Annotated in this window: 46 protein-coding genes and 1 other RNA gene (2 of these 47 running past the window's edge); 32 read left to right on the top strand and 15 right to left on the bottom strand. The window is 67.2% G+C overall.

Annotated elements, in window-relative coordinates:
• The 10 genes from prfB to ASF78_RS17380 form a co-directional block, all read left to right on the top strand.
• Nucleotides 1-476, top strand: partial view of a peptide chain release factor 2 gene (gene prfB, locus ASF78_RS17425; protein ID WP_056592432.1) — the end only. 640 nt of this gene lie to the left of the window's left edge; only the last 476 of its 1,116 coding nucleotides appear in the window; its start codon lies off the left edge, out of view; it ends in the stop codon at nt 474-476.
• A 565-nt stretch (nt 477-1,041) separates the two neighbouring features.
• The gene (locus ASF78_RS17420; protein WP_056592429.1) at nt 1,042-2,199 is read left to right on the top strand and encodes a sugar ABC transporter substrate-binding protein; all 1,158 of its coding nucleotides are present in this window, start codon (nt 1,042-1,044) and stop codon (nt 2,197-2,199) included.
• 155 nt (nt 2,200-2,354) lie between these two features.
• Entirely contained in the window at nt 2,355-3,239 is an 885-nt protein-coding gene (locus ASF78_RS17415; protein WP_156374216.1) for an ATP-binding cassette domain-containing protein, read from the top strand.
• A complete protein-coding gene (locus tag ASF78_RS17410) occupies nt 3,236-4,513 on the top strand; it encodes a sugar ABC transporter permease (RefSeq protein ID WP_056592426.1) in 1,278 nt (425 codons plus the stop codon). Before ASF78_RS17415 ends, ASF78_RS17410 begins: the two co-directional genes overlap by 4 nt.
• A 21-nt stretch (nt 4,514-4,534) precedes the next feature.
• Nucleotides 4,535-5,779: an ROK family transcriptional regulator gene (locus tag ASF78_RS17405; protein ID WP_056592423.1), complete on the top strand. Its 1,245-nt coding sequence runs from the start codon at nt 4,535-4,537 to the stop codon at nt 5,777-5,779.
• A 149-nt stretch (nt 5,780-5,928) separates the two neighbouring features.
• The gene (gene ftsE / locus ASF78_RS17400) at nt 5,929-6,618 is read left to right on the top strand and encodes a cell division ATP-binding protein FtsE (RefSeq protein WP_055920845.1); all 690 of its coding nucleotides are present in this window, start codon (nt 5,929-5,931) and stop codon (nt 6,616-6,618) included.
• Nucleotides 6,618-7,532: a permease-like cell division protein FtsX gene (gene ftsX / locus ASF78_RS17395; RefSeq protein WP_056592420.1), complete on the top strand. Its 915-nt coding sequence runs from the start codon at nt 6,618-6,620 to the stop codon at nt 7,530-7,532. The genes ftsE and ftsX overlap by 1 nt, the downstream gene beginning before the upstream one ends.
• Nucleotides 7,533-7,534: 2 nt before the next feature.
• The gene (locus ASF78_RS17390; RefSeq protein WP_056592417.1) at nt 7,535-8,830 is read left to right on the top strand and encodes a peptidoglycan DD-metalloendopeptidase family protein; all 1,296 of its coding nucleotides are present in this window, start codon (nt 7,535-7,537) and stop codon (nt 8,828-8,830) included.
• A gap of 75 nt (nt 8,831-8,905) precedes the next feature.
• Nucleotides 8,906-9,376, top strand: coding sequence for an SsrA-binding protein SmpB (gene smpB / locus ASF78_RS17385; protein WP_056592414.1), 471 nt, complete (start codon nt 8,906-8,908; stop codon nt 9,374-9,376).
• Nucleotides 9,373-11,223, top strand: a complete 1,851-nt coding sequence (locus ASF78_RS17380; protein WP_056592411.1) for a DUF2207 domain-containing protein — start codon at nt 9,373-9,375, stop codon at nt 11,221-11,223. Before smpB ends, ASF78_RS17380 begins: the two co-directional genes overlap by 4 nt.
• Before the next feature lie 9 nt (nt 11,224-11,232).
• On the opposite strand, the gene ASF78_RS17375 is transcribed toward ASF78_RS17380, so the two are convergent.
• The 4 genes from ASF78_RS17375 to ASF78_RS17360 all read right to left on the bottom strand — a co-directional run bounded on the left by ASF78_RS17375 (nt 11,233) and on the right by ASF78_RS17360 (nt 13,245).
• Nucleotides 11,233-11,556 carry a contact-dependent growth inhibition system immunity protein gene (locus ASF78_RS17375; protein ID WP_056592408.1) on the bottom strand — a complete coding sequence of 108 codons (324 nt, stop codon included), beginning with the start codon at nt 11,554-11,556 and terminating at the stop codon, nt 11,233-11,235.
• A 2-nt stretch (nt 11,557-11,558) separates the two neighbouring features.
• Nucleotides 11,559-12,020 (bottom strand): hypothetical protein, encoded by a 462-nt coding sequence (locus ASF78_RS17370; RefSeq protein ID WP_056592405.1) that lies wholly within the window; start codon nt 12,018-12,020, stop codon nt 11,559-11,561.
• Between the two features lie 194 nt (nt 12,021-12,214).
• Complete coding sequence (locus ASF78_RS17365) at nt 12,215-12,949, bottom strand: hypothetical protein (protein WP_156374215.1); 735 nt, start codon at nt 12,947-12,949, stop codon at nt 12,215-12,217.
• Entirely contained in the window at nt 12,946-13,245 is a 300-nt protein-coding gene (locus ASF78_RS17360; protein ID WP_056592399.1) for a hypothetical protein, read from the bottom strand. The genes ASF78_RS17365 and ASF78_RS17360 overlap by 4 nt, the downstream gene beginning before the upstream one ends.
• 275 nt (nt 13,246-13,520) lie before the next feature.
• Here ASF78_RS17360 and ASF78_RS17355 point away from each other — a divergent pair, with 275 nt between their 5' ends.
• The 6 genes from ASF78_RS17355 (at nt 13,521) to ASF78_RS17335 (ending at nt 19,467) form a co-directional block, all read left to right on the top strand.
• Nucleotides 13,521-14,576 carry an ATP-dependent DNA ligase gene (locus ASF78_RS17355; RefSeq protein ID WP_056592396.1) on the top strand — a complete coding sequence of 352 codons (1,056 nt, stop codon included), beginning with the start codon at nt 13,521-13,523 and terminating at the stop codon, nt 14,574-14,576.
• A 234-nt stretch (nt 14,577-14,810) separates the two neighbouring features.
• Nucleotides 14,811-15,959, top strand: a complete 1,149-nt coding sequence (locus tag ASF78_RS17350) for a S1C family serine protease (protein WP_056592393.1) — start codon at nt 14,811-14,813, stop codon at nt 15,957-15,959.
• A 78-nt stretch (nt 15,960-16,037) separates the two neighbouring features.
• Nucleotides 16,038-16,404, top strand: a transfer-messenger RNA (tmRNA) gene (ssrA, locus tag ASF78_RS22080).
• A gap of 76 nt (nt 16,405-16,480) precedes the next feature.
• Nucleotides 16,481-16,870, top strand: coding sequence for a hypothetical protein (locus ASF78_RS17345; RefSeq protein WP_056592390.1), 390 nt, complete (start codon nt 16,481-16,483; stop codon nt 16,868-16,870).
• Nucleotides 16,871-16,963: 93 nt separating this feature from the next.
• On the top strand, nt 16,964-17,674 hold the full coding sequence (locus ASF78_RS17340) for a site-specific integrase (RefSeq protein ID WP_162243374.1): 711 nt from the start codon (nt 16,964-16,966) through the stop codon (nt 17,672-17,674).
• A gap of 1,211 nt (nt 17,675-18,885) precedes the next feature.
• Nucleotides 18,886-19,467, top strand: a complete 582-nt coding sequence (locus ASF78_RS17335) for a hypothetical protein (RefSeq protein WP_056592384.1) — start codon at nt 18,886-18,888, stop codon at nt 19,465-19,467.
• A 108-nt stretch (nt 19,468-19,575) separates the two neighbouring features.
• On the opposite strand, the gene ASF78_RS17330 is transcribed toward ASF78_RS17335, so the two are convergent.
• Nucleotides 19,576-19,926, bottom strand: coding sequence for a hypothetical protein (locus ASF78_RS17330; protein WP_156374214.1), 351 nt, complete (start codon nt 19,924-19,926; stop codon nt 19,576-19,578).
• Nucleotides 19,927-20,217: 291 nt separating this feature from the next.
• On the opposite strand from ASF78_RS17330, the gene ASF78_RS17325 reads away from it, so the two are divergent.
• Nucleotides 20,218-20,898 (top strand): hypothetical protein, encoded by a 681-nt coding sequence (locus tag ASF78_RS17325; RefSeq protein ID WP_056592376.1) that lies wholly within the window; start codon nt 20,218-20,220, stop codon nt 20,896-20,898.
• 64 nt (nt 20,899-20,962) lie between these two features.
• Here the strand turns inward: ASF78_RS17325 and ASF78_RS17320 are convergent, their stop codons facing one another.
• Nucleotides 20,963-21,955 (bottom strand): DUF4238 domain-containing protein, encoded by a 993-nt coding sequence (locus ASF78_RS17320; protein ID WP_056592373.1) that lies wholly within the window; start codon nt 21,953-21,955, stop codon nt 20,963-20,965.
• 457 nt (nt 21,956-22,412) lie between these two features.
• Nucleotides 22,413-22,820 carry a very short patch repair endonuclease gene (locus ASF78_RS17315; protein WP_056592370.1) on the bottom strand — a complete coding sequence of 136 codons (408 nt, stop codon included), beginning with the start codon at nt 22,818-22,820 and terminating at the stop codon, nt 22,413-22,415.
• Between the two features lie 49 nt (nt 22,821-22,869).
• Here ASF78_RS17315 and ASF78_RS17310 point away from each other — a divergent pair, with 49 nt between their 5' ends.
• Nucleotides 22,870-23,793, top strand: a complete 924-nt coding sequence (locus ASF78_RS17310) for a NaeI family type II restriction endonuclease (RefSeq protein WP_162243373.1) — start codon at nt 22,870-22,872, stop codon at nt 23,791-23,793.
• On the opposite strand, the gene ASF78_RS17305 is transcribed toward ASF78_RS17310, so the two are convergent.
• Nucleotides 23,756-24,922: a DNA cytosine methyltransferase gene (locus tag ASF78_RS17305; RefSeq protein ID WP_200940641.1), complete on the bottom strand. Its 1,167-nt coding sequence runs from the start codon at nt 24,920-24,922 to the stop codon at nt 23,756-23,758. The genes ASF78_RS17310 and ASF78_RS17305 overlap by 38 nt on opposite strands.
• A 360-nt stretch (nt 24,923-25,282) precedes the next feature.
• On the opposite strand from ASF78_RS17305, the gene ASF78_RS17300 reads away from it, so the two are divergent.
• The 6 genes from ASF78_RS17300 (at nt 25,283) to ASF78_RS17275 (ending at nt 39,152) form a co-directional block, all read left to right on the top strand.
• Nucleotides 25,283-29,947 carry a DEAD/DEAH box helicase gene (locus ASF78_RS17300; RefSeq protein WP_056592361.1) on the top strand — a complete coding sequence of 1,555 codons (4,665 nt, stop codon included), beginning with the start codon at nt 25,283-25,285 and terminating at the stop codon, nt 29,945-29,947.
• On the top strand, nt 29,917-31,527 hold the full coding sequence (locus tag ASF78_RS17295) for a nuclease-related domain-containing DEAD/DEAH box helicase (RefSeq protein WP_056592359.1): 1,611 nt from the start codon (nt 29,917-29,919) through the stop codon (nt 31,525-31,527). The genes ASF78_RS17300 and ASF78_RS17295 overlap by 31 nt, the downstream gene beginning before the upstream one ends.
• A 161-nt stretch (nt 31,528-31,688) precedes the next feature.
• Nucleotides 31,689-34,631 (top strand): helicase-related protein, encoded by a 2,943-nt coding sequence (locus ASF78_RS17290; protein ID WP_156374213.1) that lies wholly within the window; start codon nt 31,689-31,691, stop codon nt 34,629-34,631.
• Between the two features lie 38 nt (nt 34,632-34,669).
• Nucleotides 34,670-36,436, top strand: coding sequence for a DUF1998 domain-containing protein (drmB, locus tag ASF78_RS17285; protein ID WP_156374212.1), 1,767 nt, complete (start codon nt 34,670-34,672; stop codon nt 36,434-36,436).
• Entirely contained in the window at nt 36,433-38,511 is a 2,079-nt protein-coding gene (locus tag ASF78_RS17280; protein WP_056592353.1) for a DEAD/DEAH box helicase, read from the top strand. Before drmB ends, ASF78_RS17280 begins: the two co-directional genes overlap by 4 nt.
• A complete protein-coding gene (locus tag ASF78_RS17275) occupies nt 38,508-39,152 on the top strand; it encodes a hypothetical protein (protein WP_156374211.1) in 645 nt (214 codons plus the stop codon). The genes ASF78_RS17280 and ASF78_RS17275 overlap by 4 nt, the downstream gene beginning before the upstream one ends.
• A gap of 41 nt (nt 39,153-39,193) precedes the next feature.
• Here ASF78_RS17275 and ASF78_RS17270 read toward each other — a convergent pair whose 3' ends face one another.
• Entirely contained in the window at nt 39,194-40,069 is an 876-nt protein-coding gene (locus tag ASF78_RS17270; RefSeq protein WP_056592344.1) for a hypothetical protein, read from the bottom strand.
• Nucleotides 40,070-40,296: 227 nt separating this feature from the next.
• On the opposite strand from ASF78_RS17270, the gene ASF78_RS17265 reads away from it, so the two are divergent.
• The 4 genes from ASF78_RS17265 (at nt 40,297) to ASF78_RS17250 (ending at nt 44,904) form a co-directional block, all read left to right on the top strand.
• Nucleotides 40,297-40,599: a hypothetical protein gene (locus ASF78_RS17265; RefSeq protein WP_056592342.1), complete on the top strand. Its 303-nt coding sequence runs from the start codon at nt 40,297-40,299 to the stop codon at nt 40,597-40,599.
• A gap of 809 nt (nt 40,600-41,408) precedes the next feature.
• On the top strand, nt 41,409-41,639 hold the full coding sequence (locus ASF78_RS23425; protein WP_056592336.1) for a DNA/RNA helicase domain-containing protein: 231 nt from the start codon (nt 41,409-41,411) through the stop codon (nt 41,637-41,639).
• A gap of 267 nt (nt 41,640-41,906) precedes the next feature.
• Nucleotides 41,907-44,318, top strand: coding sequence for an AAA family ATPase (locus ASF78_RS17255; protein ID WP_056592334.1), 2,412 nt, complete (start codon nt 41,907-41,909; stop codon nt 44,316-44,318).
• A gap of 61 nt (nt 44,319-44,379) precedes the next feature.
• Nucleotides 44,380-44,904 carry a hypothetical protein gene (locus tag ASF78_RS17250; protein ID WP_056592330.1) on the top strand — a complete coding sequence of 175 codons (525 nt, stop codon included), beginning with the start codon at nt 44,380-44,382 and terminating at the stop codon, nt 44,902-44,904.
• A gap of 91 nt (nt 44,905-44,995) precedes the next feature.
• Here the strand turns inward: ASF78_RS17250 and ASF78_RS17245 are convergent, their stop codons facing one another.
• From ASF78_RS17245 to ASF78_RS17235, 3 genes are read right to left on the bottom strand one after another with little or no spacing between them, the layout of a single operon-like run.
• Complete coding sequence (locus ASF78_RS17245; RefSeq protein WP_056592327.1) at nt 44,996-45,889, bottom strand: DUF6339 family protein; 894 nt, start codon at nt 45,887-45,889, stop codon at nt 44,996-44,998.
• Nucleotides 45,882-46,820, bottom strand: coding sequence for a hypothetical protein (locus ASF78_RS17240; protein WP_056592325.1), 939 nt, complete (start codon nt 46,818-46,820; stop codon nt 45,882-45,884). Before ASF78_RS17240 ends, ASF78_RS17245 begins: the two co-directional genes overlap by 8 nt.
• Nucleotides 46,817-48,682, bottom strand: a complete 1,866-nt coding sequence (locus tag ASF78_RS17235; protein ID WP_156374210.1) for a hypothetical protein — start codon at nt 48,680-48,682, stop codon at nt 46,817-46,819. The genes ASF78_RS17240 and ASF78_RS17235 overlap by 4 nt, the downstream gene beginning before the upstream one ends.
• 115 nt (nt 48,683-48,797) lie before the next feature.
• On the opposite strand from ASF78_RS17235, the gene ASF78_RS17230 reads away from it, so the two are divergent.
• Nucleotides 48,798-49,409 (top strand): hypothetical protein, encoded by a 612-nt coding sequence (locus ASF78_RS17230; protein ID WP_156374209.1) that lies wholly within the window; start codon nt 48,798-48,800, stop codon nt 49,407-49,409.
• 309 nt (nt 49,410-49,718) lie between these two features.
• Here ASF78_RS17230 and ASF78_RS22465 read toward each other — a convergent pair whose 3' ends face one another.
• Together ASF78_RS22465 and ASF78_RS22460 are read right to left on the bottom strand one after the other, a co-directional pair.
• Nucleotides 49,719-51,467, bottom strand: coding sequence for a hypothetical protein (locus ASF78_RS22465; protein WP_156374208.1), 1,749 nt, complete (start codon nt 51,465-51,467; stop codon nt 49,719-49,721).
• Nucleotides 51,468-51,480: 13 nt separating this feature from the next.
• On the bottom strand, nt 51,481-52,233 hold the full coding sequence (locus ASF78_RS22460) for a hypothetical protein (protein ID WP_156374207.1): 753 nt from the start codon (nt 52,231-52,233) through the stop codon (nt 51,481-51,483).
• Nucleotides 52,234-53,308: 1,075 nt separating this feature from the next.
• Between ASF78_RS22460 and ASF78_RS17220 the strand changes: the two genes are divergently transcribed.
• The gene (locus ASF78_RS17220) at nt 53,309-54,463 is read left to right on the top strand and encodes a class I SAM-dependent methyltransferase (protein WP_056592303.1); all 1,155 of its coding nucleotides are present in this window, start codon (nt 53,309-53,311) and stop codon (nt 54,461-54,463) included.
• A gap of 6 nt (nt 54,464-54,469) precedes the next feature.
• On the opposite strand, the gene ASF78_RS17215 is transcribed toward ASF78_RS17220, so the two are convergent.
• The gene (locus ASF78_RS17215; protein ID WP_056592300.1) at nt 54,470-54,895 is read right to left on the bottom strand and encodes a hypothetical protein; all 426 of its coding nucleotides are present in this window, start codon (nt 54,893-54,895) and stop codon (nt 54,470-54,472) included.
• Between the two features lie 112 nt (nt 54,896-55,007).
• On the opposite strand from ASF78_RS17215, the gene ASF78_RS17210 reads away from it, so the two are divergent.
• Entirely contained in the window at nt 55,008-56,393 is a 1,386-nt protein-coding gene (locus ASF78_RS17210) for an ATP-binding protein (RefSeq protein ID WP_056592298.1), read from the top strand.
• Nucleotides 56,386-57,671 carry the 5' portion of a VWA domain-containing protein gene (locus ASF78_RS17205; RefSeq protein ID WP_056592294.1) on the top strand. The gene runs 697 nt beyond the window's last position, so the window shows 1,286 of its 1,983 coding nt (coding positions 1-1,286); its start codon is at nt 56,386-56,388; its stop codon lies beyond the right edge, outside the window. The genes ASF78_RS17210 and ASF78_RS17205 overlap by 8 nt, the downstream gene beginning before the upstream one ends.

Below are 57,671 nucleotides of genomic sequence, written 5' to 3'. Positions count from 1 at the left end.
CGAGCTTCGCGGCCGTCGAGGTAATCCCGCTGATCGAGTCGAACGACTCCATCGACATCCCCGAGTCCGAGATCAAGGTCGACGTCTTCCGCTCGTCGGGCCCCGGTGGCCAGTCGGTCAACACCACGGACTCCGCGGTGCGCATGACGCACATCCCGACCGGGATCGTCGTGTCGATGCAGAACGAGAAGTCGCAGATCCAGAACCGGGCCGCCGCGCTCCGCGTCCTGCAGTCGCGCCTGCTCCTGGTGAAGAAGGCCGAGCAGGACGCCAAGAAGAAGGAGCTGGCCGGCGACGTCAAGGCCAGCTGGGGTGACCAGATGCGGTCCTACGTGCTGCAGCCGTACCAGATGGTCAAGGACCTGCGCACCGAGCACGAGGTGGGCAACCCCGCCGCCGTGTTCGACGGTGACATCGACGACTTCATCGAGGCGGGCATCCGCTGGCGCCGCTCGGCGGAGGTCGTCGCCGACTGACCCGCGCCTACGCGTCTCGACGGTTCTGGCGTGCGCGAGGCCCGGCATCCACAGCGATGCCGGGCCTCGGTCGCGTCAGCGAGCCCGTCATCACGCGCGCCCGCCCCCCGACGTCCGGTCGCCCGAACGCCCGATCGTGCGGACGTCCCGGCAGACCCGCTGACGTCCGCACATGCGGCGTCCAGACGCTCGATCGTTCGGGCGTCGTGAAGGTGGTCCGCTGACGCACCCGGTGCCGAGTGCCCAGCCCACAGAGCCTCGGTGCGTCCGCGCCCCGGCGGGTTCCAGCCCTCTCGAGTGCGGACGTCCGGGGGAAGGGGGTAGGGCCCCCGGGGGTGGAGGGGGTTTGTTGCCGGGGGGAACATGGTTCGCCCAAGTGGGCGAATCGGGCATCCGAGAAAGCGCTTGCTGAGCCTCCTAGGTCACGGTTTGACCACGGAAAGCGCTTCTGACCTTGTGAGTCACCCTGCACCGCCATATGTTGTCGCCCGCAACATAGTCCGAGCGTCCGAAAAGCGCCGGGTGGAGACGAGCGCAACGGGGCGTCGTCGAGAGAGGGAGCACGATGCGACGAAGCATGATCCTGGCGACGGCGGCTGTCATGGCCTCCGGCTTGCTGCTGGCCGGATGCGGCAGCGACACGCCCAGCGGTGAGAGCACGGAGAGCGGCGACGGCGGCGCGACCACGCCGAAGGTCGGAGTGATCCTTCCGGACACGAAGTCCTCGGCACGGTGGGAGACCGCCGACGCCAAGTACCTGCAGGAGGCCTTCGAGGCCGCAGGCGTCGAGTACGACATCCAGAACGCCCAGGGCGACGTCAGCCAGTTCCAGACGATCGCCGACCAGATGATCACGAGCGGCGTCAACGTCCTCATGATCGTCAACCTGGACTCCGGTTCGGGCAAGGCGGTGCTGCAGAAGGCTCAGGCGCAGGGCATCGCCACCATCGACTACGACCGGCTCACGCTGGGCGGCGGCGCGGACTTCTACGTGTCGTTCGACAACGTCAAGGTCGGCCAGCTCCAGGGCGAGGGTCTGGCGAAGTGCCTCGCGGACGCCGGCAAGACGACGGGGAACCTCGCGTTCCTCAACGGCTCCCCGACCGACAACAACGCCACCCTGTTCAAGGAGGGTGCCGCCACGGCGCTCGGCCTGGCCGACGCTCCGGACCCGGTCAACCTCAAGGGTCAGACGGCGATGGTGGACGGCGCCGAGTACGCGGTCGTCGCCGACCAGGCCGTCGAGAAGTGGGACAACCAGATCGGCGGCACGATCTTCGAGCAGATGTGGACGGAGAACGCCGGCAAGATCGACGGCGTCCTGGCGGCCAACGACGGTCTCGGCAACGCCGCGATCGCCATCCTGAAGAAGAACGGCGCCAACGGCACGGTCCCCGTGACCGGTCAGGACGCGACGGACCAGGGCCTGCAGAACATCCTCGCGGGCGACCAGTGCATGACCGTCTACAAGGCCGTCAAGAAGGAGGCCGACGCCGCGTCGGCCCTGGCCGTGGCACTCGCCAAGGGTGAGGACACGTCCGACCTGGCCACCGGCACCGTGACGGACACCGAGACGAACGAGGAGGTCGCGTCGGTTCTCCTGGACCCCGAGGCCATCTTCTTCGACTCGGTCAAGAACGTCATCGCCGACGGCTACACCACCAAGGAGAACGTCTGCACCGCCGAGCTCGAGGCCAAGTGCACCGAGGCCGGGATCTCCTGACGCACGACTCCCGGGAGCACCACCCCGGGTGACCAGGCGGGGCCGGTCCGCGAGAGCGGCCGGCCCCGGCCTGGCGTCCGGAGGAGCCGGGACGAGAACGACTGCACAGACCCGCGACGATGCGGGGTGAACCGACGGACCCGACGAGGTGGACGATGACACAAGCACCCGACCTGGCACCTCCGCCGACCCTCGAAGTACGGGGCGGCCGCAAGAACTTCGGGGCGGTGCACGCGCTGCGCGGCGTCGACCTGGTCGCGCGGGCCGGTGAGGTCACGGCGCTGGTCGGTGACAACGGCGCCGGCAAGTCGACGATGATCAAGTGCGTCGCGGGGATCTACGCGTTCGACGCCGGTGAGGTGCTGTTCGAGGGCGAGCAGACGCACATCAGCGCCCCGGCGGACGCGAACGCCCTGGGCATCGAGGTCGTCTACCAGGACCTCGCGCTGTGCGACAACCTCGACATCGTGCACAACATGTTCCTCGGCCGGGAGCTGAAGAACGGCTTCCGGCTCGACGAGTCCGCGATGGAGACGCGCGCGGCGGAGGTGCTCGCCAGCCTGTCGGTGCGGACGGTCCGGTCGATCCGGCAGCACGTCGCGAGCCTGTCCGGTGGTCAGCGCCAGACGGTCGCGATCGCGCGGGCCGTGCTGTGGAACTCGAAGCTCGTCATCCTCGACGAGCCGACCGCCGCGCTGGGCGTGGCGCAGACGGAGCAGGTGCTGCAGCTCGTCCGGAGGCTCGCGGACGCGGGCCTGGCCGTGGTGCTGGTCTCGCACAACATGAACGACGTGTTCGAGGTCGCGGACTCCATCAACGTGCTCTACCTGGGCCAGACGGCCGCGCAGGTGCGGACCAAGGACACGTCGCGCATGGAGGTCATCGAGCTCATCACCAGCGGCTCGGCGGGCATGCCCCCGGGCACCGTGGCGCCGAAGATGTCGCCGGACGCGCCGGAACGGTCGGCGACGTCCGTGGCGAGCGCCACCGCGACGACGAGCGACGCGCCGACCACCACGAACGGGAGCACCTCCGCATGAGCACGTCCACGGTTCCCTCGGCGCCCACCGCGCCGTCGCTGCTGGCCGGCTCGGTCGAGCAGCCCACGTTCGGCGAGGCGGTCAGCAGCTACGTCAGCCGGGTGCGCGGCGGCGACATGGGTTCGCTGCCGGCCATCCTCGCGCTGGCGGTGCTGACGCTCGCGTTCGTCATCATGAAGCCGGAGACGTTCGCGTCGGCGTTGAACATCGCGAACCTGTTCCAGCAGGGCGCGGTCGTCGTGACCATCGCGATGGGCCTCGTGTTCGTCCTGCTGCTGGGCGAGATCGACCTGTCGGCGGGCTTCACGTCAGGGGCGTGCGGTGCCGTGCTGGCCACGTGCCTCGTCGTCTACGACTGGCCCTGGTACCTGGCGCTGGCCGCGGCGCTCGTGACCGGTCTCGTCGTCGGCACCATCCTCGGCACCCTGGTCGCGCGCGTCGGTATCCCGTCGTTCATCATCACGCTCGCCATGTTCCTGGCGCTCCAGGGCGTCGTCCTGCTGATCATCGGGGCGGGCGGCAACATCTCGATCACCGACCCGGTGATCATCGCGCTGCAGAACCGGAACGTCCCGCCGCTGCTCGGGTGGGCCCTGGCGATCATCGCGGTCCTGGCGTACGCGGGGACGAGCCTGCGGACGTGGCAGCTGCGGCGCAAGCGCGGGCTGCTCGCCGCACCGCTCGGCATGGTCGTCCTGAAGATCGTCGCCCTGGGCGCCGTCGTCCTGGCGATGGTTGCGGTCCTCAACCAGGAGCGCAGCCTGAACCCGCTGCGAACGTCGATCATCGGTGTCCCGATCGTGGTGCCGCTGATCGTCACCCTCGCGCTGATCCTCGGCTTCGTCCTGACGCGCACGGCGTTCGGCCGGCACATCTACGCGGTCGGCGGCAACACGGAGGCCACTCGCCGAGCGGGCATCAACGTCAAGGGCGTGCAGACGGCATGCTTCATGATCTGCTCCTCGATGGCGGCCATCGCCGGTGTCCTGGCGGCGTCGCGTGCCACCTCGGTGGACCCGAACGCGGGGGGCTCGAACGTGCTCCTGTACGCCGTCGGCGCCGCGGTGATCGGTGGGACGTCGCTGTTCGGTGGCAAGGGCCGGATCATCGACGCGCTCATCGGTGGTGCGGTGATCGCGGTCATCGACAACGGCATGGCACTGCTCGGGTACTCGTCGGGGATCAAGTACGTTGTCACCGGCGCCGTGCTCGCAGCTGCTGCGGCCGTCGACGCGGTCTCCCGCCGACGTGCCAGGGCCACGGGACGCGGCTAGACGATCTGAAGGAGGCTGCTGGTGCGGCTCGGCGCTGGTCCGCCGGTCCGGCGGGCCGACGCGGCCGCGCAGGACGACGTACGACGGGCCAACCTGTCGGCGGTCCTCCGCCTGCTGCACTTCCACGGGCCTGCCACGCGGTCGGACCTCGTGGCGTCCACGGGCTTCAACCGGTCGACCGTCGGGTCGCTCACGTCCGAGCTGGTCAAGCTCGGGCTCGTGCGTGAGCGACCCGGCGTCGTGTCCGGCAAGGGCCGGCCGTCGAACGTCGTGGAGCCGGTCAGCACGAGCGTGCACGTGCTCGCGTTCGACGTGACGCCGTCGAGCGTCGGCGCCGCACGCGTCGGTCTGGGCGGCTACATGCTGCAGGTCCGTCGCCGTCTGCACAGCACCTCTCCGCACGACGTGCCCGCGGTCGTCGACCTCATCGCGACCCTCGCCCGGGAGATGCAGGCGAAGGCCGTCCCCGGGTCGGTGTGCCTGGGCCTCGTCGTCTCGGTCCCGGGCAGCGTCCGGCAGCCGGACGGGATGGTGCGCCGATCGCCCCCGCTGGGCTGGCACGAGGTGCCGTTCGCGGAGATGCTCGGCGAGGCCACCGGTCACGAGTACCCCGTGGCCGTCGGCAACGACGGGGACCTCGGGGTGGTCGCGGAGTACCTGCGCGGCGCGGCGCGCGGCAAGCAGGACGTCCTGTACGTCCGCGGCGAGGTCGGGGTCGGCGGTGGGGTCGTCGTCGACGGCGAGCTGCTCAAGGGCGCCGGCGGGTACGCGGGCGAGGTCGGGCACATCGTCGTGAAGCCCGGGGGCCGCGTGTGCTCGTGCGGGGCGCGCGGCTGCTGGGAGGCGGAGGTCGGCGACGCCGCGATCATCCGCGCCGTCGGGCGGGACCCGCGCGAGTCCGACATCGAGGACGTCCTGAACGACGTCGCCGTCGGCAACCGCCGGAGCATCGCCGGGGTGCGCAAGACGGGGGAGTGGGTCGGGCTCGGGCTGGCCAGCCTGGTCAACCTGTTCAACCCGCACGTGGTCGTCCTCGGCGGGTCGCTCGGGGCGCTCTACCCGACGATGGAGCCGACGCTCGCCGCGTCCTACTCCCGGGCGCTGGGGCCGATCCGGGAGCAGGCGCTGCTCGTGCGCTCGGACCTGGGCTCGGACGCGCAGCTGGTCGGAGCAGCCGAGGTGGCGTTCGCCGACGTGCTGGAGGACCCGGCAGGCACGCTCGGGGGGCGGTCCGACCAGGAGCCCGAGCTGCTCTCGGGCACCTGACGACCCGACATTCTGCACCAAAGCAGACGTCCGCCCGTTCTCACAGGCAACCGTCGGCGTGTCACCACCGTGCCGGGGCGGGCCCGCTGCCTACGCTCGTTCAGGCCAGCAGCAGTGCCCCGTCCCCGAACCTGGCCCCCGCGAGCATCGTGATCAGATTCGAGAACGTCACCAAGGTCTACGCGCGCGGCGCCCGACCGGCGCTGGACCGCGTGTCCCTGGATGTCGAGCGGGGCGAGTTCGTCTTCCTCGTCGGCGCCTCCGGCTCCGGCAAGTCCACGTTCCTGCGCCTCGTGCTGCGCGAGGAGCGGGCGTCGGCGGGCCGCGTGTTCGTCGCCGGCAAGGAGCTGGGCACGCTGTCGTCGTGGAAGGTGCCGACGCTGCGCCGCCACATCGGTGCGGTGTTCCAGGACTTCCGTCTGCTGCCCAACAAGACGGTGTTCGAGAACGTGGCGTTCGCGCTGCAGGTCATCGGCAAGCCGCGGCACCACATCCTCACGACCGTGCCGGACACGCTCGAGATGGTTGGCCTGGCCGGCAAGGAGAAGCGTCGCCCGCACGAGCTGTCCGGTGGCGAGCAGCAGCGTGTGGCCATCGCGCGCGCGTTCGTGAACCGCCCGAACATCCTGCTGTGCGACGAGCCCACGGGAAACCTGGACCCGACGACGTCCCTGGGGATCATGCGCCTGCTCGACCGGATCAACCGCACGGGCACCACGGTCGTCATGGCGACGCACGACGACGAGATCGTCGACCAGATGCGCAAGCGCGTCATCGAGCTGTCCACCGGCGCCCTGGTGCGTGACCAGTCGCGCGGTGTGTACGGATCGGACCGCTGATGCGCCTCCAGTTCATCCTGTCCGAGATCGGTCTGGGACTTCGTCGCAACCTGTCGATGACCATCTCCGTCATCCTCGTGACCTTCGTGTCGCTCACCTTCGTCGGCGCCGCCGCCCTGCTGCAGACGCAGATCGGGAAGATGAAGGACGACTGGTACGACAAGGTCGAGGTCTCCGTCTTCCTGTGCCCGCAGAACTCCACGGCGCCGACGTGCGCGAGCGGTGAGGTCACCGACGACCAGAAGGCCGACATCCAGGCGGCGCTCGCGTCGCCCGAGGTGGAGCCGTACGTCGAGAAGGTCTACACGGAGACCAAGGAACAGGCGTACGACGCGTTCCAGAAGCAGTTCAAGGACCAGTTCTGGGCGTCGGCCGCGACGGTCGACGACATGAACTCGTCGTACCGCATCAAGCTCACGGACCCGGAGAAGTACTCGGTCGTCTCCGAGGTGATCTCGGGCCGCGCCGGCGTCGAGGAGGTCAAGGACCAGCAGCGGCTGTTCGACCGGCTGTTCTCGGTCCTGAACAACGCGACCCTGCTGGCCGGTGGTCTCGCGGCGGTGATGCTGCTCGCCGCGGTGCTGCTGATCACGACGACCATCCGGCTGTCGGCCCTGAGCCGCAAGCGCGAGACCGGGATCATGCGCCTGGTCGGGGCGTCGACGGTGTTCATCCAGCTGCCGTTCATGCTGGAGGGGGCGATCGCCGCGACGATCGGTGCGCTCCTGGCGGTCGGCGGGCTGTGGGTGGGTGTCACGTACCTCGTCGACGACTGGCTGGGGGAGTCCGCGGGCTGGATCCCGTACGTGAGCACCTCCGACGTGCTCACCATCGCCCCCGTCCTCATCGGCGTCGCCATCCTGCTCGCGGCGATCTCGTCCCTGGTCACGCTCAGCCGGTACACGAAGGTCTGACGATGAACCGCCTGCGCCTCTCCGCCTTCCTGGCCGTGCTGGCCCTGCTGCTCACGGCCGTGCTCGTCGGCCCTGCCGCTGCGGACCCCATCGACGACCGCCGCCGGGCCGCCGAGGCGCAGCGGGAGGCCATCGCGAAGGCCCGCGAGCAGACCGAGGCCGCCATGGAGGGCGTCAGCGCCGAGATCCAGGCGCTCGCCGTGCAGCTCGCGGACACGCAGGCGAAGATCCCCGGCGCGCAGGCGGCGCTCGACGCCGCGAAGGCAGCCCTGGAGAAGGCGCAGCGCGAGGCGGCGATCATCGCGGCCCGGCTGGTCGACGCCGAGGAGCAGCAGGCGACGATCACCACGACCATCGCGCAGGACACCGAGCACGCCGCAGCGATGCGCGCCGCGATCGGGCAGATGGCGCGTGAGGCGTACAAGGGCGGCGGCGGGGTGTCGAGCGTGGACGTCATCCTCGACGCGCAGAGCACCGACGACTTCGTGCAGCGCTACGGCCTCATGGCGACGGCGCTGCGCACGCAGGCCCAGATCCTCGACGAGCTCAAGGCTGCCGAGTCGGCCAACCGCAACGCGGAAGCCCGGCTCGTCGCGGTCAAGGAGAAGATCGCGCAGCTGAAGGCCGCCGCCGACCAGAAGGTGGTCGAGGCCGACGCGGCGAAGGCGGCCGCGACGTCCGCGAAGAAGGCCCTCGACGACCTGCTGGCTCAGCAGGTGCAGCAGCAGGCGGCCCTCGACGCCACGAAGGCAGCCCTCGAGGCCGAGCTGGCGCGCGCCGACGCCGAGGCCGCTGCCGTCCAGGCCGAGCTCCAGGCTGCGATCGCCGCCCAGCGTGCGCGCGACGCCGCGGCCGGCACGCCGCAGGGCCCGCCCGGGGCGATCGGCGGCGGGCTGTTCGGCAACCCGACCAGCATCAGCCCGATCTACGTGACCTCCGACTACGGCATGCGGCTGCACCCGACGCTGCACTACGTGCGGCTGCACGCCGGCATCGACCTGCGCACCTACTGCAACACCCCGATCTACGCGGGGCGCGGCGGCACGGTCACGTGGGCGAAGTCGCGGTTCGGGTTCGGCAACCAGGTGATGATCGACAGCGGGTTCGTCAACGGCAACGCCCTGTCCGCCAGCTACAACCACCTGACCAGCTTCGCGGTGAGCAGCGGGCAGCACGTCGAGCGGGGCCAGCTGATCGGGCGTTCCGGCAACACGGGGACGTCGGCGGCCTGCCACCTGCACTTCGAGGTGTACGTCAACGGCGGCACGACGGACCCGCGGCCACTCCTCGGCCTCTGATTTCGGGTGGCGCGCGGACGGTAGTCTCGACCCCGCACACATCCCTTTGATTGCAAGGAACGAGGTTCGACCACCGTGGCCAAGGACGTCGGGCGCAAGGTCGTCGCCTCGAACCGCAAGGCCCGGCACGACTACGTCATCGAGGACGTGTTCGAGGCCGGCCTGGTGCTGCGCGGCACCGAGGTCAAGGCGCTGCGCATGGGCCGGGCGTCGCTGGTCGACGGCTGGTGCGAGGTGACCAACCACGAGCTGTGGCTCGAGGGCGTGCACATCCCCGAGTACTCGCAGGGCACCTGGACCAACCACGCGCCCCGTCGCAAGCGCAAGCTGCTCCTGCACCGCCAGGAGATCGACCGCCTGGAGTCGAAGACGCGGGAGAAGGGGCAGACGATCATCCCGCTGTCCCTGTACTTCCTCGACGGGCGCGCCAAGGTGGAGATCGCCCTGGCCCGAGGCAAGCGCGAGTGGGACAAGCGGCAGGCGCTGCGCGAGAGGCAGGACAACATGGAGGCCACCCGCGCCATCCGCGAGAAGCGCGACCTGTGAGGGCACTGCGGGCGGTCCTTCTCGCCCTGGGTCTCGTCGTCGCCCTGACCGCTGCCGCCCCTGACCAGTCGAGTGGTCAGGAGATCACGCGGTACGACGTCACCGCGTCGCTCGCCGCCGACGGCACCATGGCCGTCACGCTCGACTTCGACTTCGACTTCGGGGACGACCCCGGGCACGGCCCGTACCTGACCTTGCCGACGAGGGTGTCCTACGACGACGAGCTGGACCGCGCGTTCCGCTACACGGACATCACGGCGTCGTCGTCGACGGGCGCGCCCGCGGACGTCAACCAGGAGTCCACCGACAGCGCGCTGATCCTGCGCATCGGCGACGAGGACATCGACGACGTCTCCGGCGTGCAGACGTACCGGATCGAGTACACGGCCGACGGGCTGCTGAACCCCGCGAATGCCGAGCACTCCGGCGACGAGCTGTACTGGAACGTCATCGGCGCCGGGTGGGAGATCCAGCTGGGCGACCTGTCGGTCGCCGTCGACGGCCCCGCCGCCGTCGAGGGCGCGGTCTGCTTCGCCGGTCCGTACGGGTCTTCTGCAGGCTGCACGTCGGTCTCCTTCGCGGGTTCGACGTCGACGTTCACGCAGGATCTCGTCCCCGTCGGTGACCAGTTCTCCACGGTCACCGGCTGGCCCGCCGGCACGTTCCCCGGCGTCGAGCCGATCCTCGTCGACAAGCCCGACCCGCTGGCCCCCGTCCGGCCGAACTCGGTGTTCGGGATCGTCGGGCTGCTCGTCCTCGTCGGCGGCGGGATCTTCGCCTTCGTCCGGCTCCGCCGCGTCGGCCGCGACAAGGCCTACCTCGGCCTGACCCCCGGCCTGCGCCCCGCCGACAACCAGCCCGGCGGCGCGACCGTCGGGTTCCGCGACAAGCGCGGCGCCGTCTCCGTGCAGTTCCAGCCGCCCGAGGGCGTGCGACCGGGGGAGGTGGGCACGCTCGTCGACGAGAAGGCCGACCCCGTCGACGTCACCGCCACCCTGGTGGACCTCGCCGTGCGCGGCTGGCTGCGCATCGAGGAGGTGCCGCGGTCCAACCCGAAGAAGAAGGCCAAGGACTGGACCTTGGTGCAGCTGAAGAACAAGGACGGCTCGCTGCTGCCGTACGAGGACGAGCTGCTGGCCTCCATCTTCGCGTCGTCGACCACGGTGAAGCTGTCCGACCTCAAGACCACGTTCGCCGCCTCGATGGCCAAGGTCCAGGACGGCCTCTACGACCACGTCACCGCGTCCGGCTGGTTCCGGTCCAACCCGAAGTCCGTCCGCACCGCCTGGCACGCCACCGGCATCGTCATCGCCGTGGCCGGCGCGATCCTGACGTTCTTCGCGTTCGCAGCCGGCGCGTCCGTCGCCGGGATCGCGCTCGTGCCCATCGCGCTGGTCGCCGTCGGCATCCTCGTCACGATCATGGGCAACGCCGCCCCCGCCCGCACCGAGGACGGCACCGCCGTGCTCGCCCAGTCCCTCGGGTTCCGCCGCTACCTCGCCACCGCCGAGGCCAACCAGCTGCGGTTCGAGGAGGGCGAGGACATCTTCAGCCGGTACCTGCCCTACGCCATCGTGTTCGGCCTCGCCGACCGGTGGGCGCGCGTCTTCTCCGAGCTCGCCGCACAGGGCCGCGCCTTCGAGCAGCCCGGCTGGTACGTCGGCGGGTACTACCCCGGCGCCAACATCTACTGGGCGACCGCGTTCGCGTCGTCGCTCGACCGGTTCGCCGCCGTGGCCACCGAGTCGATCTCCGCACCCACGCCCGGGACCTCCGGCGGGTCCGGGTTCTCCGGTGGCGGGTTCTCCGGCGGAGGCGTCGGCGGCGGTGGTGGCGGAGGCTGGTAGGCGATACGCCTACTCTCGCCCGTCCAGGACCCGCACGACCGACTCGAACCAGTCCCGGAGCGAGATCCCGTCGTCGCGCGGGTCGTAGTAGGAGTCGGCCTCGTTGATCCAGCGGTGGGCAAGGGCGTCCTCGTCCTGCGCGTCCGCGAGCAGGCGGACGATCTCTCGCCGCAGGGAACTGATCGTCTCCTCATTGACGCTGCCGGCGAAGTTTCGGACGACTCCGAGCGGCTCGCTCGCCTCGAGGTCGTAGTCCTGGTGGAAGTAGGCGGCTCCGAAGTAGCTGATCGGATCCTCACGACGCGGTCGGCTCTTGCCGTGGCGCTCGCCCATGCTCACTCACCTTCCCGTGCGGCCTGGAAGAACGTCAGCTCCGGTCCGTACGAGCCGTCGACGTCGGTCTGGACGACGAGCTCGCGGTCGGGATACGCGTCCCGGAGGGCGATCCGCCAGAACGACGCGATGGGCTCCACCAGTCCGCGCGCCTCCGCCTCGGTGAATCCCCTGCTCGGCAGGAGGTCCCACACGTGGACGTGGTTCACGATCCGCTCGACGTCCGCGACGACACCGAGTCGGTCGAACCAGTCGTCGACGACCGGCCGGTTGCAGGCGAAGCCGAGGAACACGCCGCCTCGGTACTCGACGAACGGGGGAGCCACGAAGGCCATGACGGAGGCGAACATCGACGCCGTCACCGTCGCCCCCAGGTACGGACGAGGGTCGGGCGGTCCGTCCGGGCGCAGGAAGACGCCCAGGTCGCTGAACGCGTGAAGATCCACCTCGGGACGGTCGCTCATGACGGCGGCACACTCAGGGCAAGCACGCGTCGACCTCGTCCCAGACAGAGAGGCGCCGGTCGCCCCATCCCGCTCCCAGCGCCAGAGCGGGCGTCAGCAGGTCTCTGACGTGCGGGGGAGCGTCCGCCAGTGTGCAGCGTCGCGTGCGTCGCCGTCGACGTCTTTGGGCAGTGCCGCGATCGCCAGGTCGGCGGTCATCGCGGGGCTCCAGGCACGATCCCGGACCGTTCCTGGGCTTTGCGCAGGCTGAGCACGAGAGAGCCCGGCGGTGAGACCGCGGGGCTGCGCACGAGGGCGCTCGGTCCCGGGTAGAAGTCGCCGTCGAAGGGTCTCAGGCCCAGCTCCGCGCAGTAGTCGACGAGCATCGCCGCCGTGAACCGCTCGGCGGTCCGACGGTTCTCGTACGCCGCCACGTCCTCGAAGTCCTGGACGACGCCGTTCGCGTCGAACCTCCAGCTCTTCGCGTACTGCACCAGCGAGATGGTGCGGACGTAGTTCAGGAAGTCGGTCGTGACCGGGCCGAACATCTCGAACTGCCGGCACGCCCGCCGAGCCGGTCGCCCGGGTGCTTCCGGCGAGCTGGGGACCGACGCCACCGCCAGGCCCTGGACGAGCATGGTCCTGGCCAGGTGCCCGATCCGAGAGATGGGGTCGCCGTACGGGTACCCGCAGTCGACGATCGCGGTCCACTCCGGGTTGGCCGTCGCCACCACCAGCTCACGAGGACGCACGGCGGACGTCAGGGGCTCCAGCGCCAGGACGTGATCGCGCAGCCCACCGGCCAGTGGTTCCACCCGCGCCACACCGTGGATGGCGCGGCGCCACGTGACAAGACCGTCGACGACGTCGTCGAGAGATGCACGCAGGAAGCCCATGCGCGACGTGATGGGCGCGAACTCGTCGCCCCAGAGCGTCACATGCTTGCTCATGGGGGTCCATCCAGCGCAGCGAGCCGGTCGAGCTCCGACTCGAGCCGAACCTGCATCGCGCCGTCCGAGAGGTCCTCCGGACCGCGCAGCGCAGGATCTCCGCAGTATTCGTCCTCCAGGATGAAGAAGACGTCGTCCAGCATGCGTTCGAACGGCTGGCGGACGCGTTCACCCTGAGCCATCGCGAGGCGTCGACCAGCGAACCACACGCTCTCCAGCTCCGCTCCGGTGATGGAGCCGGCCACGAAGCTGCGAAGGGCTGCGATCTGGCGCCCGACGCCGGTGTTCTCGGGCACCTCCCCAGGACTGGCCCATGCTCGCTGCATCGTCCTCATCTCACTGCTGCCGTTACCGCGCGGCGCTCACCGGGTCGGATCGAGCTGCGCCTCGATCAACGCAACCGCACGACCGCGTCGTGCGCTGCTGTCATCGCGATCTCCTAGGTTCCGGCCGGGCGATGTGCAGGACGTTAGTGGCGTCGGAACGGCCGCGGGGCGATTCGGGACTGTCCGCGCGACACGCTACTAGCGCGACGCTGGCCGCTCCGGCGCTGGACAGCCAGACTGGCGGCATGCAGCTGCCCGTGATGCCGCCCGTCGACCCGATGCTCTCCAAGTCGGCGCCCAAGATCCCCGCGGGAAAGCTCTACGAGCCCAAGTGGGACGGGTTCCGGGCGATCGTGTTCCGCGACGGCGACTCCGTGGAGATCGGGTCGCGGAACACCAAGCCGATGCAGCGGTACTTCCCGGAGGTCGTGGAGGCTGTCCTGGCGTACCTCCCTGACCGCTGCGTCGTCGACGGCGAGATCATCGTGCCGTCCTCGTCGCACAGCGGTCTCGACTTCGAGGCGCTCCTGCAGCGGGTCCACCCCGCGGAGTCGCGCGTGCGGCTGCTGTCCGTGGAGACACCCGCGCTGCTGGTGCTCTTCGACGTGCTCGCGCTGGGGGACGACGACCTGACGTCGTTGCCGTTCTCGGAGCGGCGCGGGGTGCTGTCGTCCATGGTTTCGCCGGGTGGCCCGATCTCGATCACGGCGCAGACCTCCTCGTTGGACGTCGCTTCGCAGTGGTTCTCGCAGTTCGAGGGCGCGGGGCTCGACGGGATCGTCGCCAAGGACCCTGACGGTCTCTACGAGCCCGGCAAGCGCACGATGCAGAAGATCAAGCACGAACGGACCGCCGACTGCGTGATCGCCGGGTACCGGCCGCACAAGTCCGGCGACGACGCCGTCGGGTCGTTGCTTCTGGGGCTGTACAACGACGACGGGGTCCTGGCGTCCGTCGGTGTCGCGGCGTCGTTCCCGATGGCGCGACGCAAGGAGCTGGTGACCGAGCTCGCTCCGCTGGTCGTGCCGCTGGAAGGGCACCCGTGGGACTACTCCGCGATGGCCCGCACACCTCGGGAGGCGGCGGGGAGCCGGTGGTCGGCGGGGAAGGACCTGTCGTTCGTGCCGCTCGAGCCGTCGCTCGTCGTGGAGGTCGCGTACGACCACATGGAGGGTGTGCGGTTCCGGCACACCGCGCAGTTCCGCCGCTGGCGGCCCGACCGCACGCCGACGTCGTGCACCTTCGAGCAGCTCGAGGAGCCCGTGTCGTACTCGTTGAAGGACGTGCTCGCGACCCTCTGACCGGTCCACAGGTTGCGCATGGGTTCGCTCCAGCGACCTCCCGGGTCCGGGCTGTTGTCTCTTCCTTGACGGCGCCACCCGGGAGCTGTCGGGGAGGTTCTGGTCATGGACGAGGTTTCGAGGACGTCGAGCACTCCGGTCGAAGGGCCAGGCGCGTCGGAGGGGTCGGTGCAGGGCGGTTCGAGTGCGGAGGCGGCGGTTCTGTCGACCGACTCGACATCGTCATCGTCACCGATGTCCGCCGATTCGTCGGGAGATGTCGCCGTCGTTCGACGCGGGGTCGCGTTCGGTGCCGCGGGCGGGGCGCTCGCCCTCGGACTGCTCGCCGGAGGAGTCAGCGGCGGTCTGGTCGCGGCGGCGCTGGCGTCGCCGGCCACCGACACCGCAGCCACGTCGGCGATCGAGGGCGCGGCGTACGCGCCACCGTCGACCGAGGAGCAGGTCCCGTCGTTCGTCCCGCCGTCGTGGGGCTCTGGCCAATCGACTGCCACCGCGGCGACCGCCGACCAGCAGGTGGGCGTCGTGACGATCACCAGCACGCTCGGCTACCAGGACGCGCAGTCCGCCGGCACGGGCATGGTGCTGACGTCGGACGGCCTGGTGCTCACCAACAACCACGTGATCGAGGGCTCGACCTCCATCGAGGTGACGATCGAGTCGACCGGCGCTGTGTACACGGCCATCGTCGTCGGCACGGACGCTTCGTCGGACGTCGCGCTGCTCCAGCTCCAGGACGCGACCGGGCTGGCCACCGTGGCGTTGGACGACGACGCCGGTGTGGCTGTCGGCGACGCCGTGACCGCAGTCGGCAACTCAGAAGGCGGCGGCGACCTGCTCGCGGCTCTGGGCAGCGTGACGGCACTGGACCAGACGATGACGGCATCGTCGAACGGCTCGACCCCCGAGACGCTCGACGGGCTCATCCAGTTCTCCGCCGCCGTGGTGCCGGGGGACTCGGGCGGCCCGGTGTTCGACGACGAGGGCGAGGTGATCGGCATGACGACCGCCGCATCGAGCGGGACCGTCGAGACCGTCGCCTACGCGATCGACATCGAGGATGCCCTGGTCATCGCGCACCAGATCCAGTCCGGCATCGCCTCCGACACCGTGACCATCGGGTACCCGGCGTTCCTGGGGATCTCGCTGGGTTCGGACGGTTCCGTCGCGGGCGTGCTCGAGGGAACCCCGGCTGCGTCGTCCGGTCTCGCTGCCGGCGACGTCATCACCGCGGTCGACGGAGTGCCGGTGCCATCAGCCGCGTCGCTCTCCGACCTCCTGGACACGCACTCACCCGGCGACACCGTGACGCTGACCTGGACCGTTGCCGCCACCGGAGCCTCCACCTCCGCGCCCGTCACCCTCATCGCCGGACCGGCCGACTGAGGGAATGAGCACGACCAGCCTCCCGTTGGGAGGTAGGCTGGTCGAGTCAGCTTCGGCTGGTGCTTGAAAACTGAACATGGGGGTGATCGGTTTCGACGGTGATCGTCGAACCAGGAGAAGCGGGTCGAGGACGCACGGTTATCTCGTCAACGCTCCGTGCAAAACAATAGGTGCCAATACAAACCGCACCGACTTCGCCCTCGCCGCCTGAGCGAGTCCCGAAGTCCGTTGGCCTGAGTACGCTCTCGACTCAGTAACCAGCGTCATCTAGAGAGCCACTGCTGGTAATCCTCGTCAGTGGGGTTGCCGGGACTTTTAGCTGACTGGGCCCGTCCACGGCTTGCCTGTGTGACCGTGGGGGCCGAGAAAATCACAGCAGGCTGCACCCGGAGAATCCCTGGTACTGCGTCACCGGACGCGGGTTCGATTCCCGCCACCTCCACCGCTCTGACCTGCGGTAACGCATGGTCATGTTGACAGGAAGTAGCCTCTCGTTGACACGAGGGGCTATTTTCGTGTCTATGGCCTCCATCAGGGAGCGGATACGGGCTGACGGCACACGGTCGTACGCAGTGCTGTGGAGGGACCCTGAGACGAAGCGGCAGAGCTCGCTGACGTACGACGACGAGAACGACGCGCGCGTCGCGAAGCACCTCCTCGAGGTGACCGGTGGGCACACTGACGAGGCCGCCCAGATCGCTGACGCCGTGCGGCATCACGGCCCCTCCGTTGTCGAGGTGGTCTCGGAGCACGTTGACCTGCTGACCGCCGTGGGTCCGGACACCCGTGCGAGCTACCGCACGCAGCTTCGCCGCCACATCGCGCCGACGTTAGGGTCGTATCCGGTCGCCGTGATCACCTACCGGCACGTCGCCGGATGGGTTCGCTCGCTTAGCGCCAGTGGCCTGTAGCCCAAGACAATTGCGAACATCCACGGACTGCTCTCTGCGTCGATGTCGACGGCGGTCCGGCTTGGGTACCGCACGGACAACCCTTGCGTCGGCGTGCAGCTCCCCAAGTCGCAACTGACGCAGGACGAGATGACCGTGCTGACACGCGGCGAGTTCGCTCTGCTGCTCTCGCACGTCCAGCCTCACTACCAGCCATTGGTCCTGCTGCTCGTCGCGACGGGCCTGCGGTGGGGCGAAGCAACCGCGCTGACCCCTGGCGACCTCGACCTCTTCGCCAGCCCGCCGACGCTGCGCGTCACGAAGGCGTGGAAACGTGATGGCGATCGTCACTGGTACGTGGGGCCACCGAAGACCAAACGAGCACGTCGTACAGTCTCACTTCCGGACGAATTGGTTGACGTGCTGATGCCTTTGGCTGCAGGCAAGACCGCGGACGGTCTCCTCTTCACAAACACCGTGGGTCAGCAGATCTCCTCGTCGCGATTCTGGACTACGACCTGGACGCCAGCGCTAGATGCTGCGACCCAGCCGCTGCGCGACGACGGCACGCCGGACCTTGACGCTCCACGGCTTACGAGACGTCCGCGAGTGCACGACCTCCGGCACACGCACGCGTCGTGGATGATCGCGGCCGGCACGGACTTGTTCGTCCTACAGCGCCGACTAGGTCACGAGTCCATTACCACCACAACGGAGACCTATGCCCACCTCTTGCCGGACCAGCAGGCCGCTGCCGCGGCGGCAGCAGGGCGGGCGCTCGGCGGGCTCAGTCTCCCCTCGGACTCGAGGAGCATCAGGGCGTGACGCGCACAACCATTGACCTCTGCCGTGTCGCGCAGAAGAACGACGTTCGCCACTGGCCGCCTGCGGCAGTTCGTGCAGGTTACGAACCTTCCGAAGGCGCCCGCGGATGCCAGCGAGAAGCGAGCGGACCGAAGCGCGTCGCTACGGGAATCCTCAGACACATTGGGGCCGGCTACGTGCGGGGCTCGTGCACGAGGCAAACGCGTCCCCGAGTGCTGATCGCGTATCCGACTGGGGGTCAAGGGGTCGCAGGTTCAAATCCTGTCAGCCCGACAGTGAAAGCGCAGGTCAGGGGCTTCTGCTCATCCTATCAAGCCCCTGACCTTCTCTCTTTGGCCCTGCGGGAAACATCTCGGGAAACATCTCGCCGCATACACAGGCGAACGACGACGCCCCGCGATGTCCGGTCCCGGACCACGTGCTGCTCGCCCAGACCCAATCGATGCTTGGCTCTCCTGATCAGGGTGCAAGGGCCAGCGATTGGGCCCCCGCGCGCCGAAACTGTCTTGCGCGGCCCAAGAGAGCCACCGCAGGACCGCCGCGTGGCGCAGCCGCAAAGCAGCCCGGCGCCCGACCGACACCGAGCAACGCGCGAGCGGCCGACGGCGGCGGGCGCGATGGCGCGCGCGGATGTTCACTGGCGGCAGACCAGCCCTCCAGCCGCGGGCTGTTCAAAGGCCGCGTCACCCGGTGGTACCTGTGGGACAGCGACGACGCGACGATCACGCTCGCTGACCCCCCACCGAAGTGAACGACCCCACTTCGGTTGTCACCCGTGGACTCGCCCATCACCACGCTGAGACGGTCGGGCGTGATTGGGCCGAGGATGCGGACGCCCCGTCACGATCACCTTCGAAGGAGTGCACGTGACTGCGTGTCCCGGCGCAAAGCCTGTTCCTGAGGCCTCCGTGCTGCGCCCACCAGGAGCCCCCGGTCGCCTGGCCCGCGTGAGCAGCCAACTGCCGCCCGCGCCGTAGCAGTCCGCAGCACCGATCGACTGCCCGCCCCCGGCTCGCCCGACGACCTCACGGAGTCGCCCTGGCCGCATCCTCGGCTGGCGGGCACGCGAAGGACAGATGGGCCGTCGACCACGCGGTGTGGCCCCGACACTGGACGCAGCAGCGGATCTGCCTCACACCGCCGCCGCGACATGCCGATGGAAGAGCGTGCCCGCAACACCTTCGACTACAGCCGAACCACGGTTCCCCAGCGTGATCTCGCCGATCAAGGGGATCCTCGGACATCCCTCGGAGCCCACACACGAGGTTCTCGCGCAACTCGACGGCTTCGCGGACAGCGATCCCGAACCTGTTATCCGAAAGTGGGTCCGTCAGCTCCGCAAGAGCAGAGACCCAGGGTTACGGGTCGTGCTGAGCCGTCCAGACACGGGTCTCTTCGTCATGTTCCGGACCTCGACCGACGAGTTCGGGCAGTCCGCTGTCTGGGCGATGGTGCCGGGAAACCGGATGCGACAGCAGTACGAGCTCCCGCAGCTCGACGCGGAAGACAAGGCAGAGATGCGGCACTGCGGCTGGCGCGGACCAGGGCGAACGATCAGCGCCTGGTGGGTGATTCAAATGAGCACCCGGACCGAGATCGACACCGCCCTCGAAGAGCTCCTCTTTGGACCGACGCTCTGGGACGACCGCGACAAGTTGTTCGCGCAGGTGCACACGGAGATCTGGGACGTCTCCGACATCCATGACTACGTCGTGGCATACCCGCCTCTGAGCTTCTTCCTCGGCGCGACGTACGGCTTCACCATGAACGAGATGGTCCAAGCGGGTAGATGAGCGGCCACGGGGATGGCCTAACCATGCAGCGACGAAACGTGCGACTGCCGGGTTACGCCCGGCGTACCACGGTCACCTATGGCGCCGGCCAGGACGGGGCTCCGACCGCTACGACCAGTGCTTGCGGTCGAAGACCCGCTCTCTTTCGGCTGCAGGGTCACCGTCGAAGTCATCGCCGACCTCACCGGTCGAGGCATTGACCACGATGCTCGCAAGAGACGGCTCATTGCGCCTGAAGCAGTCTTCGGAGAGCAGGTCCAGGAGTCGACCCATTCCTTGCACGAGGTAGGGCAGTTCCAACTCTTGACGCAACTCGCCATAGGTGACGAGCTCGCGAGCCAGGGCAGCCTCGACGAGCCGGTCACGCACCCTCGGTAAGCACTCGAAGGCAGTGTCCGTGACTGTGATGTTCCGCCCCTTCATCGATATCTTCTCGCCCTTGCGCAGCTTCAGTCCCATGGGGTGCATCCTGGCAGTCGAGCGCTCGGCGCGGGCAACGTACAGAACGGCGCTCACGCGATCGAGCACCCACTAGCGTCCTAGTTCGGACCAGAACGGAGACACGCTCTGGCAGAGCGGAGAACTGTCGATCGAGCAGGTCGAAACCTCGCCGCCAGCTCGCGGTGCGTTCGGCGCACGGCAGGGAGCTTCCAAGAAGCGCCGCCTCAAGCGGAAGCCGAACCAGCCCGTTCCCGCTCGATCGATCAACCTGGTCTGCCCCTCTGGGCTTGGCTCGGGCACACTCGACGCGTGCCCCAACTCCCACTCGCGACGCGCCAAAGCCGGGATCTACCGGACTTCTTGATTCACTACACAAGCCGCTTCGGCGCGGAGTCGCCGGGCGTCCCGAAGGAGATCCAAGACCTCCTGCCGTGGGAGCGCGTGGTGTCGATCCTTCATCGCGCGGTCCTGAGATACAGCCAGCCGTTCGACACGGTGTGGCCGGTTGCATGCTTCACGCAGTCGACGCGTCGAGCTCTCTCCGGCATGGGCCGGAATGTGGGCATCGGGTTCCACAAGCAGTTCATCTGGGACGCCGGCGGAGGACCCGCTTACTACGTCCGGGGCGACCAGTGGACGGACTGGCAGAACTCGAACCTCTCCGAGCCGGCGCGGTCGATGGGGGTTCGTCTCTGGCCGGGCTGGGAAGGCCCGCCTGAGATCGGTATAGGCAACCGCTTCGTCGACCAGCTTGGGACTCGCAGTGAGTGGCTCCATGAGCGCGAGTGGCGCCTGCCCCGACCGAACGAGACGGACTGGGGCTGGGCGTTCCCTCGCGAGGCGGTCGCGTTCCTCTTGTCCGCGAACCAACGCGTGAAGGATGACGCGTTCGCGACCCTGGCGAGCTGGGGTGGGGATGTGGCGTGGGTCGAGTCGCTTCCCATCTCATGGGGCGGTGCTGACGACTTTCCTGGCGTCGACGGACTTTGAGTCGGCTGCCTGCTGCCTTTCAACGTTGGCTGCGAATCGATGCGGCCAAATCTGGCCGGCCTTCCTACGCGAGGAGTGCGTCGAGGTCACCCGGGCCGAAACCGACGTCCACCAACACCTGACGATCATCCTCGCGGAGCCACCCCCATAGCTGTGCATGCACGGCGACCTCTCGCTCTCGCGGCCCGTGGAGGTCGATCCCGGTCAATGGTGTGTCGTCGGGATGGTGGAACAGGAACCTTCGCGCGCTGTTCACCGTGCAGGAGTTGCTGTACAGCGCAGTCGCGGCAACGCCGGGGAAGGAGGAGTCGCCGAGGTCCGCGAGGGCGGGCGGAACGGCTGATGGGTCGTACATCGCCAACGAGTGGCGCCGCGTGAGTGGAGCATGAATGACCGTCGCGGTCGCGATGCCGGTTCCCATTCCGACCACCGTCATGTCGTGGTTTGGGACGACGTAGACGGGGTGGTCGCTGGTCGCGAGTGCCTTGCGCTGGAAAACGGTCAGAAGCCAGCAGCGATCTAGAAGTGACTGGGTGACACGCGGCAGCATCTGCCCGAGCTGCTGCATGTGATGGTTGGCATGGACCCGTGCACGCGGGGGGTCCTTGAACAAGTCCACCCACTCGCGGTCCACCGTCGCGTCGTCGGCTGTTTGGCCTGCCTCGGTCAGCGCCCGACGCAGTCGTTCGCGTCCGCCGAGGATGACTTCGAGCAGCAGGGCGTGAGACGCGATCTCGCTCATCGAGTCCCGCATACTGGTACCTCGCAGGAGTTGCAGAGCCAGCCAGCCCGCCATCGCGACCCGATGCTCCTCCGGCAGTGGCCACACGCCGTCGGCCATCGCCCTCCACGCTGGCGCCGCCAGTCCCTCCAACTCCGCCAGAGCCTGCTCTACCGCATCCGACTCCTGCCCCTTCTTGTCGACGACGGTGTAGAAGTCGGTGTTGACGGAAGCGTCGCGGATGCTCTGATTGAACGACCGGTCGCCGGGCAGCATGACGGTCCTGACCTGCTGGCGCTCGTCTGCGAAGTACCGCAGGTAGAACTTCGACACCACGTGGTGTCGCCGGGCCGGGGTCGATCGGGACCTGTCGTCTGCGCTGGCCCTTGTCACGAAGCGATGCTCGCAGAGCGCCGGCACCCATGAGAGTTAATCGGCGAGAGCATCACCTTGTGATGTGTGTGCACTGGCCGGCCGCTACGGTCGCGAAGGTGGACCACGGGCGGCGGCCGACATCTGGACGATGAGCTTCGCGAGGTGCTGTAGTTCGACATCGATAGCAATCAGCGTTCGAGAACGGCAACCACACGGGCTCCTCCTTCTCATCCGTTCGGACGCGGCTGTCGCCGAGCACGTCGAAGAGTGCTTCACCGATCTCGACGCTGAGGTCATCCTTCGTGTCGAATGCGTTGAGCCTGCCATTCGTTCGGTATTTGCAGAGGTCCTCAGCGAAGGAGGCGGGCGCGACCGAGACGATAGCCGTCGGCGCGCGTCTTCACGGCGGCACCTGGGCTCAGCTGGAGAGCGCGTCCCACAAGGCGGCTTCGATCGTGTCTGCGGCGTCCGACGCCGACTGGTGCTCCCACACCCGAACGACGCTCCACCCGGCGGTCCGAAGGTCCGCGTCGGTCTGCCGATCGCGGGCGACATTCCGCGCGAGCTTGTCTGCCCACCAGGCGGCGTTCGCCTTCGGACTCGTTGCATGCTCAGGACACGAGTGCCAGAAGCACCCATCCACGAAGACGGCCACCTTCGCCCGCGGGAACACGACGTCTGCTCTGCGCCTGCCGGGCAAGACTGCACGCTGGACGAAGTATCGGCGCCCGCGCCGATGAAGCTCCTTGCGAACCGCGAGCTCAGCAGCGGTGTCGCGATTGCGAACTCGGGCCATCCGAGCGCTGGTCGCAGCGTCCGTCCTCATGGCGTCTATCGTGCAGTGCTGCACCAGCAGGTCCGCTAGCGTCCGTGCCGTGACAGACTCCGCACCGAAGCCGCCGCTGCCTGCACCTGGCGACGTCTGCACGCCCGACCCGCGTCCTGGTCGGGTCCGGGAAGCGCACGACCTCACCGCCCCTGACCATGACGACGAACTCCAGCAGGTCTACGCCTGGCTGGCACTTTCGCCGGTCGAGCGCGCATTCACCCGTGCGGTTGACGACGCCATCAGGTACGTCCTGGACGGATCCCGAACGGGGCGGTTCGACCTCATGAGCCCAGACGTCGACTCGGACGAGCGGGCTTCCGTGGGCACCAAGTTGCAATACCGGATCCTCAACGAGCTCAATCTGGTGAAGGAGCCCCCGCTCGACACGACCATCCTGGGGATCCCGGTCGAGCTGAAGGCGACCGTGCGATCGAACTGGATGATCCCGACCGAGGGCCAGTGCGAGATCTGCCTACTCGTCCAGGTGGACCCCGCAGGCGCGCGCCACCGCGCGTTCCTCATGCGGACGCACCGCGCGTGGCTTCGTGATGGCGCCAACAAGGATGGGAAACGGGGGGTCGTCAGTGCGGCCCTCGTACAATATGCCCTGCCCATTCTCGATTGGACGCCACTTCCGCCAGAGCCTCTCAAGCGGCTGACCCAGCCCCAGCTCGACGTCGTCTTCGCTCCCCGTGCTGGTCAGACAGAACGCCTCACCGCACTGTTCGGGTATCTGCCCAATGTCATTATGCCGCGGTCTTCGATCGAGACCGTGTGCGCCGGCAACCGGGATCCGATGCGTCGCGCGCGTCAGGCCAAGCCCCTTGTCGCCGGGCGGCACGGCCTGACGCTCCTTTGCGGAACCTGGCGCGAAGATCTCGAGCTCGCAACGTCGCGCGGGTTCGACATCTCCGGCGACGCATGGGTGGCGCTTACGCCGGAGGCACTCGTCCGTCCAGAAACGGCCTAATCTGACGGGCGATCGCACGTGCCAGACCACTAGGCACGGCGTTCCCGATCTGACGCGCGATCTGGATCTTCGTTCCGACCCACTTGAAGTCCTTGGGAAAGTCCTGAATGAGGGACGCCTCGTAGTGCGTGATCACGCGGTCGACGCTGCGATCGGGGTCGCCCTTGACCGCGCCCTCGTAGCCGTGGTTTTGAACTGGCGCTGGCTCCCACTGTGGATGCAGGTACTGACCCTTTTCAGGCTTGTAGAACTCAGTACGGATTGTCACGGACGGGGCATCCCAGCGACCTCTGCCCATGACGTCGGTCGTCCCCGTGGGCTTGTCCTGCCAGCAGCGAGACTGAAGTTTGTACGGCAGATCGAATCGGCCACCACCCGGCGGGACGAACGAGTAGCGCTCAAGGCTCTCGTCCCGCGGGTTCCGCTTGATGTGAAGGTCGAGCTCCGTGAACGGGCCGGGCATCGTCTCGCCGTTGAAGTCGCGCTTCCGGTCTGCGCCCGTGGGGAGCTCGGTCGACGCGGGCTTCGCCGGGAGGTGACCGATCACGTCACGCAACGTCCGCCACGGCTTGAGCGCGCTTCCCTCGGCGGGCCGCTGCGCGTGAGTCGGGGCTGGCATCTCGATCCGGCCGATCCGAGACCCAATGACGATGGTTCGCTTCCTTCGCTGGGCGACGCCATAGTCGGCAGCGTTGAGCACGGCGTGCGTCAGGTCGTAATCCTTAAGCGTCCCGTGGTCCTGCTCGGAGAGCAGCATCTGGAACTCCGGGCTCTTCGAGAACCGATCCACGTTCTCGATCACGAAGACCTCGGGGTTCGCTGCACTGACGAAGCGGAGGTACTCGCGCCACAACTGGTTTCGCGGATCGGTGATGTCCTTGAGCCCGAGGTTGCTGAAGCCTTGGCACGGCGGCCCGCCGATGATGACGCGGGCCCTCGGGATCTCCTTCGTGGGCACGTCGGCGATGTCGCCAGCGATGACGTGGTCTTCCCCAAAATTCGCGGCGTACGTCGCGGCGGCCGCCCTGTCCCACTCGACGGCCAGGAGAGGATCGAAACCCTCCTCGACGAACCCCTGAGTCATGCCACCGCAGCCTGCGAAGAGGTCGATCATGGGGATGCCGGTCATGTGGGTGATCGTACGGCGACCAACTGACACTCCGTGTTGGACTCGCTCGTGCGGTCATGTTCCCGAGTCTGTGGTGGGACCGACTGACGCATCGCTCAACGGCCGCGGAGCTTGACCGGGTTGCGATTGGGCGACGCATGCCCCTGCGGATGCTCTGTAGGAGCGCCCCGGGGTCCTGTCGTGGCCGTCCTCAGACCCGTTGGTGGACGCAAGCAAGTCTGTGCTGAAACACGAGTGATCGGCCGAAGGGCGAAGCCGAGAGCCGCTTCGCGTCGGAGGGCGAACGGACAAACACACGCACTTGACCCGGGGCCGGGACTGAATGTGTGAAGTCTTGGGCTTCTGTCGGACGGCTGCTACATGATGGAGAACGTGTCCAGTGCAGAGCAGTGGGAGCCGACGGATCCGGGGCTCGTGAAGTGGATCGCCGATCACCGACAACGCGCATTGGGTGCGTACCGCTCGAATCCCGTACTCGTCGGTGAGCACGGGCGCCAGGAGGACAGCTTCCGTACCGGCGGATACGCGAACCGGCAGATCCTCGAACTGGTTCAGAACGCGGGAGATGCGTTGCGCCGGTCGGGCCGACGTGGCCGGGTCGAGCTCCACCTCCGCGGTGGCGCACTCTACTGCGCGAACGAGGGTGCACCGTTCTCGGAGGAAGGGCTCACAGCCGTCTGCCATGCCTATCTCAGCGACAAACGCGGAGATGAGATGGGACGCTTCGGGCTCGGCTTCAAGTCTGTGCTGGGGGTGACCGACACCCCCATGATCCTGAGCAGGTCGGTGTCATTCGGTTTCGATGCCGTGCAGAGCAAGCGGGAACTCAGCGAGATCGCGCCAGCCGCACACATGTACCCCGTACTTCGACTGCCGACGGTGGTGGATGCCGTCGCCGAGGTCGGCAAGGACCCCGTTCTGTCCGAACTCGGGCAGTGGGCGCAGACGATCGTTCGGCTGCCCCTCGTCGGTGACGCGGGCCGACTGGTCAAGGATCTCGAACAATTTCCACGGGAGTTCCTCCTCTTCGCCCCCTTCGTCGAAACGCTCGGGATCCGCCTCCACGACGACGACGACATCCTCGAGTTCCGGTGTGAGGACCAGGGTGACCATCGCTACCGGCTGATTGATGCAGCCGATGCCTCGAGTGAATGGATGGTTTGGCAGCAGAGCCACCGACCCACAGCCGAGGCGCTCGCCGAGGTCGGTCAGGCGATCGGACGCCCGGAGGTCACCGTCACCTACGCCGCTCCGCTCGACACAACTCGCGAGTTGGGCCGTTTCTGGGCGTTCTTCCCCCTGGCGGATTCGACCTCCACCCGTGGCATCCACAATGCGCCGTGGCACATCAACGATGATCGGACCAACCTCCAGCCTGGGAAGTTCAACGACGAGCTCCTCGAGGTCGTGACCGATCTCGTCGTGGCGGCCCTGCCGCACCTATCTACGCCGGCGGATCCCGCCCGACACTTCGACTATCTGCCGGCCCGAGGGCGTGAAACCGACAACTTCGCCGACCGTCGATTGACGTCCACAATTCCCGACCGCGCGAGTCAGACACCCTGCATCCCCGACATGGACGGAGTTCTGCGCGCGCCCGATGCTCTCCAATACGCCAACTTCGACCTGCGTCTCGATCTCGAGAGCTTCCGGCTGTGGAGTGATGCCCCCGATCGCCCCGTCGACTTCCCTCACTGGTCCTGCTACCAGGGCGCGACGCGCCAAGCTCGGCTACGTCGGCTTGTCCGGGGGGATGCTGATCGCGCCATCCCACGTGAACTGGGCGCCAGCAGATGGCTCGAGCACGTGGTCGAAGCTGGATCTGACCAATCCTGTGCGGCAGCGCTGCGCGTGGCCATGTCAGTCAGTGACGAGGCCACGTTCCGTGACATGGAGACCGCGGCGGTCATCCCGGACAGCGTGGGGAACCTGTCAAGACTCGACGAGTCGAGTCACGTGTTTCTCAAGGGGACACCTCTCAGCGCGTCCGCCGGCATCCGTCTTGTACGGTCGTCCTTCCTGGAGTTGCCACTCGTTCAGGAGTGGCTGCGTGGGCGGGGCTTCAGGGACGTGGACCCGACCGAGGAGCTTCGGACCCTTGCGAGCACGGCCACCCTCCGGTGGGGCACCGCCGAATGGAGTGCGTTCTGGGGCGTGGTCAAGGAGGTGGCTCCCAAGGACGCCGACGAGATCCTGGTCGCCCATGTCAAGAAGGGCTTGGCCCTGCAGGTTCTGGCTCGCGACGGGCAGTGGCACGCCGTGGGGACCGTCGTCGTCGCAGGAGAGGTCGCGCCGCTCGACGACGCCTTGGTGCTCGACGACGCCTTCCACCGTCCACACCTCCAGGTCCTGCGCGTGATTGGTGTTGTGGCGGAGCCGGCCATCACCGAGGTCGCCGGACAGGACCTGGCGCTGCTCGACTACCGACGCCTGCAGCGGGCGGCGTACCTGGCCGACCTTCCCGCTCGCGGACGTCCTGAGCCACAGACCTTGTCGTTCGTGGAGGAGAGGGGTCCGGCGCCGCTTCACATGCTCCGCTTGTTCGCCGACTCGGCCGACGAGAGCTCGCGCGTCACCTGGAGCCGCAAGCTCCTGTCGCTCGACGCGCCCGACCAATGGACCCTTCGGCAGGGCCAGGGAAGCAAGTTTCCGTCGAAGACCGTGCTGGCGCCGCACCTGTGGGCTGTCGAGACCTACGGCTTGGTGGACACGACGTGGGGCCCGCGCGAAGCACGGCGTGCACTCCACCCAGAACTCCAAGACCTCGGTCGACTGCTGCCAGTCGCCACGTGGCGCACGGCTGCCAAGATTCCCGGTCTCGCCCGGCGGGAATCAATGTCCGTCGACCTCTGGCGCGAGTTCCTTCATCGACTGCCCAGCGGCGGCGCTCCCGGCGAGCTCGGAGAACTCTTGCTCGAAGCCTGGAGGCGGCTTCCGGTCGGCGAAGTGCCCCTCGCCCTACCCGCCGTGCGAGGGGATGGCTACGACAGCGTCCCTCCTGGTGAGCTGATGCTCGCCGCGAGCAATGACGAGGCAACTGCGCTGCGCGAACAGCACCTACCGTTTGTGACCTTCACAGACATTGAGTCTGCGGCTTCCATCTGTGAGGCCTGGGGCTGTCTTCCGGCCTCATCAAAGTTGAGCGTAGACATCGTCGCCGAAAACCCAAGTGAGGCGGTCGTTCTGCTCGACAGGTTCCGGCGGCTCAAAGATCATGGCGCCGCGCGACTGGATCTCGTCGAGCTCATCGCGTGCTCAACCGTCGAACGCGTCGTCACCCTGCCTGACGGGACGGCCAGCACGCCAGAGGTGTTCGCGGTCAGCGGGCGCACGATCTACTTCGACGCGAATCTCGACGAAGAGCGCCTTCTCGAACTCATCTCGAGCCACTACGGCCTCGATCTTGACTCGTCGGCGATCTCACGCGTGTTGCACGAGGCAGACACCGAGCGGATCGAGACTGCGAAGGCCTTGTGCCGCTCCGAGCGGAACCCGCCTGCGAAGCTGCGCGCGCTCCTTCCATCGTCGGTGCTCGAAGCCAAGGTCCCAGCGGGGTTGATCGCGACGGTCGCAACGATGCCGGGGCCGTCGGAGACCGTGGACGTCGCGGAGCTCCTCATCCACATCCACGGCTACGACGTCCTGAAACACTTGCGGCGCGAGTTGGAAACGTTCGGATACTCCGTGCCTGAACGGTGGGCGGGGTCGCCTCCAGCGATCGCCTTCGTGCGGTCGCTGGGGTTCGCCGCAGAGTTCGCCGGCGAGCGCGGGAGTCGACGTGAACCCGAAGAGGTCGTTCAAGGACCACCGAACCTCAAGCCGCTCCATGACTACCAGGAGGTCCTTGCGTCACAGATCAGAGACCTCGCGAAGCCGAGCCAGAGCCCAAGACGGGCGATGCTCTACCTTCCAACCGGTGCCGGGAAAACCCGGGTGACGGTGGAGGCGCTCGTGCGATCTATGGTCGCCCGGGACTTCAGCGAACCGGTCCTTTGGATTGCGCAGTCGGATGAGTTGTGTGAGCAAGGGGTGCAGACGTGGATGGAGGTGTGGCGGCAGTTCGGTGACCGTCCGCTCCGAGTGGGCAGACTATGGAAAGGCAATCAGCTCGGGGCGAGTGACATCGACGCGAGCGTGATCGTTGCCACCGACGCCGAGCTTGCCGTTGTCCGAGAGAAGGACGAGTACGAGTGGCTTCGGCAACCTGCGATCATCGTCCTCGATGAGGCGCACGGCGCAACGGGCACTGACATCACGGCCACGCTCCGCTGGCTCGGAATCGAGCAGCGGAGCACTGCACGCCCATTCCTCGGGCTGACTGCGACCCCGTTCAAGGGCAGAGGTGAGAAGGCCAATCAGAGTCTGGCGGCACGATTCGGTGGCACGGTGCTGAATGCGTTGGGGGACGACCCGTACGACGAACTTCGTCGGCTCGAGGTACTGGCTCGAGTCGAGCACGCCGTTCTGCCCGGGTCGGCGTACGTCCTGGACGACCCCGAGAAGAAGAATTTCGCGGAGTTCAAGGACATTCCCAAGACCGTTTTGGCCCGAATCGGCCAGGACCGGGCGAGGACGGTCCGATTGATGGAAGACATCGCGAGGAGACCTCCGGCCTGGCCAATACTTGTCTTCACGTCATCGGTCCTCTCGGCGCAAATACTCTCGGTGCTGCTCCGGGTCAATGGCATCAGCTCAGCAGCCGTGAGCGGGGCGACTCCCATGTTGGAGCGACGTCGGGCGATCGAGGACTTCCGCCGAGGGGACGTACGTGTCCTCACGAACTGCGACGTACTCACGCAGGGATTCGATGCCCCGAAGGTCAGAGCCCTCTACATAGCGAGGCCGACATTCAGTCCGAATGCCTACATCCAAATGGTCGGACGAGGTCTGCGTGGGCCCGCAAATGGCGGCGAGCCGGAATGTCTCGTCGTCAATGTCGCGGATACGTTCAACGTCTTCGGTGAGCAGCTCGCCTACAACGAGTTCGACTACCTGTGGAACGTTCAAGGCGGTGGGTCCAACTGAAACTCGTTCCGCCCGTCGCGCGTTTCGGCAACATCGAGTCGGCAGCCGAGCTGCGCGTCGCGCGCCTGGTCGAGCAGGTCGATCTGGGTGAGCCGGCGACGTGCTTCTACTCCGTCCATCTGCCGCGGCACGAGTACAAACGGATGTCGGAGATCGACTTCCTAATCGTCCTCAACGACGTAGTTCTGGTGCTCGAGATCAAGGGTGGCCGCCTCGCCCGCCGTGACGGGCTGTGGACCTTCACCGATCGATACGGGGAGGTCCACGAGAAGCGCGAAGGGCCGTTCGAGCAGGCCCGGACCGCCATGTTCGCTATCGAGGCGGACCTACAACGGAGGATCCCTGGGCTCAGCGTGGCGTTCGGATCCGTGGTGATCACGCCTGACCAGGCGCTCGCGCCCGACCTCGAGTGGGAGCCGGCGGAGCACCTCGGGCCCGGCTCGATGACCGTCGCGGCACTCGGAGCCGGGCTCACCGCGGCCGCGCGCCATTGGCGAGACCGCTCCCGGCACACTGTGGGCCGGTCTCAGTACCAGGACCTCGTCAAGGCGCTCCGCCCCGACTTCGATCGCGTACCACGCTTATCCCTTCTCGCGAGCGCGTTCGAAACCGACTTCGTCCAACTGGCAGCAGCCCAGTACGACATGCTCCGAGGCGCAGAGGTGAACCCTCGCCTCCTCTGCACGGGCGGCGCGGGTTCCGGCAAGACACTTCTCGCGGTCGAATCGGCCCGTCGCGCTGCACTCCGAGGTGAGACGGTCCTCCTGACATGCCGCTCGTCCGGCGTCATGGACATGATGTCGCGATCGTTGGCCGACACATCCGTCGACTGCATCGAGTGGTCCCGGACCAATGGGCGCGGTCCGTACGACGTCGTCCTCGTCGACGAGGCGCAAGACATCCTCAACACCGACGACTGCCTGCAGCTCGACGAGTTGGTGACGGATGGGATCCGGGAGGGCCGGTGGCGGCTCTTCTGCGACCCGAACAACCAGGCGAACGTGGACGGCGTGTTCGACCGCCAGACGTTCGATGAACTCGGATCCACCGCCGCGCAATTCCAGCTGCCGTACAACTGCAGGAACACGTCGGCGATCGTGCAGCAGACTCAACTCATCACCGGAGCAGACCTCGGCGTGGCCAAGGCCGGAGCAGGGCCGGCGGTCGAGTACGTGCAGCCCCACAGCGACACGGATACAGCCGCACTCCTCGACGCCCGTCTGAAGCGGCTCCGGCAGGAGGAGATCGACCTCTCCGAGGTTGTCGTCGTAACGCTTCGCGACACAGAGAGCGCGAGCTCGGCGGTCCAGACCAAGGCCTACTCGCGGGGCGCTCTCACCGATCAGCCCGGGCGGAGTTCGACCTCAGGACCGGCGGGGGCTGCCCGACTCGTCACGACCCGAGGTTTCAAAGGACTTGAAGCGGCGCACGTGCTCGTCGTCGACGTCGACGAGGTTGAGAGCGACCTTGCCATGGCCCGGCTCTACGTCGCCATGACGAGACCGCGCGTCTCATTGTGGATTGCGGTGGGCCCTCGCGCGTGGGCCCAACTCTCCTCGGCAAACGGAGGCAAGCAGTGAGACCCGAGCGCACGTTCAATCAGGTCCGCTCCGAGGTGGTCGGTCACCTCAAGGAGCAGTACCTCGGCCCTGCCCATGGCGCGGAGGAGATCCTCCCCCAACGCCCCGACCGCGTGTACTTGGTGGGGACGTTGTACCCGCGGGGCAGGTCCGCTCCGCCCATGGACGGTGACGTCCTCGGCGAGGAGGGGGCCGACGACGGACTCGACGAATCGATCGAACTCGCCAACGCCTGGAATCCCGCCTCTGCGGCGATTTCGTTCCTGCACGACGGACCGTCGATTACCTGCACCGTCGCCGCCGGTCGCTACTCGCAACTGCCCGACAAGTCCGGATGGCAGCGGCGGGCGATGGTCGAGCCCGTGTTGACGCTCGATCGCTCGACTCCGCCGCTGGACGTCATGGGCGGGGCCGGTCGCGTCGTCTCGGTTTGGAGGCCGATCGGCGACGCCTGGCTCGTGACCGTCGCCATCGAGAACAGAGCTGAGCACGACGATGCCGACGCGCCCCCACCGACAGAGGACTGCCTCTTCCAGGTCGAGCTCCGATGCGATGTCGTCGCGGGACGAGTCCTGCCCTACCCATCGGTTTCGCTTCTGAGCGACGACGATGAGGAGCAAGAACTCAGACTCCTTTACAGCAATCGCCAGACCTTCGGCGTCGGGCACGGATGCTCGATCGCGTGGGAGGACAGCGACGCACCAACCTGGGTTGCATCCGACATGATCCCGAGCAGCGTCGTCCCTTCGGTCTCACCCGGTGAGCGAGACGCCGAAGTCCTGAAGCTCGTGTACCTCTCGGATGAGACCCTGCCCGTCGACAAACTCTGCGCGACCCTGCAGCAGTTCGTCGACGACTACGGCAACTGGATCAGCGATCAGCAGAAAGCCGCCGACGACCTGCCGCCGAACCACGCGGAGGCAGGGGACCGGCTGGTCCAGCGCATGCAGCGCGCTCGGAGTCGCATGGAAGCGGGCGTAGAGCTCCTACGTTCGGACGAGGGGGTGCGGGAGGCGTTCCAACTGGCGAACCGCGCGATGCGTGTCCAGATCCTCCAGTCCAGGCATGCAAAGGCCAATCCAGGATCGCGGGGCGTGGCGTTGCCCGTGGCCGCGGACAACGCCGACGAACCCGCCTGGTACCCGTTCCAGCTGGCCTTTCAATTGTTAACGGTGGCCTCGACTGCCAGCGCCGAACATCCCGATCGATCGGTCGTCGACCTGATCTGGTTTCCGACCGGCGGCGGCAAGACGGAGGCCTATCTCGCGCTCGCAGCCTTCGAGATGATCCATCGCCGGCTCACGCAGGGGCTGCGCGGCGGAGGGACGGCCGTTCTCACCCGGTACACGCTCCGCATGCTGACCACCCAACAGTTCCAGCGGGCCGCGACGTTGATCTGTGCCCTCGAACTACTCCGGCAACAAGATCGACGTCTCGCAGGTACCCAGCCGTTCAGCATCGGGCTGTGGGTGGGCGGAGAGACCACGCCAAATGACTACAAGACCGCTCACGAGCGCACCCGGGAACTGCTCCGTGCGTCCGAGCCCGAGAACCCATTCCAGATACTCAGCTGTCCTTGGTGTGCCACACCTCTCCTGCCCGCGCGCAGGAACAACGACACGACCGCCTACGGCGTGCGGTCGACGAGCAGCAGTTTCGAGCTGTTCTGCCCTCACAGCGACTGCGCATTCCACAACTTCTTGCCGGTCAAGGTCGTCGACGCGCAGATCTTCGCAGACCCTCCGACGCTCCTGGTCGCCACGGTCGACAAGTTCGCGCGCATGCCCTGGCACAAGGATGCGGGTGCGGTGCTGGGCCGCGGGGGAGTGCCATACAACGCCCCGAGCCTCGTCATCCAGGACGAGCTCCACCTGCTTTCGGGCCCTCTCGGAACAACGGTCGCGCTCTACGAAGCAGCCGTGCTCGGACTCATGGCCTGGGATGGGAAGCGGCCCAAGATCGTCGCCTCCACGGCAACGATCCGATCCGCGCCCGAGCAGGTCAGGAGGCTTTACGGGAGTGCCGTCGCGCTCTTCCCGCCGAGCGGCCTGGATTCCGACAACAGCTACTTCGCCGTCGTCGACAAGACCGCTCCGGGCCGCCTGTACATGGGCCTGATGCCGCAGGCGCACACGGCCTCCTACGCCACGGTGCTCGCCACCGTTGCACTGCTGGAAGCTCCCGTGCTGGTCGGGGAGTCGCCCGAGGACCTGGATGCGTACTGGACGGTCGTCGCGTACCACAACTCGTTGCGGGAACTCGGGCGCACGGTAACGATCACCCGCGACGACGTCGAGAGCATCCTCGCCTCGCGAGCGGAGAAGCGGGGGAGCAGGTCACGTCGACTCAAGCGCGACGGTGTGATCGAACTGACGAGCAACGTCGGGCCGGGGTCGCTCGTCCGCCGACTGGCGCAGCTCGAGAGCAGTGTCGGCGAGGCGGACGCGGTGGATCTCGTAGCAACGACCAACATGCTCTCCGTCGGGATCGACATCAGCCGGCTCGGGCTCATGCTGATGAACGGCCAACCCAAGACGACGGCCGAATACATTCAAGCCACGAGCCGGGTGGGCCGGTCGACCGTTCCGGGGCTCGTCGTCACGCTCCTGCGCCCAGGAAAGCCGCGCGACCGTTCCCACTACGAGTCGTTCAGAGCCTTCCACGAGTCGCTGTACCGCCACGTCGAACCAACGAGTGTGACGCCGTGGTCCCTCGCTTCGCGCGAGCGGTCGCTGCACGCCGCATTGGTGATGCTCGTCCGGCATGGGGCAGGGCTGCGGGGGAACGACGACGCCGGAGCCTTCCGCCCTGATGACGCAAGTGTCGCGAAGGCATGTCGCATCCTGCTCGATGCGGTCACGGCTGCAGAACCCGAGGCGCGCGACGCCGCCGACACCATGGTTCGCAGACTCGTCGCCGAGTGGAGCCGACGGGCGACGGACGCAGCCGGTCAAGGGCTCAGCCTGCGCTACGAGAGCAGCGATAAGGACCACCCAGCGCTGCTGCGAGACTTCGGTGAAGCGCGCGACGGCTGGGCAACGATGCACTCGATGCGCTCGGTCGACCGCACCGTCCGTGTCGTCGCGATCGGAGAGCAGCTGTGAGGACGACCAGACTCAGCCAGACGGTGTCACCCTTCGGCGTGGGAGCGATCCTCGACATCGAGGGCGAATCCCTGATGGCCGCAGACATCAGCACCTGGCCACAGTCCAAGACCCGCCGGATCGAGTCCCGGCGCCTGGAGCTCGCTCTCGGCGTGGCGGAGCTCAGGATGCCACCCAGCGTCCCCTCGAGACCGTCGAAGAACACCCCCGGAGTCGACTACAAGCGCTTCCCGGGCTGGCTGTTCTGCCAGGACTGCCGTCGGATGAATCGGATGACCCGTCGGCAGGAGACCGGCAAGCCACCCCGCTGCGAGCACTGCAAGGGCCCGATGGTGCCGATGAGATTCATCGTCGTCGGCACGGAGCGGGGACACGCCATGGACGTTCCGTGGGTGAGGTGGGCACACTCCGAGGCCAGCGGCGAGAGCCAAGAACGCTGCCGAACGGAGGAGCTCCTGTTCCAAACGCGGCCAGGCGGCGCGGAGGGTCTGTCCAGCCTTGTAGTCCACTGTGCCGCATGCGGCGCGAGTCGTGACCTCGGTGCGTTGACCGCGAAGGGCTCGCTCAAGCGAATCGGTTTCAGGTGCACGGGAGCCCAACCCTGGCAGTCGCCCAAGTTGGACACCTGCGACGAGCGTGTCGAAGTCCTCCAGCGAGGCGCGACCAACGTGACCATTAGCGAGACGTCGACCGCCCTGGACATCCCGGAGCCGACCAACCCGGTCAAGGATGACGCCGCAGAAATCCGCCGCCACCGAAACTTCGAGGACGTCCGTTCAGCACCCTCCGGACCTCGCGCCGCCGTGCTCATCGAGCTGATCGCCGAGGATCTCGGCGTCACGCAGCAGGAGGTGCTCCGGGTGGCGACCGCCGCGACCGACGACACCGACGAGGTCAAAGCCGCACGCGAAGGGCTGCTCGCGGACGAATGGCTCGCATTCCAGCAAGCGATCGACAACCCGGACGAGCCCGTCGGCACGCCCAACTTCGTCGTGTCAGTGACACCGTTCGTCCCAGACGACGCCACGCCTGCCGCTAGCGCGATCGATGACCTCGTCGGCCACATCGTCCTGGCGCATCGCCTCCGCGAAGTGCGCGCCCTCCACGGGTTCAGACGCTACGACGGGGGCTCCGACCTCGTGGACGTCGATCTCGGCCCGCGCGGGCGCGAGAGATGGCTGCCGGCCGTCGAGTCATTCGGCGAGGGGGTCCTCCTCACCCTCGATGAGCACCGACTGGCTGCATGGGAACTCAACGAGCACGTGAAGGTCCGGGTCGAGGACATCGAACGTCGCCGACGTGACTCCGTCGTGGGCTCACGCCTCGGTGTGGCCACGCCGCGTCGCGTCCTGCTGCACACCCTCGCCCACGTCCTGATGCGTCAGCTGGCATTCTCGTGCGGTTACTCGGCGGCCTCGCTCAGAGAACGGATCTACTCGTCCAGTGCGCCGAACGCGCAGGCAGGAATCCTGATCTATACAGCGGCGGGCGATGCGGAGGGGACGCTCGGAGGACTCGTCCGCCAAGGTGAGGCGCCACGCCTCATGCAGAGCCTCTTCGCCGCGCTCGAAGCCACCGCCTGGTGCTCCTCGGATCCCCTCTGTAGCGAGAGCCGTGGCCAGGGACCCAGCGCTCTCAACCTCGCTGCGTGTCACGGCTGCGCGCTCGTCGCTGAAACCTCCTGTGAGGGTTCCAATCTCCTCCTCGACCGGGTGCTGCTCATCGGCCGCGGGGAGACTCCGGGCTTCTTCCAAAGTGTGATCCGAGACGTGCAGCAGGACGCGGCTCGAAGGGCGCGACTGTGACGGACGCTGTGGAGGTCCCGACCGGGCCCGAGCTGACGTTCGATCTTCGCGGCGTCCAGCTGGAGGACTGGCAGCAGGACGCCTGCGCTGCATGGGCGGCGGGCGACGAAGGCGGGCCGTTCCGGGGCACGCTCGAGGTGTTCACAGGGGGCGGCAAGTCGCTCATCGCCCTGGAGTGCGCCCGCCTGGCCGCACTGGTCGAACCTCACCTGCGTTTGGTGATCGTCGTGCCGACCATTGCATTGGCGCGTCAATGGCGCGCAGTCCTGGAAGAACGAACCGGTCTGGATCCGAAGGACATCGGCGAGCTTCGCGGAGGGCGCAAGGACGACCTGCGCACGCATCGCGCGCTCATCGGCGTTCTCAACTCGGCCGCCCAGCGGCTGCCACAGATAGCTCGAGATGCTCGGGGACCGCTGATGCTCATCGTCGACGAGTCCCATCGGGCAGGGGCCCCCGAGTTTTCGCGCGTCCTGGATACCCCCGCGGATTTCCGGCTCGGCCTCAGCGCGACCGCGGAGCGCGAGGACGTCGACGACGACGGTGTGGCCGTCGAGTACGACGATCACGTACTCGGTCGGAACCTCGGCGCGATCGTCTATCGATTCGATCTGCGCTCCGCCAGGGAGATCGGTTGGCTGCCGACGTTCACGGTCCACCACCACGCCGTGCAGCTGGATCCCGATGAGCGTCGCCGGTACGACGAAGCAAGTCGGAAGATCGACGATCTCGCCGACCGCCTGCGGGATATCGGTGTGGACATGTCCGCGGTCCGCGTCGTCGCCGGCCGATCCGGTGAGCAGGCGACGCTGGCCCGGTCGTACGTGGCGGCCGTGTCGACCCGGAAGGACCTGCTCTACCGGGCTCGCGAGCGCACCCGCGTGTCCGCGCGAATCGTCGAGTCCCTGGCATCGCGCACGCCCGGCCCACGGATTCTCCTCTTCCACGAACGGATCGACGAAGCCGTCGACCTCCACGCCGCTCTGTCTCGGGCCGGTCTTGGCGTGGTCGCGCTGGAGCACTCCCGGCTCTCCGATTCGCGACGTCGGCAGGCACTCGCGTCGTTCGCCGACGGAAGTGCCCCGATCCTGGTCAGCGTGAAGTCGCTGGTGGAAGGGATCGACGTTCCGGCAACCGATGTCGGAGTCTCGGTGGCGTCGTCCGCGAGCGTGCGGCAGCGGGTGCAGGCCCTAGGACGCGTGCTGCGGCGGCGCTTCGACGGCGGCGAGAAGACCGCCGAGATGCACCTGCTGTTCGTCGAGAAGACGGCCGACGAGCTGATCTACGAGAAGGAGGACTGGAGCGACCTCACCGGGCCGGCATCCAACCAGTACTTCGGGTGGGGACTCGACGCCGTCGAGCCTGACGTGCTCGACGGGCCGCCACGGACACCACGACCCACCGAGGACCAGTTCTGGACGTCCTTCACTGCTGAGCGGCCGACGCTGCCTATCGAATGGCCGTGCGGATGGCCGCGCGACGAGTGGCGCCTCGACTCACGCGGCTCAGTCACGGACCTCTCGGGCGCGCTGGTGGAGAACCCGCAAGGCGTCGTCGCCGCGGTTCAGCGCCTGAGGCCGGGCGGCGGCCGGTTCCGGGTATCGACCAAGCACCGGTTCGTCGTCGTGCCCGAGGCAGGCTCCGAACTGCGCGCTTGGTGTGTTGATGTCCTCGACGAACCGTTCCGCACCCGACCGGCCGAAGCCATGCAGGACGAGGGGCCAGTCACCGAGGACAGCACGCCCGCAGAGATGACACCCGGCGACCCGTATCTGGGCCCAAGAGACCGCACCGGAGGCACCTACAAGATCCGCCAGAAGCGAGGTGGTGTCATCACGCGACGGGTCAGAACGGGCGAAGAGTACGCGGCCGCCGACCCGGGCGAGGGCACCGAGCCGCAGGTATCGAACGCCGTCCTCGTTCTGGACGCGTGGAAACGCACAGGTGAGTCCGGAATCTCCTTCTTCGTCAATGCCCGCGACGTCGCCTATTACCTTTCAGGAGGCGAGGCGCGATACCTTGCCCACGTAGACGGCGGATTTCTCTGGCCAACCCCGGAAGGTAGCGAGGCATGACCTCTTCCCCTGGAAGGCCCTACCCCTGGCTCGAGCCGTCGTCCGTGAAAGGCGAGGGCAAGTACCGCGTCACTGCCGACGGCCAAGTCAAGGTGCTACACATCAGCGGCCGCAATGAAATGTCCCTACTGGCATCCGATCCCCACGCCGAGCTGGTCGCGATGGTCGGCGGGGTGAAGCGGGCCCACGGCGAGCAACCGTCGGGGATCTTCTACATCAACGAGTGGGGTCACGTACTCGTGAAGGCTGCCGGTGCCACCTGGTATGCCGGGCAATATCGCACGATCCTCGAGTTCGACCTCGGTGGAGGTGTCCTTTCCGCAAGAGCACCGCAGGGCCTTCCACCCGGAGAGCGCTGGCCGGGCCCGCAGGTCGGAATCCGCTACACGATCGCGGCCACCGGTGACGACGTCTACTGCAAGCGTCGTATCGACGTCCGGACCGAGCGGCAGGAGCGCCTCTCCGACTACATCGCAGACTCGCCATCGTTCGTTCGAGAGCTCGCCCGACACCGGCCGACGGGGGGCCGCCTGTACATCAACGAAGCACGCGAGATGTTCAGCCCCCTGGACGGCGAGGGATCCTTCGTCTATCTCGGACGTGCTCCTATCGACCGGTGGTTCCCGGAGCCGCAGCCGTAGGCGATCTCCCGGCGGCTGCGGGTTGCATGCCGCATCGCTCTCTACCGGCCCATGCACCGGCTACAGCTCGTCGCTAGCAAGGTCATGTCCGTAAGTCGGCCCGCGGACAACGTCGCGAGCTCGTTGGGCGACGACTCCAGGTGTCGAACCACTAAGTAGAACGGATCCGCCGGCGACGAGTGCGACCGAGCGCGATCCTGTCCACAGGACCAGCAGGTGAACCGGTCACGTCGAAACACACGGCCGCGCAGATCCTCGGAGAACATGCGCTGCGACGGATCGAGGCGATGCGCCTCATGAGCAGACACCAGTCGGTGCTCTCCTGAGTGTAGGTCCGAGGCATCCCCGGGTGCCTCGATCGGCCACTGCTCGAGCTCACGTAGACCTCGCGCCAGGCGTGCGCCCTCCTTGCTGTGGGCGACTCGGTTCAGTTCGTCGGCAGTCACCGGCTCGCCCAGAAGCCGCACGAACAAGGCGCGTACCCGGTCCACAGGTTCGCCGTCCTCGTCGCGCACCGCCGTCACCGTGAGCCAGCGCTCCCGCCGTGCGTGGTTCGGCTCGACCTCGAGAAGGCGATAGTTCCCGCGATCCTCTTCGATCTCGTAGCCCAGCTCGACCCTCAGTTCCCGGACACGCCGCGCCCACTCACCGATGCCCGACACCGCGGCCAGTTCGTCGCCGCTCACCCACTCGTTCAGGTTGGCCACGAGGTACTGAAGGATCGCGGGCCTGGCGCCGTTGCCCGCGCCGGCCTGCGGGCGGCGGTCGGTGCCGTACACCCTCGTGATCGCAAGTCGAAGCCTGGTCAACGCCTCGACAACTTCGCCGTGCGATTCCTGACGCGCTACTGCGCCCGTGAGGTCGGTCAGGTCCGCGACGGCGGTCTGGAACTCCGCGAGAGGATCGGATCTTGGCACGCCGCCAAGGGTAGGCGGGCAGACCCACAGAGGGCTCTAGGTGGCCGCGCGCCGCGAACCCCTCCGATCGTGGCGCAGCGGGAGAGTGCCGATGACGCCCGTTCCTCGTACCTGGCAAGCGGCAGCGCCCGCGTTCGGTCGTCCACAGGGACCCAGTTCCGCTTCGTTGTCCACAGATTGCCAGCGGATCCTGCCGATCGTTCGACGTCTGCCACGACCATTGATCCATGGCGAACGGAGCGTTCGAACTAGACGGGTACGAGGGCTACTGGCCCGCAGTGCGATTCGGCGATCCGTGGAACGGGTGGGCGACACCCGTGGTCACGGGCACCGTGCTGGCTGGCCTGCTCGCCCACATCGACGGCGGTCATCGATGGGACGGAGACTGCGCCATCGTCTGGCCTACCGCTGACCTGATGCCGGGCGAGCCGCACGACCCGGACATCGAGGACCGGATCTCTCCCGACATCGACGGCCAGTACGACCTCGGCGCCCTGGGCTGGACCTTCGTCGAGCACAGACCTCGATGAGCAATGCACCGCGCCAGGTGACCGTCGTTGACCCGCAACCGTGATTTGGCTCGCGCCGCGAGCCGCCTTGAGCACCGCGGTCACGATGCTGACGCCCGTTGCGCGTGTCGACCGAGGCTCGAGTGGTTGACGCCGCTACCGTTCCCCTGTCAGCGGATCGACGGACTTCCAACGCGCTTGGACGCGTCGGATATGTCCCCCCGCACGTTCATTCGTGCTGCTCGGGGGACACTTCGTGGATTCATTGCGCCGCAGCGCCAGAGAACTGTTGGTGTTGGCCGAGTCCAGCGCGATCGAGACGCTCCTTGCGGACTTCCTGATGTACCAGGGCGTCGGCAGGCCGGGCGAGAGTGAACGGCGGTCTTGGCGAAACTCTCTGCCAGTGCTCGCCGACGACCTGCGGGAGGCAGGCCTCGGCGGGGTTCAGGTTCTCATGGAGCACCGCCTGCCGCTGACGAGCAAGCGTGCGGACGTCATCCTGGCCGGGGTCCACCCCGCGACAGGTCGCAACTCGTACGTCGTCCTCGAGCTCAAGCAGTGGAGTCGCGCACGACGCTGGGGCGACAGCGACACGTTGCTCGACGTCGACGGAGCGCGCTACCGGCCCGTGCTGCATCCGAGTCTGCAGGTCGACGGGTACGTCGACTACCTCCGTGACTTCGTGAGCGTGCTGTCCGAGGCCCCGGAGTCGGTCACAGGCGCGGCGTACCTTCACAACGCCCGGGAGCTCGGTATCGAGGACCTCAGGGGTACCCCCGCCATCGGCGCTGTGGGCAACGGGCGAAGGCGGATTCGACCAGATCGGGTGCGTGTACACCGCGCAGGGCTTCGAGTACTCATGGAACGGAGTCATCTTCGCCCCGGACCTCGTCTGGTCGGTGAAGACAGTGGACGACGGAACATTCGATCGGCTCGTGCGGCACGTCTACAAGGTCTTGCTCACCCGCGGAATGGTGGGCACGATCCTGTTCTCGACTGACCCGGAGACACGAGCGAAACTCCGACAGCTCACCAGCGGCACTCGCACCGCGCCAATCTGAGTTGACGGGTGCAGGAGGGTGCATCGGTTTAGGTCACCCGCCCTGGATGCATCCGACTCCACGAGGAGTCTGCCGCTCCGGCCGACTCATCACGCAGGTCGGTTGTGGCTGGGGAGCGAATCGCCTCTGCCGGGGCCAGCGACCGGACGCGCGTTCCGTGTTCCCCCTGGGTTCCCTTGCCGCTCTGTCGGTGGTTGTCGCTAGGTTTCGCTCAGCCATCGGGGCCGGCGAGCCGATGACAGCCTTAGGCGCGAGTCAGGAGTCCCCGTGGTCGTCGCAGCACCGCAGATCGACGCCGATCTGGAGATCGAGCAGGAGTGGTTCGACGCTGTGCGTGCGGAGCGCGAGGCGAAGCGGGAGGGTCGAGCCGGCGCGTTCGGTGCGGCGGCCAACCCGAAGGACCGCATCGCCATCAACCGGGCTCACCAGCGCGACGAGACACTCGGGCGGCCGGACGAGGAGGTCGCGTTTCTGCGAATCGACTGCGAGGACGGCGGCGCGTACTACGTGGGCAAGCACTCGATCGTCGGCGCCGGCGGCGACCCGATGGTCTACAACTGGCTGGCCCCGGCGATCATGGCGATGCGTGGCGCCACGCACTCGGATGCTCGCGGCGTCGCGCGTCACCGCCAGTACCGGACGAGGCCCGTCAACGACATCGACGACATCGCTGACGTGCTCTTCGCCGAGCTAGCACTGAAGGTCGCGGAGCTCACCGGAGGAGAGGCCGCTCTGCTCGCGTCCGACTCGTTTCTCCAGCAGGTACTCGAGCGTCGACGCAGTCCACAGATGGAGGACATCGTCCGGACGATCCAGGCCGCACAGGCCGACATCATCGCAGCACCCGGGGAACAGCTGCTCGTGGTGCAGGGCGGGCCGGGCACCGGTAAGACTGCAGTCGCGCTCCACCGGGTCGCCGCGTTGCTGTTCAACGAGCTCAGAGACATCGAACGCGACGACGTGCTCGTCGTCGGGCCTAATGCGACCTTCCTGCGGTATATCGCTCGGGTGCTCCCGGAGCTCGGTGAGGATCGGGTCATTCACCAGGACCTGCAGCGTCTGATGGACGCGAGCGTCACGGTCTCGGTCAAGGAGCGGCCCGACGCAGCGCGGCTCAAGGGCGACGGCCGGATGTGCGAGGTGCTTGCCCGCGGACTACACGAGCGTGTCCGCGTACCGCAGGACGACGTCCAGTTCGCTTTCGACGAAGTCTCGTGGCGCGTCACGCTTCAGCCGGCGGCTGTGCAGGAACTTCTCGACGACGTAGGTGTCTCGCCCTATGCGGCGGCTCGTGCCCGGATGCGCACGGGACTCGAAGCGCTCATCTTGCGCGAGGCCCGCCGGACGGATCGTGCAGGTGCTCGCGCGTCCAACCTTCGAGTGCGTGCTTCGGAGGTCGATGCCTACCTGGAGCGCATCTGGCCGCAGCTGACCCCGCAGGCGTTCCTGCGCGACTTGTTCGGCTCGCTCGAGCGGCTCGTGGCTGCCTCGAGCGGAACACTCGACGTGGAAGACCTACAGCTCCTGCGGCGACAGGCGGCGCCACGGCTCTCGGACCAGCTTTGGTCGAAGGAAGACCTGGCGCTGCTCGACTTCCTGGCGTTCGAGATGAGCGGTGAAGGGCGCACGTACGCCCACATCGTCGTCGACGAGGCACAGGACCTGTCGCCCATGCAGCTCATCGCCGTCCGGCGTCGGTCGCGTGCCGGTGCAATGACGATCGTCGGAGACATCGCCCAGTCGACTGGCCACTGGGCCCGCGAGTCCTGGGACGACGTCGTCTCGGAGCTCCAGTCACCACTGCCGCACACGCTCGAACACCTCAGGTACGGCTACCGCGTCCCCCGCGCCGTGATGGACCTCGCCTCGCGCCTGCTCCCCGACGCCGCTCCCGGAGTCGAGGCGCCGACCGTCGTCACCGACGTCGACCGGGCTCCCGTATGGCACTCCGCACCGAACCGATCGACCCTGGTGGCTGCGGCCGTCGACGCCGTGCAAAAGCACAGTGCCAAGGGGTTGTTCGTCGGGATAGTGCGACCTGACGACTATCGCGCAGACCTGGCGGGAGCGCTCGACGCCGCTGAGATCAGTTGGTCGGATGCGGACGACGGCGAGCTGACCAAGGCGATCAACGTCGTCAGCCCGACCGCTGCCAAGGGCCTTGAGTTCGACGCTGTCGTCGTACTCGATCCGAAAGCCATTGTCGATGCCGGCCCACATGGATTGCGGATGCTCTACGTCGCGCTCACCCGCACGACCGGCCAGCTCGACATTGTGCATCTCGCCGGCGAGGTCCCGGCGCAGCTCCTCGACGAGGTGGTTGGCCACGATGGCTCTACCGCCCTCGATCCAGCCGAGTCGAGCGGTGGTGAGCTGGCTCCGTCGGCCTTCGGTGAGACGAGCGAGGAAGTCGCACCGAGTCGCGCTGGCGAGCCGCAATCTCCGGCTGCAGGGGGTGAGCGGGATGCCCCAACAGCGAGCGAGAGCCGACGCGCGCGTCCGAAGGCGCGCGGGGCTGCCCCGGCGTCGATTCGCCGCTCGGTAGTCGACTCGAACGCGCAGCATGTCCTCGACATGCTCGCGGAGGTTGCACCTGAGCACATGTGGTCCGAGATTCTCGAACGGGCGCGCGAACTCGCGGCGAGTGACGGTGGCGACGAGGCTGCTTCGGTCGAGTGACGCTGATGGTTACTTCGAGGGCGACGCGTGCATGTGAGATGCCAGAGGCGACGATGGCGGCATGACAACGACACCGACGCTGTACCGGCCCGAGAGCGGGAAGTTGCTGCACCTGCCGGGTTGCACGCACCTGACGGACACGGACCCGACGACCTTGGTGCTAGCGCAAGACGGCGACCGGGACCGGTACGCGATCTGCAAGAGTTGCCAGCCGGAAATCGACGGGTCAGCGCCGCGGGAATGGTTCGACAGTCTGGACGTCGCGCTCGGTGCGCTGCCGATGCCGCTCGAGAACCGTCCCCGATGCAAGGAACTCGCCGCCGGTATCGCATACGACCGGATCTACATCCCGAGCTCGCACCAGTACGTCGCGATAGGGACGGTCAAGGGTGTGCTCGCATACTTCTCCGTCGGGGTTGTGGACCTGCAACCTTCCGGCGGACCGAAGTCGCGGGAGCTCTTTCCCAACTACGCCGGGCCGACCACCGGGACCCGCGGCAAGACGCACGCCGAGATGGACGAGACGGTGTGCCCGGTGCACAACGAGGTCCTGCCTGCGACCGGAGTGTGCGACTACTGCACGTGACGAAAGTGGGCGCGCGGAGGGTGGTGACGTAGGACGGACGTTGGCCGATCACATCGGTCAACGCATCGTTGCGACCAGTCCAGGACTGCGATTACGCCCCTGAAACTCGGCCGGCGTCTTGCTGCTCCACGGCGTCTCGCGCGCGCTGGGCTGCGCGGCTGTCATGCGCTTCCACTAAGTCCGACCGGTAGGACCAGCAGCGGTCGACGAGCGCACGTGCTGCAGACAGCTGATGGCTGTTCACGTCCTGCGTAGGCGGCCCCTCCGGCATCGTCGTCCAGTCGTCAGTCGTGGCGCCTGAACGGACCCACTCCGAGTACGTCTGTACGTCGTCGTTCTGCGGTCCGATCTCTACCTCCGGCGGTGTGCCGGCCAGAGCGAGGTTCACCGTGACGGCGAGAAGATTGATCTCGTCAGGGGACAGGACTGTCGCGTCCGTGCGTGAGCCGTCGGTGAGCGCGATGATTTCGGCAGCGAACGGTCGATTTCGAACTGCCGGGCGGTGGAGGTAAGAGTTGACGAAGTCCTGCCTGACGAGCGCTCGCTCCACGGGATAGTAGTCAGGGCCGAGGCGGAACAGTTCTCCACTCCACCACAGGCGCGCGAAAGCCTGCTTGTTGATCGAGCCCTTCCACCGATTGGCGGGTGCGTCTTCTCCCCACCGCCAAGTGACATACCGGTCGTAATGGAGCGCGAGCCACAGCCATGCGAGCTGATCGGATGCCTCGCGGCGTGTGAGCCGCAGTGCTGCGTGCACACGGGGTGCTAGCCATCGGTCGCTCGACGGTGCGTCGGGCCACGACTCGTGTTCCACGAGGTCCCAGAAGGTGCGCATGAGTGAGTCGAGCGGGGCGAGCGTGATGCGAGTCTGGTCAGAGCGAATGACGTCCGACTCGTGCGCGTGCACGAGCGAGCGGTCCCCACGGGCGTACGTGCGTTCGTCGGCCGCGAGATCGCGGTTGTACGTGCCGAGAACCTCAGGCATCGATGGCTCCCTTGCATGCGGCGGCGAGGGCGGAGGAGACGCCCGTCAGGCGTGCGACGGTCGTGTCCATGTCGGCCCATAGCCTGTTTCGCTCGTCCATCGTGGTGGCTGCGCCGATGCGTGCGAGCAGTTCTTGAGTAGTACTCAAGCCCATGCCGTCCGACACCGCATCAAGGACCTCCACGAGCCGCGGATTCCCGGGCGGCTGGACGTCGCCCTCGACCGCAGTCGATGTCACCTCATCCACTGCGGCTCGGAGCATCGCTGTTGTCGCCTGTCTTGCGACGTCGGCGCCGAGTAGGCCCTGGAGCCGCCGCTTCTCGAGCTTGGGGCTCTTGAGATGCAAGATCTCCTTGAACCCCTCGATGCCTTCGTTGAGCAGTACCGTCGCACCGTCGGTGAGGTCAACGACGCAGTAGGCATGGGGATCCAGCCGCGCGATCTTGGGGGCCTCCGGTGAGCGGAAGTCGACCCAGGTGAAGTCGAACGGCGGAGCACCCGCCGGCCTCGGAGCGACGCCGGCGTCGGAGATCACCTCCCAGGTGTGGGATCTCGCGATGACGCGCATCCGATCGCCGATCAGCGCTGTGAGGTGCGCTTCGAGGATCGACTTTCCCGCGACGGCATCCTTGGTGAGATGGACGATCGCCACCCACCCCGAGCCGTCGGGGGCGAGGGTGAACGATGAGCGCGACGCGCTCTGGGTGGTTGACGCCACGACGTAGCCCGACGTCGGCATGAGTCCGTCGATCGAATGCGACGTTGTCGCCCGGACGCGGAAGATGGCGCTGGCCCACTCTCGGCCGTCGAGCTCGACTCGGTACGCGGCGTCGTCTGCGAGGGCGATGGAGTCGTGGCCGTCGATCTCGATCGACTCGATCTCGAGGTCCCAGAGTTCGGGGTACGTCGGCCATGGGTACAGCGGGCTCATGCGTCGACCTCCGCTACGTCTCCCTGCGCCGTCCGGACGTCCTTGACGATCACGTCGACGACCGCCTCACTCGCACGGAGAGGCATCGTCCCCCCGCGCGCACTGACCACTGCGCTCAGGCGACGCTTCCTGGGGACGGAGTCGAGCTGGACGCACTCGTCGACGATCCGTCCGCCGTCGAAGATCGCCAGGTCGCCATGCCAGGGAATCTCGGTGCGCGAGCCGTCGGCGCCCAGAGCCACGAGCACGGGTCGCACCGACCACCCCGCTTCGCGGTTCGGCGCGCTGACAGCGAACGTAAGATTCCACCGGCCGTCGACGACCTCTCCCGAGCGGATCTGGATCTTCGGGCGCCCCTGCGAAGCGGCGCCCGTCCCGCCCGAGCCGGGCTCTCCACGGAAGAAACGCAGGTTGCGCACCACTGACTCGGGTGGCTGATCCGCCTCTACCGGCGGAGGGCCGAACAATGCGCGGAGCTCCTTGCGGATGATCTCTGGGATGTCCGTCAGGTTCTTCCGCCACGGTTGGAAGTACCGGGTACTGACATTCACCTGCGACGCCTGGGCTCGTCCTGACCGGGGGATCCACTGGTCGTGCGCGGGCGGCTCGGCGAAACGGAGGAAGTCGTCGGCATGCATCTGATTCGACGTTGGGGCGTCCTTCGTGACCGCCGCTCCCGCTAGGAGAAACGCGTGATACCTGTGCCCCTCGTATTTCCTTTCGATGGTCTCGACGACCATCTCGGAGCGTCGAAGCAGGCACACCTGGTCCTCGAGCGAGTCCGGCGATTCGTCGGAGAGGGTCACCACGAGCTTCGCCGTGTGAGTGAATGCGTCGTGGCCGTCCTTACGGCTCGAGATCTCAATCGGGACGTTTCGTACTACGACATCCCCGACCTTCTCGAGAGCTTCGTCGACATCGCCGGCGTCATACCTCGACAGCGCTCGTGACAGCTCGGAGTACGTCTCTTCGGGGTCGATGATCTTTGACCCGATCAATGTGTCGTTGTCGAAGGCCTCGATCCGGACGGTGAGGCGACCGCGGGTGAGCAGCGGCCAGAAGTTCTCTTCCACGCCCTGGCGCAGGTGGTCCACGTAACGAACCATCCGGGTGTCGGCGTCCTCGTCCGGTTCTCCGTCCGGATCATAGAAGCCGAGCAGAAGCGCCGACGTCCCAGGTCGCTCGTCCTGGCGCTCGAGGCGCAGTTGCCTCGCGAGCTCGGTGTTTCCCCAACTTGAGAAGACGTCCTCCCCGGCATCAGGCGTCGCCGGCTCGACCCCAAAGTAACCGCGCCCCTGGTACCGCACACCGTCGACTGTGTGCACCACACCCTGTTGCACGCCGAAAAGTCGTGTGGTGAAGCGTCCATCGACGGCTTCGGTCGCCGCCAACGTGGAGTTGAACAAGACAGTCTGAAGGGCAGAGAACCTCCAATAGACTGCCTTGCCGAGGCCGAAACTGCCGCCCGCGGCCTCGGCCTTTCCGCTATAGAGGTCCATTCGGCAGAGCTTGATGAAGTTGCCGAACTCCTCGGGCCCGAGGGCCTGGTCCTCGAATTCCGGCCCCGTCAGCCCGCGGCAGCCGTAGTCGGCGACGCGGAGGAGAACCAAATCGTCGCGGTCCCGAACTGCGGTACGGCCCGCCGCAATCTGACCCGCCGAGATCGCGGCATCCGCCGACTGCCCCATGCTGTCGAGGTGACGGTCGAGCTCGTCCCAGTTCGCCGCGTGCTCGAACTCCCGCCGGGCATCACCCGTCAGCCGGATGAACGAGTAGACGAGTTCGGCGTCTTCATCCGGCCGCCGAGCGTCGTTGGAGTTCTGGGTGGCTTCGCGGGCGAGTGATCCGAGCCCTGCGCTCACGGTCCATTGATTCGCGTTCCCGTAGTTCGCGTAGGCCCGGCCTTGTTTCCCCCACTGCCACCGCATCAGCGCTCCAGCACCCTTCGTCGTCGAGGTCCTGGGTCAGGATTCCACAGTGCGCAAGAGTCTCGGGGTTGTTGCCCAGGTTACCCCGCTCTCTGTTCTTCCCTATGGTGTGAGCATGCAGGTCTGCCCGTTCCACGCCGACGAGGGCATCGTGGGAGTCCCGGTCGGCAGCGATGGCACTTTGTCGTTCACGTGCGACCGCACGCGAGGGCACCCGACACCGGGGCTACACATCTGGGTTGTCGTGCCAGCTCCGCCCGAACTCGACGGCATGAGCGGGCTCGGAGCTGAACTCGGCCTGCACGTCGAGTTGCCCGCGTTGATCTCCCAGTTCGGTAGCCGCTGGGTCGAGTTCGGAGTCGTCGAGCACGCTTACGCTCACGCACGTCCCGACGACTTCGCGATGCTCGTTGCGCGATACAGCCACACCGCGATCGCCGCGAGCCGTTACACGGTCTCTGCGTTCATCGCTCGTACGCTCGGTGACCTGTCAAAGTGGGGCAACGTCCTGTTCCACGACGGTCCCGCCACGGGTCGTTGGGCCTACAACAGCCGCATCTCGTGGTGGTCCGTCGCACCGGAACCAGACTGGGAAACTGCCCGCCTGTCGTGGGCGGACACCGGGCTCACCATGGATTACGTGCCAGGGTCCGTCGAGTAGCTGACGCGGGAGTCCCATTCCGGCAACAGCGTCGCAGTGACGTCCCGGCCGCGTCAATTCCACGCCCCGCCGCCGCCCGGGCGTACCGGCGTCGTCGAGTCTTCACGCTCGGTCGTCAGGGTCGATTCGCCGGTCAGGGGTGCGCTCGAGGACCTGCGCGTATTCTCGGAGAATAGGCGGGGAACCCGCGGTGTGTACGTCATCACGGGGTCGCCCTGACCGGCTTGGCCCGTCGGCGTCCGTAGGCGCGACCGGATCACTACTCCGGGATCTTGTGAAGAAACTCCGCCAACGGAATCCTCTGTGGCATCAGCGGCACTGACGATTGATCTGGACCAGACGCGAGCGCAGGGAGAGAACTGGGGCTTCGGACGACCGAAAGATGTCCCTCCGGAGCGAGATCGGGGGCCGACTACCTAAACACCTAGCCGCGAGCGCCCGAACACTGAGACGGGTCCACTCGGGGACCGCGCCGCCGCCGATGCCGCCACCGGATCCACCGCCCGACGTGCATAGGCGGACGCCGAGCGCTGCAAGCACAATGTCGATCGGCGTCGCCGCAGCAAACACGCCCTCGGGGCTAAGAGTCTCACCAGACGGATCCACTACCGCGATGCTCCCGCCGAACAGGAGACCGATCGCCGAATTGTTCGCATCTACGATGACGGACCCGGAGTCTCCTGGAAGTGAAAATGGTTCGGTAGAGAGCCCGGGAAGCGTCGAGCACACGGTTGGTCCTGCGTTCAGCGAGTAATGGATTCGCAGACTGTCAGCTGTGGCTTCCGCCCGGATCTCCGTGTTGGGAACGAACGAAGATGGTCCAGCGCAAAGGACTCGGCCATCACGGCTTCTGCAAATGGCCAGATGTTGCACTTCGGTCCCATTAGAGCTATAGATCAAAAAGGCTGAGCCGGTGCCCTGACTAAACTGTACAGTGGGCGGAGGAACGGCACTGTTGCTTGCGTAACCCATGAGCACGAGCTGTTCGGAGGGTGGGGAGGTCGACAAGTTCACAACAGTTACGCTCGTGTTGATTGGCCCTGGTGTGGTTTGGGTCTCACGGACGAGCACCGCGGGCGGGTCGCCGAACACGGTGTAGGTCGTATTGTTGGTAGATATCGTCTGGTGGAAGATCGAGCCCGTTGGCCCCGTGACGGTGACACCGGGTGCGGGCCCATTGGTACTCCGCACGACAGTTACCTCGCCGGAGATAGTCACAGGCGCCGTTGTCCACTCCGCAGCAATGAAATATCCGGGATCAACGACTATTCTCGGAGTGTCGGCCGCCACCTCGATCTGGTTGCTGAGCGTTACCTCGCCGACGTTCACGTAGGGTATGACGAAAGTTGCGTCGATCGAGTCAATCTCTCCAGTGGTGAGGCGGGTGGAGCGTCCTCGTTTGCGCACTGCCATTCCTAACATGGCATCACGTGTTTCGGTGACCGCACCCAGGCCTTCAATTCGGCATTCGTGTGAGCGACCCGCGATGCTCGCTACCGCCGCATCCATACCATTATCAAGGATGGCACGGCTAAGAACCGCAACGACGTCTTGAGGACACACTCCATTGTCGGCGAGCGCGGGTTGGACGATATTGTCGCCAACTGTGAAGCCGTTGTCCACGGCGAGCACGTGGAAGTTGCTGAGAGCCATGGCTTGGCCAGTCGCTACATCCGAGACGATCATCCCGAGGGTTCCGGCGAGTGGATCGCGGCAAGGGCCGATGCTGATTCCGCCCGTAAGAGGTTCGTAGCGATTCACGTCCTCCGCTGCGAAAAGCATGGGCGCAGCTTCTGCTAGCGATAGTGGAAGAAACCGCCGTTCTATCACGTCGGTCGGCACCACGTCGAAGGACGAAGGGATCCTCTCGGATTCCGGAACGTCCCTCTTTTGCTCAACGTAGACTCGGATAGCTATTTGCTCGGTCTTGCGGTTATTGACGTATTTGTAGCCGACGCTGACGCCCGTGATTCCGGGGATCGAGAGGAGGTCATCCTCGACGTACTGCTTGACGCGACGAATCCCATCCAATCTTGGCGTCTCGCGATCCTCCGACATGATGTGGCCGGATCTACTGGAGTGCTACGAGAATTTGCACCAGGCCACGACCCTCGGGCAGTGGTTCTAGCGCTTTACCGATCACGGAGCCAAAAGCCCGCGAATAGTCGAGCGCGGCCATCGCATGGCCCGGCGTGCTAGACGAAGTGAGCAGATCGCCGATTTGTACGGGCGAGACGTCCGCGTCTACCTTGCAGTAGACCTTGCCGGCCATGGCAACGGCTGCACGATCCATTTTGGCGTCGCCCCGATGATCGAGAACGATCGCGGGGGCGAGATCGGAGGCGCCGGAGACCACTCCAGCGACTCGCCGGTCGTACGCAAGTCTGCTCATTGTCAACCGTCCGGGATCCTCGTCCAGGATCATGACAGTTCCCGGTCCACATTCGTTGTTATCGAAAGCGAATTCCTCCGCGAAGTCGGCATTGAAGAGTTTGATGTCGCCGGCGTCGCCATCGATGTGAATGCTGGCCTGCTGGACGTCGTTTATGTCGTCACCTGAGGCTCGAAATACGAAGATGTCGCCTGATCTGCCGCTTCCACCAATGAAAAGCGTTGCACTGTTTCCATCTAGGTGAACGGTAATGTCGCTCGCGCCTGACCGAAGTTTGACATCACCGTCCACACCATTTCCACCCGCGACGATATCCGCGGTGTCGCCATCAAGTCGTATTAGGGCCGAAACCCCACCACCGATCTCCGGATCAAACACCTCGTTCGGTTGTGGAGTCCGGACGACGTCGACCTTCCCTGAAAAGACGGGCATGTTGTCTCCTCGATGGGTGCGGGACCGCGAAGCGGCGGCGTGCCGCCCGCCCGTGAATCCTTCGCGCGAGCGACGCCTTAGGGCGCACGAAGACGACGGTTTCGCATGGCGTGTCTGCGCGATCGGATAGAGAAGCGTATACCCGGGGGTGACCGTGTGTCGCGGTGCTCACGGCTAGGTCGGTTATCGGACGCGCGTTCAATATGTTCCGTCGGCGTTAACACCTTCAGATGCCAGCGTCCGACGACCTCCACCGGGTGTAAGGCTCGTGGTGGCAGGGTTCCCGAGCCGGGGCTCCGACATCCGCGATCCGAGGGCGCTGACAAGCTCAGAAGGGCCAGTACGGCGAACAGACCCGGACCCGGGGTCCCCGTGCGATCACCACGGCGACCAGCGGGCCGCCGTCGGCGTGCACGACGCCCGCGGCGAGGATCGCGAGCGTGTCCGATCTCTTCGCCGGGGTTGGTGGGGATGGGCCAGGCGGACATCGCCACATGCATCCAGATCGGCGAGGCGACGGCGACCGCTTCGGACGCGATGCACGCCAGACACAAGCGCGATGGTGCGCCCGTTGTGCCCGACCGGCGTGGACTCTCGGGACGTCTCAGCGCCGAATCGAGGGGTGCCGACTCAGTCGGTCGATCGGCGCGGTTCACGCTGGTCTTCCTTAGGAACTGGGGGTCTGCCGAAGCCGTGGCAAGGGCCTGAAGGCGGTACCGGATCACTACTCCGGGATTTCGTGCAAGTGTCGCTGGCGACAGAAGTTCGGTCTTCCGAAACGCTTTTCGGCAGCTCCAAACCGGCGGCAGAAGGCCGTGTTGACTCTGTCAACGGGGGAGCCCGAATGGACGAGATTCGCCACAACCGGTCGAGAGCAAACCTGCAGGCGGCAGCCCCGGGCCAACGGTTTCAGACGGCTCCTAACGCATTCGATTCCCGCCACCTCCAGCAGAAAACGAGACGCCCCCTGACCAGATCCATTCGGGTCGAGGGACGCTTGTGGTTCTGTCGCGATCATCACCGAGGGCCGGTTGCGCAGGCCGACCAGTGTGCGCCGGCCGTTAGCCTCGGTGCCGTGGACACGGCGCCCGAGCACGACGAGAACGACGTCCTCGCCACCCTCCGGCGGTACCCCGACATTGAGGCGCCGAACCTGCACGCGGTCGACGCCAGCGACCGGCTGATCCTCGACGAGGCCGCTCCCGCGCTGGCCGAAGGCACCGGGGAAGGTGTCGTCGTCATCGGCGACCACCACGGTGCGCTGACACTTGGCGCGATCGCGCGACACCGGTTGCCAGGGGTCCGGACGCACCAGGATCGGCTGCTCGGTGAGCGGGCGCTGCATGCGAACGCGGAGAGGCTCGGAATCGACGGGTGCACGAGCCACGGCCTGACGCCGGAGCTCGTCACGGGTGCCCGGGTGGTGCTGCTTCAGCTACCGCGGTCGCTCGACGCGCTCGACGAGATCGCGGGCCTGATCGCCGAGAACGCGGACCCCGAGGTGGTTGTCTACGCGGGCGGCCGGGTCAAGCACATGACGCCAGCGATGAATGACATACTCGGGCGCTACTTCGCCACCGTGCAGGCGCACCTGGCCAGGCAGAAGTCACGCGTACTCATGGCATCCGGTCCGAACGCAGAGCGCACAAAGCCGCGTTGGCCCGAGCGCAGGGAGCACCCGGACCTCGGCATCACGGTCTGCGCGCACGGCGGCGCGTTCGCCGGGACGGGGATCGACATCGGCACGCGCGTGCTGCTGCAGCACCTCGACGCGATCCCGACGGACGTCACCTCGGCTGTCGATCTTGGCTGTGGCACAGGGGTTCTGGCCGTCCTCCTGGCACGGGCGAACGAGAACCTGACGGTCACCGCGACCGACGAGTCCGCCGCGGCGGTGGCCTCCGCCACAGCGACGGTTGCGGCGAACGGTCTGGAGAACAGGGTCGTCGTCGTGCGAGCAGACGGTGCCGAGACGGTTCCCGATGCGAGCACCGATGTCGTGCTGCTCAATCCGCCGTTCCATGTCGGCGCGGCGGTGCACGACGGGGTGGCCAGGACGCTGTTCGCAGAGGCCGCGCGAATCCTCACACCCGGCGGCGAGCTGTGGGCGGTGTGGAACTCGCACCTGCGCTATCGGCCGACGTTGGAGCGGGTCGTCGGGCCGACGAGGCAGGTCAGCCGCGACCCGAAGTTCACGGTCACGGTCTCCACACGGACGGCCCAGCCGTAAGAGGGCTCAGCCTTCGACCTCGTCGATGAGCGACGTCAGGACCTCCGCGACGAGCGAGTCCGCCATCGCCGCGATGCGGGGGAGCTGCGACTTCTGCATCTTGCGCGGCTGGTGCTGGAGGATCTGGAGGGCCCGGTCGACCTGGTCGGCGCGCTGCTTCCAGCCTGCGGCCTGCAGAGAGGCGACGGATTCGGCGGTGCCCGACTCGGACGCCAGGACGATCGACGCCTGCTCCCGCACCGACTCCATCGCGCGCGCGATCTTGGCTTCCGGCGTGCGAGCGCGCTGGACGTCGGCGAACCTCTTGCCCAGGTTCTCCAGGCGCTTCTGGAGCTCGGGGTTGTTCGCGACGATCACGCTGACCTGTGTCGCGACCTTCTTGGCCAACGGCCACGCGACCGCCAGGGCGAGCCCCGTCTTCTTCTTTGCCATCGCTGATCCCCTCTGCTGGACCGACCATGCCTCGGCGGCCCTCCATCGGCAACCGTTCACCCGTCGGCGAACTCGGGATGCATCCGGCGAACCCGGACGTACGCTCGGCCGAATGATGCGTCCCACTGCCGCAACCGTCGGCGAGCTCCGCGCTTCCGGCCACGTGCTGACGTCGGTCCGGGAAGAGATCCGTGCCAACCTCCTGGAAGCCCTCACAGAGGGCCGTGACCCGTGGCCGGGCATCCACGGCTTCGACGACACGGTCGTTCCGCAGCTCGAGCGGGCGCTGATCGCCGGCCACGACATCGTCCTGCTCGGCGAGCGCGGGCAGGGCAAGACGCGGGTCCTGCGCACGCTCCAAGGGCTTCTCGACGAGTGGTCGCCGGTCATCGACGGGTCGGAGATCGGGGAGCACCCGTTCGAGCCGATCACAGCGGCGAGCAAGAGGCGCGCGGCTGACCTCAAAGACGACCTCCCGGTCACCTGGCGGCACCGCGATGAGCGGTACGTCGAGAAGCTCGCGACGCCGGACACGAGCGTCGCGGACCTCATCGGCGACGTGGACCCCATGAAGGTCGCGGAGGGGCGGGCACTCGGTGACCCGGAGACGATCCACTTCGGGCTCGTGCCGCGCGGCCACCGGGGCATCGTCGCGATCAACGAGCTGCCGGACCTCGCGGAGCGCATCCAGGTCGCGATGCTGAACGTGATGGAGGAGCGGGACATCCAGATCCGCGGCTACGTGCTGCGGCTGCCGCTGGACGTGCTCGTGGTGGCGACTGCCAACCCGGAGGACTACACGAACCGCGGGCGGATCATCACGCCGCTGAAGGACCGGTTCGGGGCGGAGATCCGGACGCACTACCCGACCGAGCTCGCCGACGAGGTCGCGGTCATCCGGCAGGAAGCCGTCCTGCACGCGGAGGTGCCGGACCACCTCGTCGAGATCCTGGCGCGCTTCACCCGGGCGCTGCGGGAGTCGAGCTCGGTGGACCAGCGCAGCGGGGTGAGTGCGCGGTTCGCGATCGCGGGGGCGGAGACGATCGCCGCGTCGGCCCTGCACCGGGCGGCACGGCAGGGTGAACAGCGAGCGGTCGCGCGGCCGGTGGACCTGGAGACCGCGGTGGACGTGCTCGCGGGGAAGATCGAGTTCGAGTCGGGGGAGGAGGGGCGTGAGGACGAGATCCTCGACCACCTGCTCCGCACGGCCACGGCGGAGACCGTTCGCGCGCACCTTCGGGGCATCGACTTCGGGCTGCTGGTGGACGCGATCCAGGGTGGCGCGATGGTGACGACGGGCGAGCAGGTCACGGCGCGCGACGTGCTGACCGGTCTGCCGTCGCTGGGGGAGTCCGAGCTCTACGACGAGATCTGCGCACGGCTCGGCGCCACGAACGACGGCGAACGCGCCGCGGCGATCGAGCTCGCGCTGGAGGGGCTGTACCTGTCCCGGCGGATCAGCAAGGAGTCCGGGGGCGGCGAGACGATCTATGGCTAGGCCGAACCGGCGCCTCAAGAGGTACACCCCGTACGTCGACGGGCCGGACCCGCTCGCGCCGCCGGTCGACCTGGCCGAGGCGTTGGAAGCGATCGGCGAGGACGTTATGGCGGGCTACTCGCCCGAGCGGGCGATGCGCGAGTTCCTGCGGCGTGGGGGACGGGACCAGGCCGGCCTGGACGAGCTGGCGCGGCGGGTCGCGCAACGACGCAAGGAGCTCACCCGGGACAACAACCTCGACGGCACGTTGCAGCAGGTCAAGGAGCTTCTCGACCGGGCGGTCCTGGCCGAGCGCAAGCAGCTCGCGCGCGACGTCGACATGGATGAGGGCGACCGTGCCCTGGCGCAGCTGCAGCTCGAGAACCTGCCGTCGTCGCCGGCAGCGGCCGTCAACGAGCTCAACGGCTACGACTGGCGCAGCAGCGAGGCGCGGCAGGAGTTCGAGAAGATCAAGGACCTGCTTGGCCGGGAGGTCCTCGAGCAGCGCTTCGCCGGCATCAAGCAGGCGCTGGAGAACGCGAGCGATGCCGACCGGGCGGCACTGAACGAGATGCTCGCCGACCTCAACGGGCTGCTCGACGCGCGGAAGCAGGGCCGGGACACCCAGGACCAGTTCGACGAGTTCATGGCGAAGCACGGGGACTTCTTCCCGGAGGACCCCCAGAACCTCGACGAGCTCCTGGACGCCCTCGCGCAACGAGCCGCGGCGGCGCAGCGGATGCGGAACTCGATGACGCAGGAGCAGCGCGACGAGCTCGACGCGCTCGCGCAGCAGGCGTTCGGCTCGTCGGACCTCATCGACGCGCTCGGCCAGCTCGACGACAACCTCAGGGCCCTGCGACCCGGCGAGGACTGGGGCAGCTCCGAACGCATGGCCGGGGAGAACGGGCTCGGGCTCGGCGACGGGACCGGCGTGTTCCAGGACCTCGCCGATCTCGACGCGCTCGCGGAGCAGCTCGCGCAGTCCTACGAGGGGTCGCAGCTGGACGACCTCGACCTCGAGAGGCTGGCGCGTCAGCTCGGGCAGGACGCGGTCGTCGACGCCCGGACCCTGCAGCGGCTGGAGAGGGCGCTGAACGAGGGCACGATCCGGCGCGGATCGGACGGCCAGCTCGCACTGACGCCGAAGGCCATGCGCCAGCTGGGGAAGTCCGTCCTCAAAGCAGTCGCCGACACGATGTCCGGCCGCGCCGGCGGCCATGAACTCCGTCGCTCCGGCGCTGCCGGTGAGCCGTCGGGGGCCACGCGACCGTGGGTGTTCGGCGACACCGAGCCGTG

Source organism: Cellulomonas sp. Leaf334 (assembly GCF_001424195.1).
Lineage (GTDB): Bacteria > Actinomycetota > Actinomycetes > Actinomycetales > Cellulomonadaceae > Cellulomonas.
The sequence above is the reverse complement of the archived record's forward strand: the minus strand, read 5'-3'. Positions and strand labels throughout refer to the sequence as shown.

Excerpts from the sequence above, each read along its gene's own strand:
- ASF78_RS17250 (WP_056592330.1), top strand. The coding sequence starts at position 44,380 with ATGACAACGACACCGACGCTGTACCGGCCCGAGAGCGGGAAGTTGCTG.
- ASF78_RS17415 (WP_156374216.1), top strand. The coding sequence starts at position 2,355 with ATGACACAAGCACCCGACCTGGCACCTCCGCCGACCCTCGAAGTACGG.
- ASF78_RS17375 (WP_056592408.1), bottom strand. The coding sequence starts at position 11,556 with ATGGGCGAGCGCCACGGCAAGAGCCGACCGCGTCGTGAGGATCCGATC.
- ASF78_RS17305 (WP_200940641.1), bottom strand. The coding sequence starts at position 24,922 with ATGACCGGCATCCCCATGATCGACCTCTTCGCAGGCTGCGGTGGCATG.
- ASF78_RS17420 (WP_056592429.1), top strand. The coding sequence starts at position 1,042 with ATGCGACGAAGCATGATCCTGGCGACGGCGGCTGTCATGGCCTCCGGC.
- ASF78_RS17370 (WP_056592405.1), bottom strand. The coding sequence starts at position 12,020 with ATGAGCGACCGTCCCGAGGTGGATCTTCACGCGTTCAGCGACCTGGGC.
- ASF78_RS17350 (WP_056592393.1), top strand. The coding sequence starts at position 14,811 with ATGTCCGCCGATTCGTCGGGAGATGTCGCCGTCGTTCGACGCGGGGTC.
- ASF78_RS17365 (WP_156374215.1), bottom strand. The coding sequence starts at position 12,949 with ATGAGCAAGCATGTGACGCTCTGGGGCGACGAGTTCGCGCCCATCACG.
- ASF78_RS22460 (WP_156374207.1), bottom strand. The coding sequence starts at position 52,233 with ATGCCCGTCTTTTCAGGGAAGGTCGACGTCGTCCGGACTCCACAACCG.
- ASF78_RS17215 (WP_056592300.1), bottom strand. The coding sequence starts at position 54,895 with ATGGCAAAGAAGAAGACGGGGCTCGCCCTGGCGGTCGCGTGGCCGTTG.
- ASF78_RS17275 (WP_156374211.1), top strand. The coding sequence starts at position 38,508 with ATGACCTCTTCCCCTGGAAGGCCCTACCCCTGGCTCGAGCCGTCGTCC.
- ASF78_RS17315 (WP_056592370.1), bottom strand. The coding sequence starts at position 22,820 with ATGAGGACGGACGCTGCGACCAGCGCTCGGATGGCCCGAGTTCGCAAT.
- ASF78_RS22465 (WP_156374208.1), bottom strand. The coding sequence starts at position 51,467 with ATGTCGGAGGATCGCGAGACGCCAAGATTGGATGGGATTCGTCGCGTC.
- ASF78_RS17330 (WP_156374214.1), bottom strand. The coding sequence starts at position 19,926 with ATGGGACTGAAGCTGCGCAAGGGCGAGAAGATATCGATGAAGGGGCGG.
- ASF78_RS17390 (WP_056592417.1), top strand. The coding sequence starts at position 7,535 with ATGAACCGCCTGCGCCTCTCCGCCTTCCTGGCCGTGCTGGCCCTGCTG.
- ASF78_RS17265 (WP_056592342.1), top strand. The coding sequence starts at position 40,297 with ATGGCGAACGGAGCGTTCGAACTAGACGGGTACGAGGGCTACTGGCCC.
- ftsX (WP_056592420.1), top strand. The coding sequence starts at position 6,618 with ATGCGCCTCCAGTTCATCCTGTCCGAGATCGGTCTGGGACTTCGTCGC.
- ASF78_RS17345 (WP_056592390.1), top strand. The coding sequence starts at position 16,481 with ATGGCCTCCATCAGGGAGCGGATACGGGCTGACGGCACACGGTCGTAC.
- ASF78_RS17300 (WP_056592361.1), top strand. The coding sequence starts at position 25,283 with ATGATGGAGAACGTGTCCAGTGCAGAGCAGTGGGAGCCGACGGATCCG.
- ASF78_RS17210 (WP_056592298.1), top strand. The coding sequence starts at position 55,008 with ATGATGCGTCCCACTGCCGCAACCGTCGGCGAGCTCCGCGCTTCCGGC.
- ASF78_RS17355 (WP_056592396.1), top strand. The coding sequence starts at position 13,521 with ATGCAGCTGCCCGTGATGCCGCCCGTCGACCCGATGCTCTCCAAGTCG.
- ASF78_RS17240 (WP_056592325.1), bottom strand. The coding sequence starts at position 46,820 with ATGAGCCCGCTGTACCCATGGCCGACGTACCCCGAACTCTGGGACCTC.
- ASF78_RS17410 (WP_056592426.1), top strand. The coding sequence starts at position 3,236 with ATGAGCACGTCCACGGTTCCCTCGGCGCCCACCGCGCCGTCGCTGCTG.
- ASF78_RS17245 (WP_056592327.1), bottom strand. The coding sequence starts at position 45,889 with ATGCCTGAGGTTCTCGGCACGTACAACCGCGATCTCGCGGCCGACGAA.
- ASF78_RS17290 (WP_156374213.1), top strand. The coding sequence starts at position 31,689 with ATGGACGGTGACGTCCTCGGCGAGGAGGGGGCCGACGACGGACTCGAC.